Source organism: Umezawaea endophytica (assembly GCF_025061645.1).
Lineage (GTDB): Bacteria > Actinomycetota > Actinomycetes > Mycobacteriales > Pseudonocardiaceae > Umezawaea > Umezawaea endophytica.
In genome coordinates this window covers 124831-181193 of sequence record NZ_JANYMP010000009.1, presented here as the reverse complement: position 1 = coordinate 181193, position 56363 = coordinate 124831, and the positions used below count along the sequence as shown (strand labels likewise).

Annotated in this window: 54 protein-coding genes and 1 riboswitch; of the genes, 34 read left to right on the top strand and 20 right to left on the bottom strand. The window is 71.4% G+C overall.

Annotated elements, in window-relative coordinates:
• Nucleotides 1-8: 8 nt before the first annotated feature.
• From NZH93_RS20660 to NZH93_RS20645, 4 genes are all read left to right on the top strand, one after another.
• Nucleotides 9-776, top strand: coding sequence for a dioxygenase family protein (locus NZH93_RS20660; protein WP_259624784.1), 768 nt, complete (start codon nucleotides 9-11; stop codon nucleotides 774-776).
• A 40-nt stretch (nucleotides 777-816) separates the two neighbouring features.
• The gene (locus NZH93_RS20655; RefSeq protein ID WP_259624783.1) at nucleotides 817-1290 is read left to right on the top strand and encodes a MarR family winged helix-turn-helix transcriptional regulator; all 474 of its coding nucleotides are present in this window, start codon (nucleotides 817-819) and stop codon (nucleotides 1288-1290) included.
• A gap of 450 nt (nucleotides 1291-1740) precedes the next feature.
• Nucleotides 1741-3084 carry an aminotransferase class V-fold PLP-dependent enzyme gene (locus tag NZH93_RS20650; RefSeq protein WP_259624782.1) on the top strand — a complete coding sequence of 448 codons (1344 nt, stop codon included), beginning with the start codon at nucleotides 1741-1743 and terminating at the stop codon, nucleotides 3082-3084.
• 168 nt (nucleotides 3085-3252) lie between these two features.
• Nucleotides 3253-3660, top strand: coding sequence for a DUF6069 family protein (locus tag NZH93_RS20645; protein WP_259624781.1), 408 nt, complete (start codon nucleotides 3253-3255; stop codon nucleotides 3658-3660).
• A gap of 1 nt (nucleotide 3661) precedes the next feature.
• Here NZH93_RS20645 and NZH93_RS20640 read toward each other — a convergent pair whose 3' ends face one another.
• Nucleotides 3662-4312, bottom strand: a complete 651-nt coding sequence (locus tag NZH93_RS20640) for a response regulator (protein WP_259624780.1) — start codon at nucleotides 4310-4312, stop codon at nucleotides 3662-3664.
• Nucleotides 4306-5499 carry a sensor histidine kinase gene (locus NZH93_RS20635; RefSeq protein ID WP_259624779.1) on the bottom strand — a complete coding sequence of 398 codons (1194 nt, stop codon included), beginning with the start codon at nucleotides 5497-5499 and terminating at the stop codon, nucleotides 4306-4308. The genes NZH93_RS20640 and NZH93_RS20635 overlap by 7 nt, the downstream gene beginning before the upstream one ends.
• A 172-nt stretch (nucleotides 5500-5671) precedes the next feature.
• On the opposite strand from NZH93_RS20635, the gene NZH93_RS20630 reads away from it, so the two are divergent.
• From NZH93_RS20630 to NZH93_RS20600, 7 genes are all read left to right on the top strand, one after another.
• The gene (locus NZH93_RS20630) at nucleotides 5672-7021 is read left to right on the top strand and encodes a DUF8832 domain-containing protein (protein WP_259624778.1); all 1350 of its coding nucleotides are present in this window, start codon (nucleotides 5672-5674) and stop codon (nucleotides 7019-7021) included.
• On the top strand, nucleotides 7018-7428 hold the full coding sequence (locus NZH93_RS20625; RefSeq protein WP_259624777.1) for a FixH family protein: 411 nt from the start codon (nucleotides 7018-7020) through the stop codon (nucleotides 7426-7428). The genes NZH93_RS20630 and NZH93_RS20625 overlap by 4 nt, the downstream gene beginning before the upstream one ends.
• An 11-nt stretch (nucleotides 7429-7439) precedes the next feature.
• A complete protein-coding gene (locus NZH93_RS20620) occupies nucleotides 7440-8567 on the top strand; it encodes a hypothetical protein (protein ID WP_259624776.1) in 1128 nt (375 codons plus the stop codon).
• A gap of 4 nt (nucleotides 8568-8571) precedes the next feature.
• The gene (locus tag NZH93_RS20615; protein ID WP_259624775.1) at nucleotides 8572-9102 is read left to right on the top strand and encodes a hypothetical protein; all 531 of its coding nucleotides are present in this window, start codon (nucleotides 8572-8574) and stop codon (nucleotides 9100-9102) included.
• Nucleotides 9103-9224: 122 nt separating this feature from the next.
• On the top strand, nucleotides 9225-10322 hold the full coding sequence (locus tag NZH93_RS20610; RefSeq protein ID WP_276023824.1) for a glycoside hydrolase family 3 N-terminal domain-containing protein: 1098 nt from the start codon (nucleotides 9225-9227) through the stop codon (nucleotides 10320-10322).
• 19 nt (nucleotides 10323-10341) lie between these two features.
• Nucleotides 10342-11334 (top strand): BUD32 family EKC/KEOPS complex subunit, encoded by a 993-nt coding sequence (locus tag NZH93_RS20605; protein WP_259624773.1) that lies wholly within the window; start codon nucleotides 10342-10344, stop codon nucleotides 11332-11334.
• Entirely contained in the window at nucleotides 11331-12281 is a 951-nt protein-coding gene (locus tag NZH93_RS20600) for a DNA polymerase domain-containing protein (protein ID WP_259624772.1), read from the top strand. Before NZH93_RS20605 ends, NZH93_RS20600 begins: the two co-directional genes overlap by 4 nt.
• 12 nt (nucleotides 12282-12293) lie before the next feature.
• Here NZH93_RS20600 and NZH93_RS20595 read toward each other — a convergent pair whose 3' ends face one another.
• A complete protein-coding gene (locus NZH93_RS20595) occupies nucleotides 12294-12746 on the bottom strand; it encodes a carboxymuconolactone decarboxylase family protein (protein ID WP_259624771.1) in 453 nt (150 codons plus the stop codon).
• Between the two features lie 46 nt (nucleotides 12747-12792).
• Here NZH93_RS20595 and pdxR point away from each other — a divergent pair, with 46 nt between their 5' ends.
• The 3 genes from pdxR to NZH93_RS20580 all read left to right on the top strand — a co-directional run bounded on the left by pdxR (nucleotide 12793) and on the right by NZH93_RS20580 (nucleotide 16627).
• Complete coding sequence (pdxR, locus tag NZH93_RS20590) at nucleotides 12793-14157, top strand: MocR-like pyridoxine biosynthesis transcription factor PdxR (RefSeq protein ID WP_259624770.1); 1365 nt, start codon at nucleotides 12793-12795, stop codon at nucleotides 14155-14157.
• Between the two features lie 21 nt (nucleotides 14158-14178).
• Nucleotides 14179-15147 carry a non-homologous end-joining DNA ligase gene (gene ligD, locus NZH93_RS20585; RefSeq protein WP_259624769.1) on the top strand — a complete coding sequence of 323 codons (969 nt, stop codon included), beginning with the start codon at nucleotides 14179-14181 and terminating at the stop codon, nucleotides 15145-15147.
• Between the two features lie 109 nt (nucleotides 15148-15256).
• Nucleotides 15257-16627 carry an alpha/beta hydrolase family protein gene (locus tag NZH93_RS20580; RefSeq protein ID WP_259624768.1) on the top strand — a complete coding sequence of 457 codons (1371 nt, stop codon included), beginning with the start codon at nucleotides 15257-15259 and terminating at the stop codon, nucleotides 16625-16627.
• 1 nt (nucleotide 16628) lies between these two features.
• Here NZH93_RS20580 and NZH93_RS20575 read toward each other — a convergent pair whose 3' ends face one another.
• Nucleotides 16629-17189 carry an antibiotic biosynthesis monooxygenase gene (locus NZH93_RS20575; protein WP_259624767.1) on the bottom strand — a complete coding sequence of 187 codons (561 nt, stop codon included), beginning with the start codon at nucleotides 17187-17189 and terminating at the stop codon, nucleotides 16629-16631.
• A 182-nt stretch (nucleotides 17190-17371) separates the two neighbouring features.
• On the opposite strand from NZH93_RS20575, the gene NZH93_RS20570 reads away from it, so the two are divergent.
• A complete protein-coding gene (locus NZH93_RS20570) occupies nucleotides 17372-19966 on the top strand; it encodes an ATP-binding protein (protein ID WP_259624766.1) in 2595 nt (864 codons plus the stop codon).
• Nucleotides 19967-19968: 2 nt separating this feature from the next.
• Here the strand turns inward: NZH93_RS20570 and NZH93_RS20565 are convergent, their stop codons facing one another.
• Nucleotides 19969-20151: a MerR family transcriptional regulator gene (locus tag NZH93_RS20565; RefSeq protein ID WP_259624765.1), complete on the bottom strand. Its 183-nt coding sequence runs from the start codon at nucleotides 20149-20151 to the stop codon at nucleotides 19969-19971.
• A gap of 117 nt (nucleotides 20152-20268) precedes the next feature.
• On the opposite strand from NZH93_RS20565, the gene NZH93_RS20560 reads away from it, so the two are divergent.
• A complete protein-coding gene (locus tag NZH93_RS20560; RefSeq protein ID WP_259624764.1) occupies nucleotides 20269-20496 on the top strand; it encodes an HC3 family zinc finger protein in 228 nt (75 codons plus the stop codon).
• Here the strand turns inward: NZH93_RS20560 and metH are convergent.
• Complete coding sequence (gene metH / locus NZH93_RS20555; protein WP_372506728.1) at nucleotides 20481-24068, bottom strand: methionine synthase; 3588 nt, start codon at nucleotides 24066-24068, stop codon at nucleotides 20481-20483. The two genes, NZH93_RS20560 and metH, sit on opposite strands and share 16 nt — an antisense overlap.
• A gap of 25 nt (nucleotides 24069-24093) precedes the next feature.
• Nucleotides 24094-24178, bottom strand: a riboswitch (S-adenosyl-L-homocysteine riboswitch).
• A gap of 37 nt (nucleotides 24179-24215) precedes the next feature.
• Here metH and rnhA point away from each other — a divergent pair.
• Both rnhA and NZH93_RS20545 read left to right on the top strand, forming a co-directional pair.
• Nucleotides 24216-24701 carry a ribonuclease HI gene (rnhA, locus tag NZH93_RS20550; RefSeq protein WP_259624763.1) on the top strand — a complete coding sequence of 162 codons (486 nt, stop codon included), beginning with the start codon at nucleotides 24216-24218 and terminating at the stop codon, nucleotides 24699-24701.
• 42 nt (nucleotides 24702-24743) lie between these two features.
• Nucleotides 24744-25586, top strand: coding sequence for an alpha/beta fold hydrolase (locus NZH93_RS20545; RefSeq protein WP_259624762.1), 843 nt, complete (start codon nucleotides 24744-24746; stop codon nucleotides 25584-25586).
• Here the strand turns inward: NZH93_RS20545 and NZH93_RS20540 are convergent.
• Both NZH93_RS20540 and NZH93_RS20535 read right to left on the bottom strand, forming a co-directional pair.
• A complete protein-coding gene (locus NZH93_RS20540; protein WP_259624761.1) occupies nucleotides 25555-26763 on the bottom strand; it encodes an RNA polymerase sigma factor in 1209 nt (402 codons plus the stop codon). The two genes, NZH93_RS20545 and NZH93_RS20540, sit on opposite strands and share 32 nt — an antisense overlap.
• On the bottom strand, nucleotides 26760-27161 hold the full coding sequence (locus NZH93_RS20535; protein ID WP_259624760.1) for a YciI family protein: 402 nt from the start codon (nucleotides 27159-27161) through the stop codon (nucleotides 26760-26762). Before NZH93_RS20535 ends, NZH93_RS20540 begins: the two co-directional genes overlap by 4 nt.
• Before the next feature lie 268 nt (nucleotides 27162-27429).
• On the opposite strand from NZH93_RS20535, the gene NZH93_RS20530 reads away from it, so the two are divergent.
• From NZH93_RS20530 to NZH93_RS20510, 5 genes are all read left to right on the top strand, one after another.
• Nucleotides 27430-28068: a class I SAM-dependent methyltransferase gene (locus NZH93_RS20530; RefSeq protein WP_259624759.1), complete on the top strand. Its 639-nt coding sequence runs from the start codon at nucleotides 27430-27432 to the stop codon at nucleotides 28066-28068.
• 43 nt (nucleotides 28069-28111) lie between these two features.
• Nucleotides 28112-28942: a siderophore-interacting protein gene (locus NZH93_RS20525; protein ID WP_259624758.1), complete on the top strand. Its 831-nt coding sequence runs from the start codon at nucleotides 28112-28114 to the stop codon at nucleotides 28940-28942.
• Between the two features lie 224 nt (nucleotides 28943-29166).
• A complete protein-coding gene (locus tag NZH93_RS20520) occupies nucleotides 29167-31782 on the top strand; it encodes an NPCBM/NEW2 domain-containing protein (protein WP_259624757.1) in 2616 nt (871 codons plus the stop codon).
• Nucleotides 31779-33308 carry a glycoside hydrolase family 88 protein gene (locus NZH93_RS20515; RefSeq protein ID WP_259624756.1) on the top strand — a complete coding sequence of 510 codons (1530 nt, stop codon included), beginning with the start codon at nucleotides 31779-31781 and terminating at the stop codon, nucleotides 33306-33308. The genes NZH93_RS20520 and NZH93_RS20515 overlap by 4 nt, the downstream gene beginning before the upstream one ends.
• A gap of 230 nt (nucleotides 33309-33538) precedes the next feature.
• Nucleotides 33539-34039, top strand: a complete 501-nt coding sequence (locus NZH93_RS20510; RefSeq protein WP_259624755.1) for an SsgA family sporulation/cell division regulator — start codon at nucleotides 33539-33541, stop codon at nucleotides 34037-34039.
• A gap of 420 nt (nucleotides 34040-34459) precedes the next feature.
• On the opposite strand, the gene NZH93_RS20505 is transcribed toward NZH93_RS20510, so the two are convergent.
• On the bottom strand, nucleotides 34460-34828 hold the full coding sequence (locus tag NZH93_RS20505; protein WP_259624754.1) for a winged helix-turn-helix transcriptional regulator: 369 nt from the start codon (nucleotides 34826-34828) through the stop codon (nucleotides 34460-34462).
• Between the two features lie 115 nt (nucleotides 34829-34943).
• Here NZH93_RS20505 and NZH93_RS20500 point away from each other — a divergent pair, with 115 nt between their 5' ends.
• The 3 genes from NZH93_RS20500 to NZH93_RS20490 all read left to right on the top strand — a co-directional run bounded on the left by NZH93_RS20500 (nucleotide 34944) and on the right by NZH93_RS20490 (nucleotide 36041).
• Nucleotides 34944-35600, top strand: coding sequence for an FMN-dependent NADH-azoreductase (locus tag NZH93_RS20500; protein ID WP_259624753.1), 657 nt, complete (start codon nucleotides 34944-34946; stop codon nucleotides 35598-35600).
• 76 nt (nucleotides 35601-35676) lie between these two features.
• Complete coding sequence (locus NZH93_RS20495) at nucleotides 35677-35820, top strand: hypothetical protein (protein WP_259624752.1); 144 nt, start codon at nucleotides 35677-35679, stop codon at nucleotides 35818-35820.
• Nucleotides 35821-35822: 2 nt separating this feature from the next.
• Nucleotides 35823-36041: a helix-turn-helix transcriptional regulator gene (locus tag NZH93_RS20490; RefSeq protein WP_259624751.1), complete on the top strand. Its 219-nt coding sequence runs from the start codon at nucleotides 35823-35825 to the stop codon at nucleotides 36039-36041.
• Here NZH93_RS20490 and NZH93_RS20485 read toward each other — a convergent pair.
• The 8 genes from NZH93_RS20485 to NZH93_RS20450 all read right to left on the bottom strand — a co-directional run bounded on the left by NZH93_RS20485 (nucleotide 36038) and on the right by NZH93_RS20450 (nucleotide 45905).
• Nucleotides 36038-39028, bottom strand: coding sequence for a GH92 family glycosyl hydrolase (locus tag NZH93_RS20485; RefSeq protein ID WP_259624750.1), 2991 nt, complete (start codon nucleotides 39026-39028; stop codon nucleotides 36038-36040). The genes NZH93_RS20490 and NZH93_RS20485 overlap by 4 nt on opposite strands.
• Before the next feature lie 280 nt (nucleotides 39029-39308).
• Nucleotides 39309-40102 (bottom strand): IS5 family transposase gene (locus NZH93_RS20480; RefSeq protein WP_372506727.1). Its coding sequence is split into 2 segments (ribosomal slippage): nucleotides 39309-39758 and nucleotides 39761-40102, totalling 792 coding nucleotides; the frame shifts between segments, so codons are not numbered across the junction.
• A 78-nt stretch (nucleotides 40103-40180) separates the two neighbouring features.
• Nucleotides 40181-41584, bottom strand: coding sequence for a sensor histidine kinase (locus tag NZH93_RS20475; RefSeq protein ID WP_259624749.1), 1404 nt, complete (start codon nucleotides 41582-41584; stop codon nucleotides 40181-40183).
• The gene (locus NZH93_RS20470; RefSeq protein WP_259624748.1) at nucleotides 41581-42288 is read right to left on the bottom strand and encodes a response regulator transcription factor; all 708 of its coding nucleotides are present in this window, start codon (nucleotides 42286-42288) and stop codon (nucleotides 41581-41583) included. Before NZH93_RS20470 ends, NZH93_RS20475 begins: the two co-directional genes overlap by 4 nt.
• Before the next feature lie 15 nt (nucleotides 42289-42303).
• Nucleotides 42304-42831, bottom strand: coding sequence for a hypothetical protein (locus NZH93_RS20465; RefSeq protein ID WP_259624747.1), 528 nt, complete (start codon nucleotides 42829-42831; stop codon nucleotides 42304-42306).
• A gap of 13 nt (nucleotides 42832-42844) precedes the next feature.
• The gene (locus tag NZH93_RS20460; RefSeq protein WP_259624746.1) at nucleotides 42845-44059 is read right to left on the bottom strand and encodes an ABC transporter permease; all 1215 of its coding nucleotides are present in this window, start codon (nucleotides 44057-44059) and stop codon (nucleotides 42845-42847) included.
• On the bottom strand, nucleotides 44056-44739 hold the full coding sequence (locus NZH93_RS20455; protein ID WP_259624745.1) for an ABC transporter ATP-binding protein: 684 nt from the start codon (nucleotides 44737-44739) through the stop codon (nucleotides 44056-44058). Before NZH93_RS20455 ends, NZH93_RS20460 begins: the two co-directional genes overlap by 4 nt.
• Nucleotides 44736-45905: an efflux RND transporter periplasmic adaptor subunit gene (locus tag NZH93_RS20450; protein WP_259624744.1), complete on the bottom strand. Its 1170-nt coding sequence runs from the start codon at nucleotides 45903-45905 to the stop codon at nucleotides 44736-44738. Before NZH93_RS20450 ends, NZH93_RS20455 begins: the two co-directional genes overlap by 4 nt.
• 120 nt (nucleotides 45906-46025) lie before the next feature.
• Between NZH93_RS20450 and NZH93_RS20445 the strand changes: the two genes are divergently transcribed.
• The 5 genes from NZH93_RS20445 to NZH93_RS20425 all read left to right on the top strand — a co-directional run bounded on the left by NZH93_RS20445 (nucleotide 46026) and on the right by NZH93_RS20425 (nucleotide 50754).
• Nucleotides 46026-46226 carry a hypothetical protein gene (locus NZH93_RS20445; protein WP_259624743.1) on the top strand — a complete coding sequence of 67 codons (201 nt, stop codon included), beginning with the start codon at nucleotides 46026-46028 and terminating at the stop codon, nucleotides 46224-46226.
• Between the two features lie 160 nt (nucleotides 46227-46386).
• Nucleotides 46387-46986 carry a MarR family winged helix-turn-helix transcriptional regulator gene (locus NZH93_RS20440; protein WP_259624742.1) on the top strand — a complete coding sequence of 200 codons (600 nt, stop codon included), beginning with the start codon at nucleotides 46387-46389 and terminating at the stop codon, nucleotides 46984-46986.
• 81 nt (nucleotides 46987-47067) lie between these two features.
• Nucleotides 47068-47640 carry a hypothetical protein gene (locus NZH93_RS20435; protein WP_259624741.1) on the top strand — a complete coding sequence of 191 codons (573 nt, stop codon included), beginning with the start codon at nucleotides 47068-47070 and terminating at the stop codon, nucleotides 47638-47640.
• Complete coding sequence (locus NZH93_RS20430; RefSeq protein ID WP_259624740.1) at nucleotides 47637-48635, top strand: SEFIR domain-containing protein; 999 nt, start codon at nucleotides 47637-47639, stop codon at nucleotides 48633-48635. The genes NZH93_RS20435 and NZH93_RS20430 overlap by 4 nt, the downstream gene beginning before the upstream one ends.
• Before the next feature lie 34 nt (nucleotides 48636-48669).
• The gene (locus NZH93_RS20425) at nucleotides 48670-50754 is read left to right on the top strand and encodes an ATP-binding protein (protein ID WP_259624739.1); all 2085 of its coding nucleotides are present in this window, start codon (nucleotides 48670-48672) and stop codon (nucleotides 50752-50754) included.
• Between the two features lie 310 nt (nucleotides 50755-51064).
• On the opposite strand, the gene NZH93_RS20420 is transcribed toward NZH93_RS20425, so the two are convergent.
• Both NZH93_RS20420 and NZH93_RS20415 read right to left on the bottom strand, forming a co-directional pair.
• Nucleotides 51065-53302 (bottom strand): helix-turn-helix domain-containing protein, encoded by a 2238-nt coding sequence (locus NZH93_RS20420; protein WP_259624738.1) that lies wholly within the window; start codon nucleotides 53300-53302, stop codon nucleotides 51065-51067.
• A gap of 113 nt (nucleotides 53303-53415) precedes the next feature.
• On the bottom strand, nucleotides 53416-53826 hold the full coding sequence (locus NZH93_RS20415) for a VOC family protein (RefSeq protein WP_259624737.1): 411 nt from the start codon (nucleotides 53824-53826) through the stop codon (nucleotides 53416-53418).
• A 90-nt stretch (nucleotides 53827-53916) separates the two neighbouring features.
• Here NZH93_RS20415 and NZH93_RS20410 point away from each other — a divergent pair, with 90 nt between their 5' ends.
• On the top strand, nucleotides 53917-54858 hold the full coding sequence (locus NZH93_RS20410) for a helix-turn-helix transcriptional regulator (RefSeq protein WP_259624736.1): 942 nt from the start codon (nucleotides 53917-53919) through the stop codon (nucleotides 54856-54858).
• Nucleotides 54859-54897: 39 nt separating this feature from the next.
• Here the strand turns inward: NZH93_RS20410 and NZH93_RS20405 are convergent, their stop codons facing one another.
• Entirely contained in the window at nucleotides 54898-55599 is a 702-nt protein-coding gene (locus tag NZH93_RS20405) for a TetR/AcrR family transcriptional regulator (RefSeq protein WP_259624735.1), read from the bottom strand.
• A gap of 86 nt (nucleotides 55600-55685) precedes the next feature.
• Here NZH93_RS20405 and NZH93_RS20400 point away from each other — a divergent pair, with 86 nt between their 5' ends.
• Together NZH93_RS20400 and NZH93_RS20395 are read left to right on the top strand one after the other, a co-directional pair.
• Nucleotides 55686-56087, top strand: coding sequence for an SgcJ/EcaC family oxidoreductase (locus tag NZH93_RS20400; RefSeq protein ID WP_259624734.1), 402 nt, complete (start codon nucleotides 55686-55688; stop codon nucleotides 56085-56087).
• Between the two features lie 47 nt (nucleotides 56088-56134).
• Nucleotides 56135-56363 (top strand): hypothetical protein (locus tag NZH93_RS20395; RefSeq protein WP_259624733.1); only part of this gene is annotated, 229 nt, incomplete at its 3' end.

The window sequence follows — 56363 nt, the reverse complement described above, 5'->3', positions numbered from 1 at the left end:
GAGCCATCATGATCCGCATGCCGTCCCTCTACCTCTCGCACGGCGCGCCACCACTGGCGGACGACCCGGTCTGGCCCGAGCAGCTCGCCGCGTGGTCGGCGGACCTGCCAAGGCCGACGGCGATCCTGATGGTCTCCGCGCACTGGGAGGAGGCGCCGCTGACCGTGGGCGCGACGACCACCGTCCCGCTGTTCTACGACTTCTCCGGCTTCCCCGAGCACTACTACCGCGTCCGGTACGCGGCCCCCGGCGCGCCGGAACTGGCCGAGCGCGTCCGCAAGCTGCTGCGCACCCCGCAGACGCCCGTGCACCAGGACGAGACCCGCGGCCTCGACCACGGCGCGTACGTGCCGCTGGTGGAGATGTTCCCGGAGGCCGACGTGCCAGTGCTCCAGATCTCCATGCCGACCCTCGACCCGAACGAGCTGATGCTCATCGGCCGCAAGCTCGCGCCGCTGCGCGACGAGGGCGTGCTGATCGTCGGCAGCGGGTTCTTCACCCACAACCTCCGGGCGCTGAGCACGAGCGGCCGGGTCACGAGCGCGATGGCCGAGTTCGACGACTGGGGCAAGCGCGCGCTGGAGGCGCACGACCTGGACGCCCTGCTCGACTTCGAGCACAAGGCGCCCGCGGGGCGGCTGGCGCACCCGCGCACCGAGCACTTCGCGCCGCTGTTCGTGACGCTCGGCGCCGGGGCCGACGACCTGGAGTCGCAGCGGACCGTCATCGACGGCTTCTGGCTGGGCATGGCGAAGCGCTCGATCCAACTGGGCTGACGTACTGCTTCGAATTTGAACGATAAGGTAGGATCACGCCATGGCGGAAACCCCCACGACGGGACCACGGTGGCTCAACGAGGAGGAACTGGCGGCCTGGGAGGGGTACCTGGAGGTCAGCACGTTCCTCAACCGCCGCGTCGAGCAGCAGCTCAAGGACGACGCGGGCCTGTCGCACCCGCAGTACGAGGTGCTGGCCCGGCTGTCCGCCGCGCCCGGCGGTGAACTCCGGATGACCGAGCTGGCGGGCGCCGCGCTCACGTCCAAGAGCGGCCTGACCTACCAGGTGGCCCAGTTGGAGAAGACCGGCCTGGTCCGCCGCCGCTCCTGCGAGTCCGACGAGCGCGGCATCATCGCCTGCCTCACCGAGGCGGGCTGGCAGAAGCTCCGCGAGTCGGCACCCGGCCACGCCGCCCTCGTCCGCGACCTGTTCCTGGACGGCTTGACCGGCGAGCAGTTCACCGCCTTCGCCGACGCCGTCGAGGCGATCCGCCTGCGCCTGCGAGCGGAGTAGCCCGCGGCGGTCGCGGGGGGCGCCGAATTGTCCCGAGCCGCCGCCGCGGCGCCGACCGTAGTCGTCGGGCAGCCGTCCGAGAAGTCCCGCGGTGAAAGTGTGGTCGAACGGGAGACCATCGTTGTCCGAACGCGCACTCGGGCCCGGTGGAAACCACACCTCGAAGCGATCCGGCATGACTTTGTCGGCACCGGTCCAGTTCTTTAGCAAACCGAACAACAGCTCGCCCGACCCGCTGAACAGCCGTTCCACATTCTTGCGGTCATTCGTTATTCCCCGAAACGACCGACCGACAACAAGATGTGTGCCTCGTAACAACGGCCGCGTCCTCCCCGGTCCGAGCAGGTGGCCGGTGTATGTTCCGTGCACGCCGTTCCGCGTTTCTCGGAACACGTATTCCCATTCGGCGAATTGTTGCCAACCACCGTCATCTCACCGCGGGGAGCAAAGATGACCTCACGCCACACCCACCACGTGCTGACAGCGCGGAATGCCGGGGAGCCCGCCGAATTCTCGGCCAGCCACCCCGGCTACGAGCTGACCCGCGGTCTGGACCGGTTGCGCCGCACGGAGTACGCGTACCTCGACGAGCAGAACCACCTGTACCTGGACTACGCGGGCTCCGGCCTGGCGGCGACGTCGCAGCACGAGGCCCACCAGCGCCGGATGCTCGGCAGCCTGCCCGGCAGCCCGAGCACGAGCGCGCCCGCCGTCGACCGCGCCCGCCACGCCGTGCTCCGCCACCTCAACGCGTCGCCGCACGAGTACACCGTCGTGTTCACCGCGAACGCCTCCGCGGCGGCCAGGCTCGTCGGCGAGCGGTACCCGTTCGGCAGGCACGGCAGGCTCGTCCTCACCTCGGACAACCACGAGTCGGTCAGCGGTGTGCGCGAGTTCGCCGCGACCACCACGGTGATCGCGACCCAGCGCCCCGATCTGCGGATCTCCACCAGCACCGTCCTCTCCGCACTCGGCCGCAAGCGCCCGGACCGCAGGCGCGGCCTGTTCGCGTTCCCCGCGCAGAGCGGGTTCACCGGCGTGCAGCACCCGCTGGGCTGGATCGACATCGCCCGCGAACGCGGCTACGACGTGCTGCTCGACGCGGCCGCGTACCTGCCGACGAACACCCTCGACCTGAGCATGGTGCACCCGGACTTCGTCACGGTGAGCTGGTACAAGGTGTTCGGCTACCCGACCGGTGTCGGCTGCCTGGTCGTGCGCCGCGAAGCCCTGTCCCGCCTCGGTTCCGCGCTGGAGGACAGCAGCCTCAACTTCCTGTCCATCCCGGACGTGGAGGTCGGGCTGGCCCTGCTGGCCGACACCGGCGTCGAACTCATCTCCCGCCGCGTCCGCTACCTGACCGGCTGGTTCCTCGACCGCCTCACCACCCTGCGCCACGGCAACGGCCTCCCCATGGTCCGCGTCTACGGTCCGACCACGACGGTCGCCAGGGGCGGCATCGTCAGCTTCAACTTCCTCGACCCGACGGGCGCGGTGATCGACGTCCGCACCGTCGCCGAGGAGGCCGCGTCGGCGGGGATCTCCCTGCGCACCGGCGACTACGGCAACCCCGGCGCGGGCACCAACGTGGCCGAGCTGTGCCCGAGGTCGATGCGGGCGCTGCTCAAGCACGGGACGCGGCACGTCGGCGAGTCGCTCGACGTGGCCGGGCTGCCCAGCGGCGGGACCGTGCGGGTGTCGTTCGGGGCGCCGTCGGCGGTGCGGGACGTGGAGCGCTTCATCGCGTTCGCCGAGCGGCACTTCGAGGACCGGTTCGCGGGCGAGCCCGCATAGGGGCGACGCCGGTGGATCAAGGTGTCCTTGGGCGCGAGACGTGGGTCTTCACCGCCTCGGCGAAAATTCTCGAAGTTTTCCGCACGGCGATGTCGATCGGCGTCGAGCCCGTTCGACGTAGGAGCAGAAGGCCGGCAACGGACCGGCCCCACTCACCGGAGGCTCACGATGTCCAGCACCACCGCTCCCGCCACCCGCTCCTCCGCCAAGCCGCTGATCGTCGCCGGACTGGTCGCCGCGGCCGTCGCCTCGGTCGCCACCGCGGCCGTCGCCGCCGCGGGCGACCTCGCCGGGATCAGCCTGGACGTCAGCGGTGCGCCGATCCCGGTGCCGGGGTTCGCCACGCTGACGGCCGTCTTCTCGTTGCTGGGCCTCGCGCTGGCGCTGGGGTTCAAGCGCTGGACTCGTCGACCGCGGTCGGTGTTCGTCCGCACCACGGTCGCGCTCACCGCGCTGTCACTGGTGCCGGACGTGCTCGCGGACGCCGCCACGGCCACGAAGGCGCTGCTGATGGTGACGCACCTGGTCGCCGCCGCGATCGTGATCCCGGCCATCGCCCGCAGGCTCCCGGCCTGAGCTACCGCTGCACCAGTCCGTTGAGGTGCGCGTAGACGACCGCGTGGACGCGGTCGCGCAGGCCGAGCTTCGCGAGGATGCGGGAGACGTGGGTCTTCACGGTCTCGTCCCCCACGTGGAGCTCGGCCGCGATCTCCGCGTTCGTGTACGCCGCCGCGACCAGCAGCAGCACCTCGTTCTCGCGCGCGGTCAACTGGTCCAGCCCCGGCGCGGACGCGGCGGGCGCGATGCTGCGGGCGAAGCGGGCGACCAGCCGCTGCGTGACGGACGGGTCGATGAGGGCGTCACCGCGCGCGGCCACGCGGATCGCGCCGATCAGCTCCTCCGGCGGCAGGCTCTTCAGCAGGAAGCCGCTGGCGCCCGCGTTGAGGGCGCGGTACACGTACTCGTCGCTGTCGTACGTGGTGAGCACGACGACCTTCGTGCGGTTGTCCGGCGCGGCGAGGATGGCCTCGGTGGCGCTCAGGCCGTCGAGCTTGGGCATCCGGATGTCGAGCACGGCGACGTCCGGGCGGAGGCGGGCGACCTCGGCGACGGCGGCGCGGCCGTCGGCGACCTCGGCCACGCAGTCGAGGTCGGGCTGGGTGTCGAGGATGGCGCGCATGCCCGAGCGGAGCATGGCGTGGTCGTCGGCGAGCAGGACGCTCAGCATGGTGGCGAGGGCTCCAGTGGGAAGGCGACGGCGGTGCGCCACGTGCGTCCGTCGGGTTCCAGGCCGCAGGTGGTGACGCCGTCGAACAGGCGGGCGCGGTTGCGGATGCCCTCCAGGCCCCTGCGGTGGCCCTCGGCGCGGGCGCCGACGAGCGCGGGCACCCGGTTGGTGGTGCTCAGCGCGAGCGAGTCGTGCCGGAACGCCAGTTCCACGTCCACGCCCGACGGGTCGCCGTGGCGCAGCGCGTTGGTCAGCATCTCCTGCACGATCCGGTAGAGCGTGATGCCCAGCGACTCCGGCAGTTCGCGCGGCGCGCCGGACGTCGTGAGCCTGGCCGGTATCCCGGCGGAGCGCACGCCCTCGAACAGCTCGTCGAGGTTGTCCAGGCCCGGTTGCCGCGCGCTGTCGGAGTTGTCGCCGTGCAGCAGGTCGAGCAGGTGCCGCAGGTCGACCATGGCGGCGCGGCTGGCGGTCTCGACGGCGCTCAACGACGCGGCGAGCGGTGTTTTCCCCTGGTCCAGCCCCAACCGGGCCGCGCCCGCGTGCAGGTTGATGGCGCTCACGTGGTGGGCGATCACGTCGTGCAGGTCTCGGGCGATGGCGCTGCGCTCGGCCGCTATGGCCTTCGCCAGCCCTTCCTCCGCGTCGCGCCTCTCGAGTTCCGAACGCTGGTCCAGCTCGGCGATGTACGCCCGCCGCGCGGTCGTGTAGCGGCCGACCAGCCAGGGCAGGACGGCACCGCTGACCACCTCGACCGGCAGCAGCCGCAGGTCGTTCACCAGCCGCACCTCGCCCGTGCTCAGCGCGAAGTGGGCCGCCACCATCCCCGCCGACAGGGCGCCGAGCGCGGCGAACGCGGGCACGCCCACCAGCCACGCGCCGGCCCGGTAGCCCGCGATCATCATGCCCGCCTCGTTGGCGCAGAACTTCAACGGCCGGTCCAGCAGCAGCGGTATCCCGACCCGCACCAGCGCGTGCCCGACGGCCACGACGCCCGACAGCCGCGCGGGTCCCGCGAGCGCGGCGTCGACGACGACGATCGCGAGCAGCCCCAGCACGGCGGTGCCGGTCATCGGCATCGGCGCCTTGAACAAGTACACGAACACGTCGGTGAACAGGCACGCCATCGCCACGAGCAGCGACTGCCGGGTCAACGACACCCTGGGATCACCCGCGCGCTTCCACATCCCCCTCACCGCACCGATCTTCCGCTCTCGGCGGCCGTCGCGAGTCCCCCTCAAGGGGGATCCCGTGCTCCCCCCTGGGTCGGCATCCCCCTTGAGGGGGACTCGGTTTCACCCCGCACGGCGACGACTCCCCGTCTCCCGATCCCTAGGTTCGACATCGATTGGGGCGGTGATGAGAGCACTACTGGTGATCTTGTGCGTGATCGGTTTCGCCTGGGGCGGAACGATTCCCGCGGCGGCGGACGGCGCGGCGGGCGGCGGCGACATCCAGGTCGCGCAGACGTTGGGGGACCGCGAGCTGACGGTGATCATCCGGCGGATCGAGCCGGTGCCCGGTCCGGTGCACGTGGACGTGGTGACGCACGTCGGCAGCCCGGCGGGCGACCTGGGGCTGAGGCTGAACCGCGACGGCGGCACGGTGAGCGGCACGACCGTGCGGCTCACGGCGAAGCCGGGCTTCCACACCGGCACGCTGCGGGTGGACGGGCCGGGGCCGTGGGAACTCGTGGTCGACGACGGCCAACGGGTGGCCACGATCCCGTTCGTGGTGCCCGCGCGGGTGATGTCGCCGCCGCAGAACGCGGCGTACGGCGGGTTCGTCGCGGCGGGTGTGCTGATGCTGGTGACGATCGCCGTGGCGCTGCGCCGCGGCGGCGCGGCCTCGTTCGTGCCCGCGGCGGGCGTGGTCGCGGCGCTGGCCGTGGCCGTCACGGCGGCGCTGCTGTCGTCGTCCGTGCCGCCGCCGCCCGCGCCGGGCAGCGACCTCGACCCGTCGGTGGACAACGTCACCGACCCGTACGCCAACGCGCAGGCGTCCACAGTGGACTACTCGCGACCGCCGGTGAACCTGGTGGCCACGGCCGTGGACGACGACCTTCGGCTGGCGCTGACCGACGGATCGACCGGACGGCCGGTGGACGACCTCCTGGTGCACGACAGCGCGTTCGCGCACCTGGGCGTCGTGTCGCCGAGCGGGAAGCTGTGGCACCTGCACCCGGTGCGGGTCGGTCCGGGCGACTTCCGGGCGAAGCTGGTCGCGCCCGAGCCCGGCCGGTACGCGGTGGCCGCCGAGATCTCCCGACGGGGCGGCGGGCGGCAACTCCTGCGCACGACGGTCACGCTCGCGGCCGGGGGCACGGCCGCGCCCGCCACCGAGGACGTCCCGCTGGACCGGAAGATCGCCGCGGCGGGCTCGCCGAGCACGATCACCGCCCGGTTCGGCGCGCGGGACCTCCAGCCGTGGCTCGGGATGGTCGGCCACCTGATCGTGGTCGGGCCGGTCACCGGGGAGGTCGCGGACGCGCCGGTGTGGGCGCACGTGCACGCGATGACGCCGCCGACACCGGAGCTGCCGGACAAACCGGACGAGAGCGTCGCGGCGTTCGGCCCGGACGTGCCGTTCACCTACTCGTTCCCGTTGCCCGGCCGGTACCTCGTGTGGGTGCAGGCCGAGCGCGGCTACGCCGTGCGCACGACGCCCGCGGTGGTCGACGTCCCGGCGGCCGGGGGTGAGCGGCGGTGAACAGGCGCGCGATCGTCGCGGGCGCGGCGCTGGCGGTGGTGGTGGCCCTCGTGGCACTGGTGTTCCGCGGCACCGCCGACAGCGGCACCACGAGCGCGTCGGCCTCCGGCTCGCGGTACACCGTCCGGCTCTCGGTGGACGACCCGCGCACCGGGCCGAACTCGCTGGGCTTCGAGGTCACCGACAAGGCCGGGACCCCGGTCGCGCCGGACGAGGTGACCGTCGAGCCGGTGATGCCGGTGATGGGCCACGCGCTCGCCCCCGTCACCGCGAACCCCGAGGGGCAGGGCCGTTTCCGCGCCCCCACCGCGGACCTGCCGATGGCCGGTCCGTGGCAGATCACCGTCTCGCTGCGCGACGCGAGCGGTGTCGACCAAGTCGTACTTCCGTTGTTGGTGAAGGGATGAGGGGACCGAACATGGATCTCACCGCGTCGAGGGCCTCGGTGGCCGCGACGACCAGGACAGTGCCGCGAGGGGTGACCGCGGCGAGCTTCGTGCTGGGCGGCACGGTGCTGTCGTTGACCGGGCTGACCTGGGACATCCAGTGGCACAGCGACGTCGGGCCGGACACGTTCTTCACGCTGCCGCACCTGCTGCTCTACTCCGGCAGCGCGTTCTCCGGCATAGCGAGCCTCGTGGTCGTGCTGCTGACGACGGCGGCCCAGCGCGCGGGCAGGCCGGTGGACCCGACGGTCGGCGGCCGGGCGGTCGCGGTGTTCGGCCGCACGTTCGCCGCCCCCGTCGGCTACCTGATCTCCGGCATCGGCGCCGCGTCGTTCCTGATCTACGGCCTGTGGGACCAGTGGTGGCACGGGCTGTACGGGTTCGACGCGGTGATCGCGTCACCGCCGCACATCGGGCTGCTGCTGTCGATCACCATCACGATGGTCGGAGCGGTGATGGTGTTCGCCGTCGTCCGCTCGCGGACCTGGGGCGCGGCGTGGGCGCTGATCTCGCTGGCGGTGCTGCTGACGTTCAGCACGGTGACGGCGATCGGCCTGTCGCAGATCGACGTGGGCAACCTGAACACGGTGACGATCGGCCTGTCGTTCCTGTGCGTGCTGATCGTCGTCATGGGCGCCCGCCTGCTCGACCGGCCGGGCGGGGCGCTCGGCGTCGCCGTCGCGGTGGCCGTCCTGCAAGGCGTGTACTGGTGGTTCTCGCCGTGGGCGACGCGGGTCTACGCGGACTCGACCGGGCTGCCGCTGCGCGACTACGTCGTCGGCGTCCCCGGCCTGCCCGCACTGATGCCGATGTGCCTGCTGCTGGTCGCGGTCGTGATCGAGGGGCTGCTGGTGCTCGGGCGGCGCGACGGCCGGTCGCTGAAGGTGTTCGGGCTGGTCGCGGGCGCGATCGGCGGCCTGCTGGTGGCCGCGCTGGCGCCCGTGCAGAACAACCTGCTGTACGGCAACGGGTTCCCGCAGGTGTCGGGGATCGTCGGCACCGCGGTCGCGGGCCTGGTGTTCGGCGCGGCGGGCGGCCTGCTCGGCGTTCGGTTCGGCGGGATGCTGCGGCACCTCGCCCCGGTTCGGGAAGGGCGGTAGCGCCGTGGGCGTCAAGAAGACCGTTGTGGCGCTGCTCGGCGTCGTGGGGCTGCTGTTCGGCACGGCGGGCACGGCGCTCGCGTACGAGCCGGTGAACGTCGTGCACACCGAGCAGGTCCAGGCCGGGCCGTACGCGCTGACCGTCGGGTTCAGCACGTGGCCGGTGAAGGCGCTCCAGTCGCTGGACTTCACGTTCGTGCCGGACGGCGGGATCGCGGACAAGAGCGGCACGCTCTCGCTGGCCAGGCCGGGTGGGAGGAGGTCGGTCGAGCCGGACCCGCTGGTGCGGCACCCGCGCAAGCTGGACGTGTGGGGGCTCGACATCACCGCCCTCCCGGACCCCGGTGAGTGGAAGTTCACGTTCACCGTCGACGGCCCCGACGGGTCGGGGACGGGTGAACTGGTCCTGCCCGTCCAGGAGCAGCCGGGTCCCCCGATGGGGTTGAGCTGGGCGGTCAGCACGGTTCCCCTGTTCGGCCTGGTGGCGCTGATCGTGATCGCCTGGCGGAGGACTCGCGAGGACACCTCGGTTTAGTGCTGAGCGGCCTCCTGGGGAAGACTGGCGGCGTTACCCCGTCCGGATCAACACCCAGGAGGCCGTCCTCCGTGCGACGCAGGAGCATTGCGACGACGTTGGCCGCACTGGCCCTTGGCGCGATGCTCGCCGCCACCTTCCACCAGGAGGTGGTCCCGAGACTCGGCCTCCCCGACGCCGCCCCCGACGGGCGGCCGGGCGGCGGGCAACCGCAGGGAGGGGCCCCGTCCGACCCGTGCGCGCCGGTCGTCGCGGGCCTGTCGCAGCGGCAGCAGCTCGCGCAGTTGCTCCAGGTGGGCGTGAAGCCGGAGAACTCCGAGGACGCGGTGGCGATCGTGTCGGCCGAGCAGGTCGGCGGCATCTTCATCGGCGGTGACGCGACCGGTCTGCTGACCGGTGGCGCGCTGGCACTGGTCAGGGCCGTCTCGAAGCTGCCGATCACCGTGTCGGTCGACGACGAGGGCGGCCGCGTCCAGCGGATCGACGCCATGGACGGCACCCTGCCGAGCGCTCGCGCCCTGGTCGCCGCGAACTCCCCCGAGCAGGTCCGCGAGCTGGCCAAGACGCGTGGCGGGCAACTGCGGGCCAGGGGCGTGACGATGGACCTCGCGCCGGTCGTGGACACCAGCGCGCAGGCCGACGACACGGTCATCGGCGACCGGTCCTGGAGCGCGGACCCGGTCGTCGCCCGCACGTACGCCGCGGCGTTCGCCGCCGGGCTGCGCGACTCGGGCGTCCAACCCGTGCTCAAGCACTTCCCCGGCCACGGCAACGCGAGCGGCGACTCCCACCAGGGCCTGGTCAGCACGCCCCCGCTGGCCGAGCTGAAGACCAAGGACCTGCTCCCCTACCAGGACATCCAGGCCTACGGTCCGGTCGCCGTGATGGTCGGCCACCTCGACGTGCCCGGCCTGACCGACGGCACGCCCGCGACCCTGAGCCCGGCCGCGTACCAACTCCTGCGCACCGAGTACAAGTTCGACGGCGTGGCCATGACCGACGACCTCGGCGCGATGAAGGCCGTCACGAACCTCGTCGACCTGCCCGAGGCCGTGCGGCAGGCCCTCGCCGCGGGCGCGGACGTGGCGCTGTGGTCCAGCGGTGGCCGGGTCGGCGAGGTGCTGGACGGCCTGGAGCAGGCGCTCGGCAACGGCGGGCTGGCCAAGGAGCGCGTGGCCGACGCCCTGCACCGCGTGCTGAAGTCCAAGGGCGCGTGCTGACACCGACGTAGGGGGAACCATGCGGGCGACCGCCCACCGCACCGTGTCCGGGGCGCTGGACCGGCTGGACGACCGGGCGCTCGCGGCGCTGCTGGAGGGCGCGACCCCGCTGGGCGCCGGGGTCGGCGGCACGTCGGCGTCGCTGAACGTCGAGGGCGTGCGGGTGTTCGTGAAGAAGGTGCCGCTGACGGACCTGGAACTGCGGCCGGAGAACATCCGGTCCACCGCGAACCTGTTCGGGCTGCCGACGTTCTTCCAGTACGGCATCGGCTCGGCCGGGTTCGGCGCGTGGCGGGAGCTGGCCGTGCACGAGATGACCACCGGGTGGGTGCTGGGCGGCGAGCACGCCGGTTTCCCGCTGATGCACCACTGGCGGGTGCTGCCCGGTTCGTCGCCGACGCCCGAGGAGCACGGCGACCTGGAGCGGACGATCGCGTTCTGGGGCGGCTCGGAGGGCGTGCGCGCCCGGTTCGAGGCGCTGCGCCGGTCGTCCGCGCACCTGGTGCTGTTCCTGGAGTTCGTGCCCCAGACCGTGCACGACTGGCTGCTGGACCGGGTCGCCGACGGCTCGGTGGACACCGCGATCCCGCTGGTGCACCGCGGCCTCCGCGCGACCGCGGACTTCCTGCGGTCCCGCGGGGTGCTGCACTTCGACGCCCACTTCAACAACCTGCTGACCGACGGCGAACGGCTCTACTTCGCCGACTTCGGGCTGGCCATCAGCTCCGACTTCGACCTCTCCCCCGCCGAGGTGGACTTCTTCGCCGCGCACCGCGACTACGACCGCTGCTACACGGTGTCGCACCTGCTCGGCTGGTTCGACCGGAACCTCGACCCGCTGCCCGAGTCGGCCGCCGCCCTGTCCCGCCGCTACCGCGCGGTCGCGGACACGATCGGTCCGTTCTACCGGCAGTTGCAGGGCCCCGACCGCGACACCCGCTACCCCACCGCCGCGCTGGAGCGGGCGTGGGAGTTGCCGGAGGACTCCGAGCCGGGGAGGGTGTGGCGATGAGCACCTCGGAGGAACGGGACGGCGTCGCGCTGACCAACCTGGACCAGCCGCTGTTCGACGGGTCCGAGGCGACCAAGCGCGACCTGGTCGACTACCTGGACGCGGTGTCGGCCAAGATCGTCCCGGTGCTGGCCGACCGGCCGCTGTCGGTGATGCGCGTGCGGCCCGGCCAGGCGCCGTTCATGCAGAAGAACCTGCCGAAGTACACCCCGGAGTGGGTGCGCAGGCAGCCGATCTGGGCCGAGGCGTCGAAGCGGGAGATCTCCTACGGCGTGTGCGACGACCGGCGGACCCTGTTGTGGTTCGCGAACCAGCGCGCGGTCGAGTACCACCCGACGCTGTACCCGCGCGACCGGTGGAACCACCCGACGCACCTCGTGCTGGACCTCGACCCGCCCGAGGAGGACGCGTTCCACCTCGCCGTCCAGGCCGCGCACCTCGTGCGGCGCGCGCTGGCCGACTCCGGGCTGGAGGGCGCGGTGAAGACCAGCGGCGCCAAGGGCGTGCACGTGTTCGTGCCGATCGTGGACACGCCCGCGGACGACGTCGCCGCCGCGTGCCGCGCGCTCGCCGCCCGCGCCGAACGGCTGGACCCCGCCGTGGCGACGACGGCGTTCATCGTGGAGGACCGCCACGGCAAGGTGTTCCTCGACTCGACCCGCGCCGGCGGCGCCACCGTCGCCGCCGCGTACAGCCCCAGGCTGCGCCCCGGCGCCCCCGTGTCGTTCCCGGTGTCGTGGGACGACCTGGACGGCGTGGCCCCCGCCGACTTCACCCTGAAGACCGCGGCGGGCCTGCTCGGCGACCGCGACCCGTGGGCCGAGTCGATGCCAGCCCCGCAGGAGCTGGGCGCGGACCTGGTCGCCGAGGGCCACACCATCCCGGTCGCCCGCGTGCAGGCGATGCACGAGGGCAAGCGCCGCGCGAAGGCCAAGCGCGGCGAGTAGCGCCGAAACCGCTTAGGGCAGCGGCTGGTGGCTGGGCACGGCCAGCCGGTTCCACGCGTTGATCGACACGATCGCCCACACCAGCGCCTGGTACTGGGGCTCGGTGAACACCGCCGTCACTCGGTCGTACACGTCGTCCGGCACGTCCTGGGTGACCGACAGCCGGGTGATCGCCTCGGTCAGCTCGAGCGCGGCGCGCTCCTCCGCGGTGAACAGCTCGGTCTCGCGCCACGCGTCGAGCACGAAGATCCGCCGCGGCTCCTCGCCCCCCTTCACCGCGTCCCTGGTGTGCATGTCGAGGCAGAACGCGCACCCGTTGAGCTGCGACGCCCTGATCTTGACCAGTTCGAGGAGGGACTTGGCGAGACCGTGCTCGCGTGCGGCGCGGACGACCTCGCCTTCGAGCGCGATCATGGCCTTGTACGGGCCTGCCAGGCCGGGACTCATCTGGATTCGTTTGGACACGTCACCGACGGTAGTCCGAACTGGCCCACGAGTATGGTCCAGTCCCATGTCGGAACCGTGGTCCAGTTCGGTGGACGCCCACCTGAACTGGACGCCGGGCACGGGGAGCACGGGCCTGGCCGACACGATCAGGGCCGCCATCCGCGACGGCCGTTGGCTCCCCGGCGTCGTCGTCCCGTCGACCCGAGCGCTCGCGCACGACCTCGGCGTCGCGCGCGGCACCGTGACCAGGGTGTACGCCGACCTGGCCGCCGAGGGCTACCTGACCACGAGCCAGGGCGCGCCGACCCGCGTGGCGACGGCGGGCGCGGAGCCGAAGACCGGCCCGCCCGCCGCCAGGGAGGCGCGGACGCCCCGGTGGACCCTCGAACCCGGCCGCCCGGACCCGTCGAGCTTCCCCCGCGACCAGTGGCTGGCGGCGACGAAGCGGGTCGTGCAGCACACCCCCAACAGCTCGTTCGACTACGGCGGCCCCGCCGGGGCGCTGCCGCTGCGCGAAACGCTGGCGGCCTACCTCGGCCGGGCCAGGGGCGTGCGCGCCGATCCGTCACGCATCGTCGTGTGCTCCGGCTTCTCCCACGCGATCACCGTGCTGGGCCGCGCCCTGCGCGACCTCGGGCACGAGGAGATGGCGTTCGAGGACCCGTCGTTCACCCTGTTCCGCGACCTCGCCACGGCCGCGGGCCAGCGCGTGGTCGGTGTCCCGGTCGACGACGACGGCCTGCGGGTGTCCGACCTCCACAGCCCGACGGCCGTCGTCACGCCCGCCCACCAGTTCCCGCTGGGCGTCACCCTCGCGCCCGCCCGCCGCACGGCGCTGGTCCGCTCCGGCGCGGTCGTCGTCGAGGACGACTACGACGGCGAGTTCCGATTCGACCGCCAGCAGGTGGGCGCGCTCCAGGCGTTGGCGCCCGAACAGGTCGTCTACGCCGGGACCGCCAGCAAGACCCTGTCGCCGTCCCTCCGCCTGGGCTGGATGGTCCTGCCCCGCGCCCTCGTCGAACCGGTGCTGGCGGCGATCACGGCGAGCGGCGCCCAGCCGCCGACGCTGAACCAGCTCGTGCTCGCCGACCTCATCGCCTCCGGCGCCTACGACCGCCACGTCCGCCGCTGCCGCCTCGACTACCGCTCCCGCCACGACCGCCTGGTGACCGCGCTCCCGCCCCACCTGGAGGTGCGCGGCATCTCGGCGGGCCTGCACCTCGTCGTGCCGCTGCCCCCGGACGCCGAGGCCGCCCTGCCCGCCACGGCCGCCCGGCACTCGCTGGGCGTCGAACCCCTCAGCAGGCTGTGGATCGACCGGACGGCCCGGCGCGGCGGCGTCATCGTCGGCTACGGCGCGTCGTCCAAGCCCGCGTTCGGCGGCGCGCTGGCCGCGCTGCTGGCCGTTCTGCACGAGCTGACCGGCTGATTCCGGGTTAGGTTGGCCCGCATGGCTGGCAAGAGCGGGTCTCCGGCGGTGGAACTGGAAGTCGGCGACCGGACCGTGCGGATCTCCAACCCGGACCGCGTCTACTTCTCCGCGCGCGGTGAGACGAAGCTCGACCTCGCCCGGTACTACCTGTCCGTCGGCGACGGCGTCGTGCGCGCGCTGCGGGAGCGGCCGTGCATGACGCACCGGTTCCCGGACGGCGTGGACGGGGAGAAGGTGCACCAGAAGCGGTTGCCGCACGGGGCGCCGCCGTGGGTGGAGACGGTGCGGGTGAAGTTCCCGCGCTACAACCGGCACGCGGACGAGCTGTGCGTGACGCACGTGGCGGACGTGGTGTGGTCGGTGCAGATGTCGGCGGTCGAGTTCCACCCGTGGAACTCGCGGCGGGCGGACACCGAGAAGCCGGACGAGTGGCGGATCGACCTGGACCCGATGCCGGACTGCGACTTCGCGACGGTCCGGCGGGTCGCGCACGTGGCGCACGAGGTGCTGGACGAGCTGGGCGCGGTGGGCTGGCCGAAGACCTCCGGTGGCAACGGGCTGCACGTGTACGTGCGGATCCGGCCGGACTGGGGGTTCGCCGACGTGCGGCGGGCCGCGCTGGCGTTCGCGCGCGAGGTCGAACGGCGAGCGCCGGATGACGTGACGACCACGTGGTGGCGCAAGGACCGCGATCCGGCGAAGCTGTTCGTGGACTACAACCAGAACGCCCGCGACCACACGATCGCCGCCGCGTACTCGGTGCGCGGCAACCGCGAGGGCACGGTGTCCACACCGATCGCGTGGGACGAAGTGGACGGTGTGGACCCTCGGGAGTTCACCATCGCCACGGTGCCCGCCCGGTTCGCCTCGCTCGGCGACCTGCACGCGGGCATCGACGACGCCGTGTTCTCGCTCGACCCGCTGCTGGAGTGGGCCGAGCGCGACGAGCGGGAGGGCGCGGCCGATCCCGGCGGTGCCGACGACTGACGTCAGGCGAACCCCAAGTTTTGCCGCGAGCCGTGGACCTCGCCGGTCGCGGGAGTCGACCATGGCCCAGCGGCGCGACGAGGCGCCGCAGTCACGAGGAGGTCCGCTTGTGAGAGCCGTACTGGCCGGATCGCTGGGCGTAGCGCTCGCCCTGGGTCTCACCTCACCAGCCTCCGCGGCCACCGGCCCCGAGGTCACCGCGTGCCCGACGGCACTCCCCGCGGACACCACCTGCTACGGCGGCCAGGACGTCAACGGCGCTCACTACACGATCGCCATGCCCAAGGTGTGGAACGGTTCCCTGGTGGTGCACTCGCACGGCGGCCCCGACCTCGGCGCGCCGACGCCCGCCCGCACGACCGACGACCTGACCCGCTGGTCGGTCATGGTCCGCGAGGGTTACCTGTGGGCCGGGTCGTCCTACCGGCGCGGTGGCTACGGCACGCGCATGGGCGCCGCGGACACGGAGAACCTGCGCAAGATCGTCGTCGCGAAGTTCGGCGAGCCGCGCAAGACGTTCCTGCACGGCCAGTCGTGGGGCGGCGACGTGGCGGCCAAGACCGCCGAGATCTACCCGCGCTCCTACGACGCCGTGCTGCTCACCAGCGGTGTCCTCGCGGGAGGGTCGCGCGGCTACGACTACCGCGTCGACCTGCGCGTGGTCTACCAGTACTACTGCGGCAACCACCCCAGGCCGACCGAGCCGCAGTACCCGCTGTGGCAGGGCTTGCGGGCCGACTCGACGATGACCGGCACCGGCCTGCGGGCCCGGCTGGAGGAGTGCACCGGCATCACGTCGACCACGCGAACCCCGTTGCAGCAGCGGAACCTGACCGACATCCTCGCCGTCACGCGCATCACCGAGAGCGCGCTGGCGTCCCACCTGAACTTCGCCACGTTCACGTTCCGCGACATCGTCCACAACAGACTGGGCGACCGGAACCCGTTCAGCAACAAGGGTGTCCGCTACTCGGGCTCGCACGACGACGCCGCGCTCAACGCCGGTGTGGAGCGCTTCTCCGCCGATCCGCCCGCCAAGCGCGACCTGTCCTACGACAGCGACATCACCGGCACCATCGCCGTTCCCGTGCTCACCATGCACGCGATCGGCGACCCGACGGCGTTCGTGGAGCACGAGGCCGCGTTCCGCGCGTCGATGGGATGGCGGCCGAACCTGGTGCAGACGTTCACCACGGAGACCGAGCACAGCGCGTTGAGCGACTCCGAGTACGCGAGCGCGTTGAAGGCACTGGTGACGTGGGAGCGCACCGGCCGCAAGCCCACCCCGGCGTCGGTCGCCGCGTCGTGCCCGGCCAACGACGCCAAGTACGGCAAGGGCTGCTTCTTCAACCCCTCGTACACCCCCGCGTCCTACGCGTCCCGCGTGAACGCCCGTCCCGGCGGCACCCACTGGCCCGCGCTGACACCGCTCCAGTCGTTCCTGTGGGAGCGGCAGGGGGTCCGGGGCATCGCCCCGTGACTCACCCGCGCAGCCACCGCTCCAGCCTGCGCGTGACCCACGGCAGGAGGAAGTAGGTCATCACCGGCGTCAGCACCAGCGTCGTGATCATCACCCGCAGCACCACGTTCAGGTCGGCGATCACCTTCCCGAGGGTGAGGGTGGCGAGCAGGTTCAACGGGAAGAACACGATCCAGATGGTCGTGGCCTGCTTCCACCGCGGCGGGGCCTTGGCCGTGTGCTCCACCAACTCCCGCTCCACCGGCGGGTCGAACCACCCCTCGATCCCGGTCCGCCGCTCGGTCCGCGTGTGCTCCACCAGCCCCTGGGCCGTGTGCAACCACCACTTGCGCTGCGGCGAGTCCTCCCACGCCGCCAACGCCGCGGGACTCGCGAACCGGTACAACATGTGCCACTCCCCCGACCCCGGCCCCGTCCGCACCCACCCGCCACCCAGGTAACCGTCGAACGTCTGCGCCATCGAGATGCCCGCCTGCACCCAGGCGTGCATCTCGGTCTGGTGCGCGGGATCGGCCTGCCGGGTGATCGCGACCGTCACCGGGCTGCCGGGAGTACCGGTCATGCGGGTCAGCGTGCCACCGGGACGACCGATCCACCCGCTATGACGGGGCCGCCATGACCACTGTCACCCCTGGTGACCCACCCGCGGTTCCCCTCCCCCGTGACCACTCAACCGCCGCGTGACGCTCGGGGGGCCGGATCCCGGACTAACCTGGAAAAACCTGGACGACACGTGGGGGCGATGTGGGGGCGGTTCGCGGCGGGCCGGATCCCGGCTCGGTGGAGACCTCGGCCGACCTGGTCCGCGAGCTCGACCTGTTGCGCGTGCGGGCCGCCGCGGGGAGCCGCAAGGCCCGTGTGACGCTGGAGGACCTGGCCGCGCGGGTGGCGTTGCCGCGCTCGACCGTCCACGCGTACGTGTCCGGCGTGACGACCGCGCCCGCCGACGTGCTGGACCGCGTGGTGATCGCGCTGGGCGCGTCGCCCGCCGAGCAGGCGGCGTGGAGCGAGGCGTGGTTCCGGGTGGTGCGCGGGTCGCGGAAGCGCACGGCCGTACCGCGCCAACTGCCGCCGGACGTGTCGGCGTTCACCGGCCGGGCCGAGGCGCTGGCCGAGTTGGACCGGCTGCTCGGCGAGGCGGGCAGGCGGGCGGTCGTGGTCTCCGCCATCGCCGGGACGGCGGGCGTCGGCAAGACCGCGCTGGCGGTCCACTGGGCGCACCGGGTCGCCGACCGGTTCCCGGACGGCCAGCTCTACCTCGACCTGCGCGGCTACGACGCCCCGACGAGCACGGCCGACGCGCTCGCGGCGCTGCTGGGTGACCTTGGCGTGAGCGGCGCGGACCTCCCCCAGACGCTCGCCGGGCGGGTCAGCCGGTACCGGACGCTGCTGGCGGACCGGCGCGCGCTGGTCGTGCTGGACAACGCGAACAGCCCGGAGCAGGTGCGCGACCTGCTGCCCGGCAACGCCCGGTGCTTCGTCCTCATCACCAGCCGCGACGCGCTCACCGGCCTGGTCGCGCGGGACGGCGCCCGACGGGTCGACCTCGACCTGCTCACCGCGGACGAGGCGGCGGCACTGCTGCGCGGCGTGCTCGGCGACCGCGTCGACGCCGAACCGGAGGCCGTGCGGGACCTGGCGGAGCTGTGCGCCCGGCTGCCGCTGGCGTTGCGGATCGCCGCCGCTCACGTCCTGGGCGGGCGCCGAACGATCGCGGACCACGTGACGGCGCTGCGCTCGGGCGACCGGCTGACCGCGCTCGAAGTGCCCGGCGATCCGGGCACGGCCGTGCGAGCGGCGATCGACCTGTCCTACCGGGCGCTGGACCCGGCCGCGCGGCGAACGTTCCGGCTCATGGGCCTCATGCCCGGCCACGACGTGACCGCGCCCGTCGTGGCGGCCCTGACGGACACCGCCGACGTGGGCCGCACGCTGCGCGACCTCACCGCGGCCCACCTGGTCGACGAGCACGTGCCGGGCCGGTACACGTTCCACGACCTGCTCCGGCTCTACGCCGTGGAGAAGTGCGAGGACGAGGAACCGGCCAGGGCGCGCGTGCTGGAGCACTACGCGGCACGGGCGTTGGAGGCCACGCAACTGGTCTACCCGACACCCCACCGGCGGGTCCTCGGTGTTCCCGAGCCCACCTTCACCGACGCCGCCGAGGCGAACCGGTGGTTGGCCGACGAGTTCACCACGCTCGTCGCCTGCGCCCGCGTGGCCGACTCCCCCCTCACAGCCGCACGGCTGTGCACCGCGCTGTACCCGACGTTGGAGCAGCACCGGCTGATGGCCGACTGGTTCGGCACCGCACGGTCCGTGCTGGCCACGACGCGTCGCCACGACCACGCGATCGGTCAGGTGTACGCGCTCACGGCGCTGGGCAGCGCCCACTGGTGCGTGTGCGAGTACGACGACGCCCTGGTCCACCTCACCGAGGCGCGGGCCGTGGTCGACCGCGCGGGCCTGACCGACCTCCTGCCCTTCGTCCTGACCCACCTGGGCCGGGCCTACATCTCGATGGGGCGCCTGCGCGACTCCGCCACCACGTACCGGCACGTGCTGGACGCGACCCCGCCCACCGACCCCAGCACCAGCGCCCGGCTGGCCATCCTGGCCAACGTCCACTGGGAACTAGGTGACCTTCGAGTGGCCTACGACCTGCACGAACAGGCGATCCAGCACGCACAGAGCCCCTCACACGAACTGTGCGCCCGAGCCCGCGCGGGCCTGTCCGCCCAAGCGCTGGGCTTCGTCGACCAGGCCGTCGAGCACTACCTCACGGGCCTGACCCTGTGCCACGAGCTGGACGACCCGCCGGAGCGGGCGGGCATCCTCAGCAACCTGGCGGGCACCTACCGCGACCTCGGCCGTCACCAGGACGCCCTCCGCACCGCCCGCGAGTCGTTGGAGATCTCGACCAGGATCGGCATGCTCCGCACCCGCACCAGCGGCCACCACGTCCTCGGCAGCACCCACCTCCTGCTCGGCGACCACGACACCGCGCTGACCGAACTCCACACGTCGTTGGACCTGGCCACCACCGCCTCGCACCCACGGGGTCGCGGCGACGCGCTCGTGTCGTTGGCCGAACTCCACCACGCGTTGGGCGACCACGACCTGGCGCGGAAGCTGGCACGGGAGGCGCTGGACCTGAGCCGCGGCACCGGGCACAAGCTGATCGAGGGCGAGGCGCAGCGCGTGCTGGCCGAGGCCGACCACGCTTCGGGCCGCGACGGCCTCCGCTCGGCCACCGCAGCCCGCGATCTGCACCAGCGCTCCGGCTACGCCCTTGGCCTGAAGCGAGCCGAGGCGACGTTGGCGCGACTGAGGGGCTAGACCTACTCGTCGCGCTGCCGCAGCTCACGAAGCTGGTCGCGGAGGTTGTCGACATCCCATCGCATGTGTCCGCCGGGAGTCACCAGATCGGGTGAAACGACTTTGTCCTTCGCCCAGCGCTGGAGCGTGCTCGTCCCCACGCCGAGTTCTTTCGCCGCTTCGGAAGTGGTGACCAACTTGCCCATGCATGGATCTTCCACGGCGATTGAGCGCGTTACCCCGTAAGTGGGGCGTTCGAGGCGTTTGAGGCGTTTAACAGCGATCGAGGCGCTAACCTTCGCTCGATGTGAGGAGGTGCCCCCGTGCGCCCGTTCAAGTGGCTGCCCCACGACGGCAGCCGTCACGCCATCGCGGTGACCCTCTACCCCGGCGACCAAGGCCTGACCCTGTGCGGCGAGGAGTTGGACATCCCGAAAGCCCCGCCGCCGATGTGGCCGCAGGGCTGTTGGCCCGAGTGCCAGAGGTGCGATGACCTCTGGCGCAAGGCCGAGGGGATTCGCCGTCGGGCGTCAGCTCACTTGGGCTCGTAGGCCAGGTTCGGGCGGAGCCAGCGTTCGACCTCGGCCACGGGCATGCCGCGGCGTACGGCGTAGTCCTCGATCTGGTCCTTGCCCAGCCGTCCGACGGTGAAGTACCGCGACGCCTCGTGCGCGAAGATCAACCCACTCACGCTCGCCGCGGGTGTCATGGCGTAGGACGTGGTCAGGCCCATCCCGAGCGACTCGGCGTCCAGCAGCTCGAACAGCTCGACCTTCTCGCTGTGGTCCGGCGAAGCCGGGTACCCCAGCGCGGGCCGGATGCCGCGGAAGCGTTCGGCGTGCAGGTCGGCCAGGTCCGGCGTGGATCCGGGCTCGAACCAGTTCTGCCGCGCCTCCAGGTGGATGTACTCGGCGAACGCCTCGGCCAAGCGATCGGCCAGCGCCTTGACCATGATCGCCCGGTAGTCGTCCTGCTGCTCCTCGTAGTGCGCCGCAAGGGTTTCCGCGCCGTGGATGGCCACGGCGAAGCCGCCGACGTGGTCGCCTTCGGGAGCGACGTAGTCGGACAGGCAGCGGTTCGGGCGGCTCAACGGTTTCACGGTCTGCTGGCGCAGCATCGGGAAGGTGGGACCGTCCTCCAGGACGATGTCGTCACCGGACGAGTGCGCGGGCCAGTACCCGTAGGCCCCGCGGGCCTGGAAGGACTCGTCGGCGACGATCTGGTCCAGCAGCTTGTTGGCGTCGTCGAACAGCTCCCGCGCCACCGGCTGGTCCAGGATCGCCGGGTACTTGCCCTTCAGCTCCCACGCCAGGAACAGGAACTGCCAGTCGATCATCGCGCGCAACGCGGGCAGGTCCGGTTCGACCAACCGCAGACCGGTGAACGCGGGCACCGGCAGCGAGTCGAAGGAGACGACCTCGCGGTTCGCGCGGGCGTCCGAAAGCGACAGCATCGGCTGCCGCTTCTTGTTCTCGTGCTGCTCCCGCAGGGTTTCCTGGTCCGCGCGGTTGCTCACCGCGAGCGCTTCGGCGCGGTCGTGGTCCAGCAGGTCCGAGACGACGCCGACGACCCGCGACGCGTCGAGCACGTGCACGGTGGTCTGCTCGTACGCCGGGGCGATGCGGACGGCGGTGTGCTGGCGGGACGTCGTCGCGCCGCCGATGAGCAGCGGCAGCTTCAGGCCGCGGCGCTCCATCTCCTTGGCGACGGTGACCATCTCGTCCAACGACGGCGTGATCAGGCCGGAAAGCCCGACGGCGTCGGCGTTCTCGGCGACGGCGGTGTCCAGGATGACCGACGCGGGCACCATCACGCCGAGGTCGATGACCTCGTAGTTGTTGCAGCCCAGCACGACCCCGACGATGTTCTTGCCGATGTCGTGGACGTCGCCCTTCACCGTCGCGAGCACGACCTTGCCCTGGCCGCGGCTGACCTGCGCCCGGCCTTCCTGCCGGGCCAACTCCTTCTCGGCCTCCATGAACGGCTCCAGGTAGGCGACCGAGCGCTTCATCACGCGCGCGCTCTTCACCACCTGCGGCAGGAACATCTTCCCGGCGCCGAACAGGTCGCCGACGATCTTCATGCCGTCCATCAGCGGACCCTCGATCACCTGGAGCGGCCGGTCCATCTCCAGCCGGGCCTCCTCGGTGTCGGCCTCGATGAAGTCGACGATGCCGTGCACCAGCGCGTGCGCGAGCCGCTCCTTCACCGGGGCCTCGCGCCACTCCAGGTTGACGACGCGCTTGGTGCCCGATCCCTTGACGTTCTCGGCGAACGTGACCAGCCGGTCCGTCGCGTCCTCGCGGCGGTCGAACAGCACGTCCTCCACCAGTTCCAGCAGGTCCGCCGGGATGTCCTGGTAGACCGCGAGCTGGCCTGCGTTGACGATGCCCATGTCCAGGCCGACCTGCACGGCGTGGAACAGGAACGCCGAGTGCATGGCCTCGCGCACGACGTCGTTGCCGCGGAAGGAGAACGACAGGTTCGAGATGCCGCCGCTGATGTGGACGCCTGGACATCGCTCCTTGATCAGCGGCAGCGCGTCGATGAACGCCTTGGCGTAGCCGTTGTGCTCGGCGATGCCGGTCGCGACCGCGAGGACGTTCGGGTCGAACACGATGTCCTCTGGCGGGAACCCGGCCTGCTGGGTCAGCAGGTCGTAGGCACGGCCGCAGATCGCCACCTTGCGCTCGGTCGTGTCGGCCTGGCCCTGCTCGTCGAACGCCATCACCACGACGCCCGCGCCGTAGTCGCGGATGCGGCGGGCCTGCTCCAGGAAGGGCTCCTCGCCCTCCTTGAGGCTGATCGAGTTCACGACCCCCTTGCCCTGCACGCACTTCAGGCCCGCTTCGAGCACGCTCCACCGCGAACTGTCGATCATCACGGGGATGCGCGCGACCTCGGGCTCGGTCGCGATCAGGTTGAGGAACGTGGTCATCGCCTGCTCGCTGTCGAGCAGGTCGGCGTCCATGTTGACGTCCAGGAGGTTCGCGCCACCGCGCACCTGCTCCAGCGCCACGTCCACGGCCGCCTGGTGGTTGTCGCCCTCGATGAGCCGGCGGAACTTCGCCGAGCCCGTCACGTTCGTGCGCTCGCCGATCATCACGAACCCGGTGTCCTGGCCGATCGCGAACGGCTCCAGGCCGCTGAACCGGGTGCGCTCCGGCGCGCCGGGCACGACGCGCGGCGCCAGACCGGACACGGCCTGCGCGATCTTCTCGATGTGCGCGGGGGTCGTGCCGCAGCAGCCGCCCGCGATGTTGACCATGCCCTGCTCGGCGAAGTCCTTGAGCAGCGCGGACGTCTCGTCCGGCGTCTCGTCGTAGCCGCCGAAGGCGTTCGGCAGACCGGCGTTCGGGTGGCACGCCGTGTACGTGTCGGCGAACCGCGCCAGCTCGGCGACGTGCGGCCGCATCTCCTCCGCGCCCAGCGAGCAGTTCACGCCGACCACGAGCGGTTTCGCGTGCTCGACCGAACTCCAGAACGCCTCGACCGTCTGGCCGGACAGCGTGCGCCCGGAGAGGTCCACGATGGTCACCGAGATCCACAGCGGCAGGTCGGGCGCGACCTCGCGGGCCGCGGCGATGGCCGCCTTGGCGTTGAGGGTGTCGAAGATGGTCTCGACCAGCAGCAGGTCGACGCCGCCTTCGACGAGCGCGGAGATCTGCTCCGCGTAGGTGTCGCGCACCTGGTCGAACGACACGGCGCGGTACGCCGGGTCCTCCACTCGGGGCGACAGCGACAACGTCACGTTCAGCGGGCCGATCGAGCCCGCGACGAACCGGCCGCCGAACTCGTCCGCTGCCTGGCGGGCGAGCTGCGCGCCCTGCACGTTCATGTCCCGCACCAGGCCCTGGAGGCCGTAGTCGGCCTGGCCGATGCTGGTGGCGGTGAACGTGTTCGTCGTCGTGATGTCCGCGCCCGCGGCGAGGTACTGCCGGTGCACGTCGAGGATGACGTCCGGCCGGGTCAGGTTCAGCAGGTCCGGGTCGCCGGTGACGTCGTGCGTGTGGTTCTGGAACCGATCCGCCTTGTAATCGGCCTCGGTGAGGCCCGCTCCTTGCAGCATGGTTCCCCACGCGCCGTCGAGCACCGCGATTCGCTGGTCCAGCAGGTCACGCAGGTCGCTCACGGGCAGCCTCCACGGTGGTGTGGAGGCGCCCTTGCTGACCGGAGGACGGGTCGAGCGTGGCGGACCGGGGTCCGTGGTCCGTTGCAGCGCCTCTCGACCCTTGCCCGAGATTACCGGAACCGGCGGTAGATTGCGGCCGTGGACCAGATCGTGGACATCTACACCGACGGCGCCTGCTGGACCAACCCCGGACCCGGTGGTTGGGGCGCTGTGCTCCGGTACGGCGAGCACGAGAAGGAACTGTGCGGCGGCGAGGCCGAGGAGACCACGAACAACCGGATGGAGCTGACCGCGCCCATCCGCGCGTTGGACCACCTCAAGCGCCCGGTGACCGTCCGGTTGTTCACCGACAGCACATACGTCCGCAACGGGATCACCGCGTGGATCCCCAAGTGGAAGGCCAACGGCTGGCTCACCGCGGCCAAGCAGCCGGTGAAGAACGCCGACCTGTGGGTGCTGCTGGAAAAAGCCGTGGAACGCCACACGGTCGAGTGGCGCTGGGTCAAGGGCCACGCCGGGGATCCGGGCAACGAGCACGCCGACCGGCTGGCGTTGCGCGGTTTGGAGGAAGCGCTCCGCGAAGCGGGCCACGACCCGGCGACGTACCGGTCGACGGCCAGGTAAAACCCGTTGGTCCGGACAGGACGCCGCTGCGATGATCCGCCCGTGGCCGTCCTCTCCGCACCCGATGGAACGTCCCTCGTCTACACCGAGATCGGCGAGGGCCCGCCGCTGGTGTGCCTGCCGGGCGGTCCGATGCAGGACGCGGCGTACCTCGGTGACCTGGGTGGACCATTCGGCCGCCGGTTGGTCCTGCTGGACCCGCGCGGCACCGGCCGGTCGGGAACGCCCGCCGACCTCACGTCCTGCCGCTGCGACCGCTTGGTCGCCGACGTCGACGCGCTGCGCGTCCACCTCGGCCTGGACCGCGTCGACCTGCTCGGCCACTCCGCGGGCGCCAACCTCGCCGTCACGTACGCCGCGACCCACCCCGACCGCGTGAGCGGGCTCGTCCTGGTCACGCCGAGCACTTTCGCCGTCGGCCTCACCACCACCGCCGACCACCGGCGCGACGTGCTGCGCCGACGTGCGGACGAGCCGTGGCACGACGGCGTGTCAACGGCCTTCGAGCAGATCGTCGCCGGTCAGGGCTCCGACTGGGACGCGCTCGTGCCCTTCACCTACGGCCGCTGGGATGACGCCGCCCGAGCCCACCACGCCGCCCAGGAGGGCCGCCGGAACGACGAGGCCGCCGCGGCGTTCCGCGCGGAGGGCGCCTTCTCCCCGGAGAAGACCCGAGCGGCACTGGCGACGTTCCCCGCACCGGTCCTGCTCATCGCGGGCGACCTCGACATGTCCGTCCCCCCACCCGTCGTGGCCGCGTTCGCGGACCTGTTCCCGAACGCGCGCCTCCACGTCCAGTCCGGCGCAGGCCACTTCCCGTGGCTGGACGACCCGGTCCGGTTCGCCGCGACCATCAGGGAGTTCCCAGCCGAGCGGCCCGCGTGATCAGGTAGTTCCGCTCCGGCGTGCTCGCCGTCCTGGCCGCCGCCGACCGGTAGTGCTCCACCGCCGCATCGACGTCGCCCGCCATCTCGCACAGGTGCGCGCGCACCGCCGCCAGTCGGTAGTGCCCGTCCAGCCGTTCGGCCACCGCGTCCAGCAGCGCCAGGCCCGCGGGCGGACCGTGCACCATCGCCACGGCGACGGCGCGGTTCAGGGCGACGACCGGGTTGCCGGTCATGCGTTCCAGCAGCCCGTAGAGGCCGAGGATCTCCGGCCAGTCGGTGTCCTCCGGGCGGGCCGCGTCGTCGTGGACGGCGGCGATGGCGGCTTGGAGCTGGTACTCCCCCACCATCCCCCTGGACACCGCGCCGGTCACCAGCGCGACGCCCTCGACGATGAGCCCGTGGTCCCAGAGGGTCCTGTCCTGCTCGGCCAGCGGGATCAGGGAGCCGTCGGCGGCGGTGCGGGCCGGGCGGCGGGCGTCGGTCAGCAGCATGAGCGCGAGGAGGCCCGCGACCTCGCCGTCGTCCGGCAGGACGGCGTGGACGGCGCGGGCCAGGCGGATCGCTTCGCCGGACAGTTCGCCGCGGTGCAGCTCGTGGCCCGCGCTGCTGGTGTAGCCCTCGTTGAACAGCAGGTAGAGGACCCGCAGCACCGAGCGCAGCCGGGGCGCGCGGTCGTCGCCGACGGGCATCGCGAACGGCACCCCGGACGTCTTCACGCGCTGCTTGGCGCGGCTGATGCGCTGCGCCATGGTCGTCTCGGGCACCAGGAACGCGGTGGCGATCTCGGCCGTGGTCAGACCGGCCACCGCGCGCAGCGTCAACGCGATGGCCGACGCGGGCGTCAGCGCCGGGTGGCAGCACAGGAACAGCAGGACGAGCGTGTCGTCGCGGTCGGCCACGTCGACGGGCGGCGGTTCCAGTGCTACGGCGGTGTCCTCGCGCCTGCGGCGGGCCCGTTCGCTGCGGAACTGGTCGGTCATCCGCCGCGCCGCGGCCTGGACCAGCCACCCGCGCGGGTTGTCCGGGACGCCTTCGGCGGGCCAGTGCAGCGCGGCGGCCAGCAGCGCCTCCTGCACGGCGTCCTCGGCGGCCGCGAAGTCGCCGAACCGGCGGACGAGCACGCCGAGGACCTGCGGCGCGTGCTCCCGCAGCAGGTCCTCGACGCCGGTCGTCACTGCTCGACGCTCGGCGCGCTCATCACTTCCCGCACCTCGATCGGCTGGCCGATCGGCCTGCCGCCGGGGCCGGGGGCCGCGGACGCCTGCGCGGCGATCTCCAGCGCCCGCTCCTCGGTCTCCACGTCGACCGTCCAGTAGCCCGCGAGGAACTCCTTCGTCTCCGGGAACGGCCCGTCGGTCACGACCGGCGCGCCCTCGCCCTTGAAGACGACGACCTTCGCCACCTCGGGCCCGGCGAGGCCCTGGCCGTCGACCAGCTCACCCTTGTCGCTCAACTCCTGGCCCAGCGCCTGCTGGAAGTCGATGTGCGCCTTGATGTCGCCGGGGGCCCAGGTGGTGATCGGCTCCACGCCCTCGATCTTCTGGTAGCTCATCAGCAGCATGAACTTCGGCATCGTCGTCTCCTCGTGTCCGCCGCACCGGTTCTCCGGGGCCGTCATGGGTAGGACGGAGCACGTGGCGAGTTCTCGACATCCCGCTTGGAATGGCGTCGAGGTCCACGCGCCGGAGCGCCAATCCTGGCACCTGACGAGCCTTCCAGCAGCGGAAACCGCTCAGTGGACGATCTCGGCCGGTTCGTCGCGACGGCGACGCCCGCGGCCACCACGCCGGGCCGGGCCACGCGGCCGAGCGTGGAGGACCCGGCCACTACCCTGCTCCGCCATGACCACCGAGACCTGGCTGTCCGACACCCGCACGTCCTACGACACGGTCGCGGCCGACTACGCCGACCTGCTCCGTGGTGCCATGGAGGACGAACCGCACCTGCGCGCGGCGCTGGCCGTGTTCGCCGAGCTCGTGCGGACCGCGGGCGGCGGTCCGGTGGGCGACATCGGCTGCGGACCGGGCAGGCTCACCGCGGACCTCCGTGACCTGGGCCTGGACGCCTTCGGCGTCGACCTCTCGCCCGCGATGATCGACGTCGCCCGCCGCGACCACCCCGACCTGCGGTTCGAGGTCGGTTCGATGACGGACCTCGACCTGGCGGACGCGTCGGCGGGCGGCCTGTTCGCCTGGTTCTCCCTGATCCACGTCCCGGACCACGAGGTCCCCGGCGTGCTCGCCCACTTCCACCGCGCTCTGCGCCCCGGCTGCCCGCTGCTGGTCGCGTTCCACGTGGGCGACGAGACGGTGCTGAAGACCACGGGTTACGGCGGCCACCCGATGAACGTGCGCATCCACCGACGCCTGCCCGCCACGGTGTCGACGTGGCTGCGCGACGCGGGCTTCACCGTCGACGCCGAGACGGTCCTGCACAAGGATGGTCGCCAGGGGGCGATCATCTACTCCCACCGCTCATGATTAGGCTAGCCTAACCTCATCGACAGAGGGAGGGTGGCGGATCTTGGGCACCTACTCGGCACTGGGCCAGCTCCAGCAGAAGGTCATCGGCAAGGTGACGTCGCTGGTCATGGCGACGGCCAACCAGCGCGACGACTACGAGCAGTTCCCCATGACGGTCGCGCGGACGACGGCGCTGAACGACCACCTGCGGCGGATCACGTTCCGGGCGCCCGAGTTCGGCACGTGGCGGACCAGCGGCGCCGACGAGTACTTCGGCCTGCTCATCCCGCGCGGCGACGACCTGGCCTTCCCGTCCGAGGGCGGCGTCAACGTCCGCGCGGCCATCGCGAAGATGCCCGACGCGACCCGCCCGGACCTGCGCTGGTACACCGTCCGGGCGCTGCGCGGTGACGAGTGCGAGATCGACGTGGACTTCGTGCTGCACGAGGACGCGCACGGACCGGGCTCGACGTGGGCGTCGGCGGCACGGGAGGGCTCGGTGGCGGGCTTCCGCGCCTGCGGCTCGACCTACCAGCGGCAACCCGACACCAACGCGCGCCTGCTCGTGGCCGACGAGACGGCACTGCCCGCACTGTCCGCGATCCTGGAGGCCCACCCCGGCGCACGGGCACTGGTCGAGGTCCCGGACGAGTCCTACCTGACCCCCGTGCCCGACGGCGTGGAGTTCGTTTACCGCGCCGACGCCGAACCCGGCAGCCGCGCCCTGGAAGCCGTGAGAGCACTCCCCGACGAGACCCTCGACTACGCCTGGGCCTGCGGCGAGTCGAACCTCGCGACCTCCATCCGGAGGTACCTGGTCAAGGACCGCGGCCTGGACCGCCGCAAGATCATGTTCTCCGGCTACTGGAAACGCGGCCAGGCCCGAACCTGAGCTGCGGAACACCCTCCACAGTGGACTAAGCCCTGGCGCGGGACCTGACCCCGTGGCCAAATACCGCCACCCCAACCCACCGTCAACCCCACCGCGCGAATCCGACCGGACAAATCCTGTCCTGCAAATAACCATCGACACCTTGACCGCCCTCCGGCACCGCCGACACGATCGAGGGAGCGCTCTCACCTCCCCTGCAACGAGACGCGTCCGGAGGTCCGACAATGACGTCGCCCAGGTCCTGGTCACTGATCGCCCTGCTGGCACTGCTACCCGCACTGACACCGGTTGCGGCACAGGCACAACCCGCCAACCGGTGGATCGTGTCGTCGTCCCAGCTCTCGGCCACCGTCGCGCTGGACGCGGCCGGGAGCCTGACCGTGGCGGCGAGCCGGTCCGGTCGGGCCGTCCTGTCGCCGGCGCCCGCGGGCTTGCGGACCACGACGGCGGACCTGACCACCGGGCTGCGGTTCGTCAGCCGGGTGGACCGGGTGGTGTCCGAGCAGTACTCGATGACCACCGGCAAGCGGCGGAACCGGACCGTGAGCGCGAACGAGTCGCGGTTGGCGTTCGCGACGGCGGGCGGGGCGCGGATCGACCTGGTGGTGCGGGCCTCGGCGGACGGGGTGGCGTACCGGTACGTGGTGCCCGGACCGGTGACGGTGACCGGCGAGGCGTCGGCGTTCGGCGTGCCCGCGACAGCTCAGGCGTGGCTGTTGCCCTACAACGCCTGGTACGAAGCCGACCGGATCCGCACCACGGCTGGCAACGCGGCGGCCGGGGACTACGGGAACCCGTCGCTGTTCCAGGTGGGACAGGACTACGCGCTGCTCACCGAGTCCGATGTGGACGGACGATACCCCGGATCGAAGCTGCGGCACGCCGCCGGTTCCGGGACCTACCAGGTGGTGCTCGCGGACGAGCAGCTGACGTCGGCCGGTGAGCTGCGGACGCCGTGGCGGACGGCCATCATCGGCGACCTCGCGACCGTGTCTGGGTCCACCATGGTGGACGACCTCGCGCCCCCGTCGAAGATCGCGGACACGACGTGGGTCAAGCCGGGCAAGGTCGCCTGGTCCTGGCTGAGCGAGAACTCCAGCCCCTCCGACTTCGAGCGGCAGAAGGCGTACGTGGACTTCGCCGCCCGCAACGGCTGGCCGTACGTCCTGGTGGACGAGGGCTGGAGCGCGGCCTGGGCGCCGGAGCTGACCCGGTACGCTCGCGCCAAGGGCGTCGACATCCTGCTCTGGCTGCACTGGACCACCCTCGACACCCAGGCCGAACGCGACACCCTGCTCCCGAGGATCCAGGGTTGGGGCGTCAAGGGCGTGAAGCTCGACTTCATGGAGTCCGACTCGCGCGAGCGCTACCAGTGGTACGACGCGGTGCTGGCGAAGACGGCCGAACTCCACCTCATGGTGAACTTCCACGGCTCCACGATCCCCCACGGCCTGGCCCGCACGTGGCCGCACGTCATGACGATGGAGGCCGTCCGGGGCGCGGAGAACCGGCCCGCGGCGGCCAACAACCCGGTGCAGGCGTTCACCCGCAACGTGGTCGGCTCGATGGACTACACGCCCGTGTCGCTCGACGTCGGCACGAAGGAGGCCACCGTCGCGCACGAGGTGGCGCTCCCCGTCGTCTACGAGTCCGGCTGGACCCACTTCGCCGACAAGCCCGAGGCCTACCAGGCACGACCGCAGGCGCTGCGCTTCCTCGACCAGGTGCCGACGGTCTGGGACGACAGCCGCCTGGTCGGCGGCACCCCCGACACCGGCACGGTGATGGCCCGGCGCGACGGCGACCGCTGGTTCCTCGGCGCGATCTCCACCGGTGACGCCCGCACGGTGACGGCACCGCTGTCGTTCCTGGGCTCGGGTGACTGGCTCGTGGAGACCGTCCGCGACAACACCGCGTCCACCCGCGGGGACGTGCTCCGGTCCAGCCAGGTCCTCCGCTCCACCTCGACGCTCTCGGTCGCCGTGCCGCGCAACGGCGGCTTCGCCGCGGTGGCCTGCCCCGCCCAATCCGGCCGCACCACCTGCGACCGGCCAATCAAGCAGGTCCCGACGACGACCCTGACCGTCACCCCGGCGCAGGAGTTCGACGCCGCCAGGGGCACGTCGTTCGACATCACGGCCTCGTTCACCAACACCAGTTCCAGCGCACTGACCGATCCCGCCCTCACCGTCGCCGCTCCGGCGGGCTGGACCTCGACCGGGCTGTCCGTTCGACGCGGGATGCTGGCACCGGGCGAGACCATGACCGGCCGGTGGACCCTGCGGGTGGGCGACCAGAGCCCGCACGGCTTCGTGGACGTGCCGGTGTTCGCCGAGTTCAACGCCGAGCGGACGCACGTGGAGAAGGCCGTGCGGGTGTTCGTCCCGCCCGCCGTCCCCAGCGGGACGTCGTTCGCGAGCGACCTCCCGTTCATGACCGAGGACAACGGCTGGGGCCCCGCCGAGCGCGACCGCTCCAACGGCGAGAACTCCGGCGGTGACGGCGCGCCCCTGCGCGTCGGCGGCGTGGTCTACGCCAAGGGCATCGGCGTGCACGCCGCGTCGGACATCTCCGTCTACACCGGCCGCCGCTGCTCCGCGTTCACCGCCGCGATCGGCCTGGACGACGAGACGACCGAGACCGGATCCGTGGTCTTCCAGGTGTACGGCGACGGCAGGCTGCTCCACGACAGCGGCGTCATCCGGGAGAAGGGCGCGGCGCGGGCCGTGTCGGTCGACGTCAGCGGCGTGCGGATGCTCAGCCTGCGCGTCACCGACGGCGGCGACGGCAAGAACTTCGACCACGCGGACTGGGCGGAGGCGAGGATCGCGTGCGCGTGACGGCGGTTCTGGTGGCGGCGTTGACGTTCTCGCTGGTGGCCGTTCCGGCTGCCGCGGCGACCACCACCTACGAGGCGGAACGGGCGACCCGGACCCTGGGTGTCGTCGAGTCGAACCACGTCGGGTTCACCGGCTCCGGGTTCGTGAACTTCGACAACGTGGAGGGCAGCGCGGTCGAGTTCGCCGTGACCGCGGCCGTGGCGGGCGACCACGACCTGGTGTTCCGCTACGCCAACGGAACCGCGGTGGACCGCCCGCTGCGCGTCGAGGTCAACGGGGCCGTGGTCGCCTCGGCGTCGTTCCCCGGCACCGGGGCGTGGACGTCGTGGACGACCCGCGTCGTCGGCGCCCGGCTGGTGGCGGGGCAGAACGCGGTCCGCGCCACCGCCACGACCGCCAACGGCGGGCCGAACCTGGACTCGCTGGTGGTGGACAACGGGATCACCGCTCCCGCGCCCGCCGACTGGTCCACCGCGATCGTCGACTCGACGATCGCCCAGCGGCCCGCGACGTCGCTCGGGCTGGGTTACACGGACGCCCTGTTCCTGCACGGCGTGCACCTGGTGCACGAGCGGACCGGCGACCCGCGGTACCTGGAGTACCTGAAGGCGTGGGGCAACGCGAAGGTGCGGGCGGACGGCACCACCGGCAACCCGTACAACGACCTGGACGCCATGCTGGCCGGGAACGTGTTCCTGGAACTCGCCCGCGCGACCGGCGAGGCCCGGTACACGCTGGCCGCCACCCGCATCCGGCAGCGGATGACCACCTACCCGCGCACGTCGGACGGCGCGCTGATCCACAACACCTCGTTCACCGGGCAGTTGTGGGCCGACGGGGTGTTCATGGCCCAGCCGTTCCTCGCCCGCTACGGGGCGCAGGTCGGCGACGGACCGGCCGCGTTCGACGAGGCCTCCCGGCAGTTGGTCACGTACTTCGGGCACCTCCGGTCACCGGACGGGATGCTGTTCCACGCCTACGACGAGACGCGGGCGAAGAGCTGGGCCGACCCCGTCACCGGGGTGTCGCCGGAGGTGTGGTGCCGGGCCGTCGGCTGGTTCGGCATGGCGACCGTGGACGTGCTCGAGGTGCTGCCCCAGACGCACCCGAACCGCGCGGCGCTGGTGGGGATCGTGCGGCACCTGGCGGACGGGTACCAGCGGTGGCAGGACCCGGCCAGCGGCCGGTGGTTCCAGTTGCCGACGAAGCCCTCGCTGGCGGGCAACTGGACCGAGACGTCGTGTTCGAGCATGTACGCGTACACGATCTCGCGGGCCGTCCAGCGCGGTTACCTGAACCGGAGCTACCTGCCCGTGGCGGCGAAGGGGTTCCAGGGGGTGCTCGACCGGACGTCCATCGGGTCCGACGGGCGGACCCAGGTCGACGGGATCGTGGTCGGGACCGGTGTCGGGACCGAGCGCTACTACCTGGACCGGCCGCGCGCGGTGAACGACTTCCACGGGCTGGGGGCGTTCCTCATCATGAACGAACAACTCGCGCACGCAGACCGATCGGTTGGTTCGTGAGAATAACGTGAATGCGTTTTCGCGGTGCTCGCACCAAGTCGTTACTCATTGACCCTCTGTGACATAACCGCAGGTGAGAGGCGGTTCTTGACCGTTTAGGCACCCCAGTTCGACCCCTAATCCGGCTAAAGTTGTGTCGCGTTTAGATCACGGGAGCCACCATGGGGGAACCACGCACGTCTTGTGGGTAGAGAACAGCTCGCTGCTCCTCGCTCGGAAGGACGGATCCCATGATCGACGACCCTCACGCGTACCAGCACCGTGAAGGCGACGCTCACCAGTGGCTGTGCCGCTTCGGCATCGACGACCGCCACTGCGTCACCGGGACCACGACCAAAACGGCCATCACCGAGCGCGGTGGGGAGGGCCGGTCCAGCTCCGGGTCGCTCGCCTCGCTGAGCTGGAACACGACCGACCCGTACGCGATCACGCTGCTCGTGCACGACGACGAGACCGGCGAGGCAGCCGAGTGGGTCTTCGCCCGCGAGCTGCTGGTCGACGGCGGCGGCATCGGCGACGTCCGGGTCCGGCACGGGCTGGTGACGTCACTGGAACTCGACTCCCCCGCCGCCGACCTGACGCTGCGGCTGTCCGTGACGTGGGTGGAGCAGTTCCTGCGCTACACCCAGGAGGTCATGCCGCTGGGCCAGGAACCGAGCCTGGTGGACGTCGGCGAACTGGAGTGGACCACGGAACTGGAATGGCTCGTGGACGGCCGCGCCGACATCTAGACCCCGTCCAGTCGAAGCACGGACACGCCCTCGACGAGCTTCCCCTGACGCCGCCACGCCTTTGTCCGGGCCGATCGGCTCAGCTAAGCAGGCAGCGCCTTGCTCACCGACGCGCCAGCCCCGACAGTCCCCGCACAACCCGCCAGGCCGACGCTTCCCGCGCGACCTACCAGCGCGGTACTGCCCGCCTGACCCGCAAGCGCGGCACGACCCGCGCGACCAATCGGCACTTCCCACGGTCCACCGGCGCGACGCCCCCAGCCGGATCTGCCCGGCCCACCGCGCCGAAGCACGATCACCTCTTCGTGTGATCCGCGAGCCCTCTCAAGCGCCGAAAACTGTCAGACCCCTCCCCTAGCGTGTGCGTCGGGGGGCCTCCACGCCGGGGGACACCTGGTCCACGCCGTCCGGCCACCAGCCTTACGCCCCCGACGGGCACTCCCTCAGGTTGTCGTGCGCCCACCGGGCGAGTTGGTCGAACACCGGGAGCAGGCGCTTGCCCTCCTCGGTGAGCGCGTACGTCACCGCGGGCGGCTTGGCCGTGGTCACCGAGCGCACCACCAGGTTGATCGACGCCAGTTCGGTGAGCCGGTCGGACAGCATCGAGTCGGTGATGCCCGTGACGCCGCGCTTCAGGTCGGCGAAACCGACGGGGCCCCTCGCGCCGATCGTCGCGAGGATCACGCCGTTCCACCGCTTGCCGAGGAACCCGAAGGCGCGCCGCAGCGAAACGTCGCAGATGTGCACGTCAGGAGTCTGTTCGACGGTGCTCGCCTCCGGTGGTGTCACGTAGGCCATAGTACCCCGCCACTTGCATCCACCTTGGTACTCGTATATTCATAGTGACTAGTGAAGCACTAGCAACTAGCGCGTCACTACCCATCGGGAATCACTAGGAGTCACCATGTCGCTCTTCCGCCTGGACGCGAGCATCCGCGTCGACGGCTCGCACAGCCGCGAGATCGCCGACATCGTCGAGCAGGAGTGGAGGTCGGCCCACCCCAACGCCGCGGTGACCACCCGGCACATCGGCGTCGAGCCGATCCCCGCGACGGCGTGGGCCACGGCCGTGACCGCGCCGTACACGCCCGCGGAGGACCAGACCCCCGAGCAGCGGCAGGCCGTCGCGCTGGCGTCCGAGGCCGTCGACCAGTTGGTCGACGCGGACGCGCTGCTCTTCGCGGTGCCGCTGTACAACTTCGGCGTCTCGCAGCACTTCAAGACGTGGGCCGACCTGGTCATCACCGACCCGCGGATGGCTCCGGGGAGCGCGCCCGCGACCAAGGGCAAGCCCGCCGTGCTCGTGACGGTGCGCGGCGGCGGGTACGGACCGGGCACGCCGCGCGAGGGCTGGGACCACGCCACCGCGTGGATGCGGCGCATCCTCGCCGAGGTGTGGGAGATGGACCTGAAGGTGGTCGAGTCGGAGCTGACGCTCGCCGAGGTGTCGCCGCAGATGGAGTCGCTGCGGGGGCTGGCGGCGGAGGTCCGGGTCGCGGCCGAGCGGAGCGCGCGTGAGCACGGGCGCGACCTCGCGGACGCATCACTCGACCGGGCGTAAGGCTTCATTGACACCTCGACGAGCGCGATCTACGGTCGGACCTGTCAAAGATTTTGGACAGACAGGGGGGGCGACCGTGCCGATCGGAACCACGAGCACCCTGACCGCCGTCGGCAGGCACGCGGGGGTGTTCGCGGGCAGCGCGCCGGTCGTGGCAGAGTCCTCCCCGGTCCTCACCGACCGGACGAGGAAGATCGTGCTCTACCGGCGGGGAGCCTGACTGTGCCGAAACCGACCCTGGTCACCAACCGGATCAGGGCTCTGCGCTTCGACGCGGACGAGATGAGCCAGGGTGCGCTCGCCGAGCGCGTCGGCGTCACCCGGCAGACCGTGAACGCGATCGAGCAGGGCAAGTACTCGCCGTCGCTCGAAGTCGCGTTCAAGATCGCCAGGGTGTTCGGGGTGACGCTCGACGAGGTGTTCCAGTACCCGCCGGACTAGGTCGTGCTCACGGCCAGGACCTTGAGGTTCTGGTTGGGGGTGGTGGTGAAGGACGCGGCTTCGCGGGTGGGGTCCAGCGGGACCGCGACGTGCCAGATCCGGACGGTGCGGCCGTCGGCGGTGCCGTTGACGTTGTAGCGGGTGGTGGCGGTGATCGCGGTGTCCTCGCCGAACTTCGGGCCCGCCGCCGACGCCCAGTCGGTGACGGCCAGCCTCGCGGTGGACGTGGAGCCGTCGGTGTAGGTGACCGTGACGTCCACCTGCTGGTCGCCGTTGACCGCCGTGGTGAGCAGGTCGAGGCTCGTGCGGCTGCTCGGGGTCAGGTAGGTGCGCTGACCCCTCAGCGTGAGGAAGTTGCGGGTGGTGCCAGTGGTGGTGGGGATCAGGTAGTCGACGCCCGCCACGGTGTTCCGCCCCGCCAGGGGGAGCTGTTCGGCGGGGAAGCTCCAGCCCTTGCCGTCGAGGTTGCCCTGCTGCTTGGCGTCCGCCGTGGCCGCGCCGTCCACATCGGACTGGACGCGGAGGTCGTGGGCGCACTGGGGACCGGACGGGGCGCAGGCCGCCGGGAGGTTCGGGACGGGGGTCGGGGCCGTGGGGACGTGGTCGACGGGGAGGTCGGCCACGCCCCACGCGGTGTTCGGGGTCGGGCCGACGTCGACGGTCAGGTCGCCGCCCCGGTCGACGATCGACTCCGGGAGCCAGGACCTGGTGTGGGACTTGCCGTTGAGCTTGGCGGCCTGGACGTAGACGTTGTCCGGCGAGGCGTTCGGGGTGGTGATCCTGATGGTCTTGCCGCCGCGGTTGATCCACGTCTTGGGGAAGACCGGGCTGGACAGCAGGAGTTCGGCGCGGCTGGGGGTCTGGGGGTAGACGCCGAGCGCGGCGAAGACGTACCAGGCGGACATGGTGCCGAGGTCGTCGTTGCCGGGGAGTCCGGCCGGGCCGGTCTTGTAGACGAGGCCCGCCATGGCGCGGACGGTCTCCTGGGTCTTCCACGGTTGGCCCAGTGCGTTGTAGAGCCACGGGGCGTGGATGCCCGGCTCGTTCGTCGGGTCGTAGCGGAGGCCGTCACCGCCGGTGGCCCAGGACCCGTCCGGCCGGTGGAAGAAGTCGTCGAGGCGTTGTGCCGCCTGGGTTTTGCCGCCCATGGCGTTCGCGAGACCGGAGACGTCGTGCTGGACCATCCAGGTGTAGGTGGCGCTGCTGCCCTGGGCGAAGCCGGTATCCGAGGACGGGGTGAACGGCCAGACCCAGGTGCCGTCGGCGTTCTTCGCCTGCTGGTAGCCGGAACCGGCCGCGGACGGGTTGAACGTGTTGCGCCACCAGCTCGCGCGCGGGAGGAGTTCGGCGCGGATGCCGTCCTCGCCGAGGCGTGCCGCCCAGTCGGCGAGGGCGAAGTCGGCGGTGGAGTCCTCGAGGGTTTCCGCGGCGCCTCCCCAGCAGTGGCAGGTGTCCTGGGGCGCGTAGCCCAGGCGCTGGTACTCGGCGAGGTTGGGGCGTTGACCTTCGCACTGTCCGGGGCAGCCCTTGTCGGAGAGGCCGTCCGGGTGCGGGGTGGTGGCTTGCCGCGCCAGGGAGGTGAGGGCTTCTCTGGCGTTGAAGTCCTTGGCGCCCATGGCATACATGCCCGCCAGTGCGGGGGCCGACGGGTCGCCGGTCATGACGTGGGTGGGGCCGTTGACGTGGATCCAGCGATCCCAGACGCCGTCGTGCTGGTTGGCCAGGTTGAGGAGGGATTGGGCGTAGTCGCTCGCGACCTCGGGTTCCAGGAGGGCCAGTAGTTGGGTGTGGGCCCGGTACTGGTCCCAGCCGGAGAAGTTGCCGTACTGGTTGCGCTGGTTCTTCTGGAGTTGGTGGACCTGCTGGTCGCTGCCCAGGTAGGTGCCGTCCACGTCGCTGGAGACGTTGGGCTGGAGGAAGGCGTGGTAGAGGGCGGTGTAGAAGGTCTTGAGCTGGTCGTCCGTTCCGCCTGCTACTTCCACGTCCTTGAGGACCTCGTCCCAGGCCTTGGTGGAGTCCTGGGCGATGGTGGCCGTGGTGTCCTTGGGTTTGACCTCCTTGGTGAGGTTGCGCTTCGCGGCCGCTTGGCTGGTGTAGGAGATGCCCACCCTGAGTTGGACGTCGTTGTCGGTGGTGGGGTCGAAGGTCACGTAGCCGCCTGAGCCCTTGCCCGCTCTGGCGGCGCCTGTTTCGTAGCCCTCGCCGCCGTGGGTGGTGGTGGAGCCTGGGGTGAGGGTGTCGTTGAGCCAGGTGCCGGTGGTGGCGAAGGGGCGGTCGAACTGGGCGGTGAAGTAGAGGCGGTAGTAGGTCTTCTTGTTGTTGCTGCCGCCGTTGGCCCGCCTGCCGCAGAACGCGCCGGTGAGTACTGAGCCTTCCACGGTGTTGGTTTGCGGGTTTATGGTGATTTCGGCGTCTTCGCTGCCGTTGAGGGAGTTGGAGACCCGGAAGAGGAGGGCGGCCTTTTTGTCCTTCGGGAAGGTGAAGGTGCCGATGCCCGCTCTGGTCGTGGTGGAGAGGTCTGCTGTGGTGCCGGATTGGAGGGTTACCCGGTAGCGGCCTGCTGTGGCTTGTTCGTTCTCGTGGGTGAAGTTGTCGGCGTAGATCTCGTCCCTGGTGTCGGCTGTGGGGGAGGTGGTGAGGTCGCTGGTGAAGGGCATGATGGGGATGTCACCGGCCGCGCCCGGGTGGCAGCCCGCGCCGTTGACGTGGGTGAGGCTGAAGCCCCTGAGCCTGGTGGCGTCGTAGGCGTAGCCGTTGGCCGCGCCGGTGTTGGTTTGGTCGCCCCTGGTGCTGGTGGGGCTCCAGGAGATCATGCCGAAGGGACGGACCGCGCCGGGGTAGGTGTTGCCGCCGTTGGCGCTGCCGATCAAGGGGTCCACGTAGTGGGAGAGGTCCTTGGCGGGTTTGAGGTCCTTGGTGGCTTGGGCCGGTGGGAGTGGCGTGCTCAGGGCCAGGACGGCGATTAGACCTAGGGTGAGAACGCGCATCGGGGTCCCTTCGTGCCGGGCGGTGGCCGGGGACGACAGTAGGGTGTGGGTGATGCGCGGGATAGGGAAGTTGTGGTGAATTTCGGGATCTGTCCGGTGGACATGGTCCGGGTTGGGAGTGGTCACGTGGGGGTGGCTGGGGGTTCCGTCGTGGTCGGCGGGTGGGTCGCGTTCCAGCGTGGTGTGGCCGATTTGACTTGGGGCCCCTAGATTCGACCCTCCGCCGGGCACTAAGGGCAGAAGGTGAAGCTGCCGCCCGGCGCAAGTTTAAGAGGCTGTCTCACGTGGGGAGTTTCTTGTAGCAGGTCAACGCTGCGGCCAGGGTGAGAAACGCGCAGAAGTTGGCGCCATGCCGTTCGTATCGCATGGCCAATCGGCGGTAGTTGAACGTCCAGGCGATCGTGCGTTCGACCACCCACCGGTGTCGGCCCAGCCTCTCGCTGGACTCGATGCCCTTGCGGGCGATGCGGACACCGATGCCGCGGTCACGCACCCACTCGCGCAGCTTGCGGCTCTCGTAGGCCTTGTCCCCGTGCAACTTGTCGGGCTTGCGGCGGCGGCCACGCCGGGACCGGATCGCGGGGATCGCCATCACCAACGGCTTGAGTGCCTGGGAATCGTGGGTGTTGGCGCCGGACACCGCGACCGACAGCGGGATGCCGTGCCGGTCGGTCAGGACGTGGATCTTCGAACCCGGCTTGCCGCGGTCGACGGGGTTGCGGCCGGTCATTGTTCCCCTTTTTTCGCCCGGACGGACGCTCCGTCCAGGACCGCGCGGGACCAGTCGATCAACCCTTGGGTACCGAGTTCGTCCAGTACCGCCCGGTGCATCCGTCGCCACAATCCGGCCTTGGTCCAGTCGGTGAAGCGGCGGTGCGCGGTCGGCACCGTGACCCCGAACGAAGGCGGCAACAACCGCCACTGACAACCGCTGGTCAGCACGAACACGATCGCGGTGAACACCGCCCGATCATCGACCGGTGTGGTGCCACCACCCTGAGGACGGGCGGTGAACCCAGGAATCAACGGCTCGACCAAGGCCCACAACTCGTCGGGCACCAAGCGCTGCGACAGGTCATCCACGACCAACGATCATGCCAAACGGCCTCGATCGACCCACGTGAGACAGCCTCTAAGTGCGACGAACTCGGTTCAGCGCGATTCGACGACCACCGGGAACAGCACGCGGAACACCGCGCCCCGGCCCGGTTCGGTGTCGAGCTCCACCCTTCCGCCGTGCGCGGCCACGAGCGCGGAGACGATCGCGAGGCCGAGGCCCGCACCGCCGTTCTCCCGGCTGCGGGCCGCGTCGGCGCGGTAGAAGCGCTCGAAGATCCGCTCCTTCTGCTCGGCCGTGAGCCCCGGACCGCTGTCGGCCACCTCGAGCCGGGCCGCCGGAACGCCCTCCACGAGCGTGGTGCCCAACCGCACCTCCACCGGCGCGGTGTCCGGTGTGTGGGTGAGCGCGTTGCCGATCAGGTTCGCGATCACCTGGCGCAGCCGGGTTTCATCGCCGAGCACGGACGCCCCGCCGGGCGGCAGGTCGAGGCGCAGCGCGATGGTCCGCTCCGGGGCGATCACCTTGGCGTCGTGCACCGCGTCGACCGCGAGCACGGCCAGGTCGACGGGGACGCGCTCCAGCGGCCGCTGCTGGTCCAGCCTCGCCAGCAGCAGGAGGTCCTCGACCAGCAGGCCCATCCGCGCGGCCTGGTCCTCGATGCGGCGCAGCACGGCCGCCACGTCCTCCGGCGCCGTCACCGCGCCCTGCCGGTACAGCTCGGCGTAGCCGCGGATCGAGGTCAGCGGGGTGCGCAGCTCGTGGCTGGCGTCGGCGACGAACTGGCGCATCCGCTGCTCCGAGTTCCGCGCCGCCTCCTCGGACCGCGTGCGGGCGTGGAAGGCCTGCTCGATCTGGCCGAGCATGGCGTTGAGGGCCGTGGCGAGCCTGCCGACCTCGCTGCCCGGCCTGCGCACCGGCACGCGCAGGGACAGCTCCCCGGTCGCGATCACCTCGGCCGTCGCCTCGACCTCCTCCAACGGCCTCATGCTGCTGCGCACCAGCCAGTACCCCGCGCCCGCCATCAGGACCAGCGCGCCGATGCTGATCAGCAGGAACGTCCGGCGCAGGTCGTCGACGGCGTTGTCCACGTCGACCTGGCTGGTGGCGACGACCAGCTCGGCGCCGTCGACCTGCCGGACCACCACCCGCCACCGGGTGCCGGAGTCGCCGACCGACCCGACGGTGACGTGCTCGCCCGCGGCGACCGACCCGAACGGCGGCAGGTCGGGGCGCTTGCCCGTGACCGGCGCGAGGTCCGCGGACGAGCCGTCGGCCTGCCGCAGCACCCCCACCTCCTGGCCGAATCCGCGACCGACGCCGCGTTCGGCCAGCGCGCTCATCCGGGTCAGCCGGGCGTCGACCTGGCCGAGCAGGTAGCTCTCCATGACCTTCGAGCCGATGAACCACGTGCCCAGCAGGCCGACGGCGGCGAGCAGGACCAGGACGAGCACGAGGTGCACGCGCAGCGGCAGGCGCCCGAAGGCCGAGCGGATCACGCCGACGGGCGGCGCAGCACGTAGCCGAACCCCCGGACCGTGTGGATGAGCCGGGGCTCCGCGTCGTCGACCTTGCGGCGGAGGTAGGAGATGTACGACTCGACCACGTTCGCCTCCCCGTTGAAGTCGTAGTGCCACACCTGGTCCAGGATCTGCGCCTTGGACAGCACCCGGCCCGCGTTGCGCAGCAGGAAGTGCAGCAGCTTGAACTCCGTCGGCGACAGCTCGACCGGTCTGCCCGCCTTGCGCACCTGGTGGCCGTCCACGTCGAGTTCGAGGTCGGCGCACGACAGCCACCCGCCCTGCCGCTCCTCCCGGTCCGGCCGGGTGCGCCGCAGCACGGCGTGCACCCTGGCGATGACCTCCTCCAGGCTGAACGGCTTGGTCACGTAGTCGTCGCCGCCGATGGTCAGCCCGGTGACCTTGTCGTCGGCGGCGTCGCGGGCGGTCAGGAAGAGCACGGGCACGGCCTGCCCGGCCGCCCGCAACCACCGCACGACCTCGAAACCGTCGCGGTCGGGCAGCATCACGTCCAGCAGCACCAGGTCCGGGCGCTCGCGCTCCACCTGCCGCAGCGCCTCGGCCCCCGTCGCCGCCGTGTCCACGTGGAACCCGGCGAACCGCAGGCTGGCGGCCAGCAGCTCGCGGATGCTCGACTCGTCCTCGACGACGAGCAGCCTGCCGCTACCGGTGCGTTCCGCCATCCCGCGATCCTCCCATCACCCAGTGGTCTGCCGCTGGGTCACCGTCTGCGCGGCGACCGTCCCGTCGTCGCCCGCCGTGCCCTGCACGACGACCTGGCTGCCCGCCACGAGATCCGCCAGGGCGCCCTTCTTGGTCACGTCGACCTCCGTGGTGTCCGATGTGGACACCTTGACGACCGTGCCGTCCTGGGTCTTGACGTAGATCGTCGTGCCGTCCACGTGGTCGACGGTGCCGACCGTGCCGCGGCCGAAGCCGCCCGCCCGGTTGCCGGGGACACCGCTGGGCGGGGTCTGGCCGTTTGCCCCGCCCCGGAACCCACCGCCCGCGCCGTTGCGGCCCGCGGCGGGCGCGGAAGCGGACGTCGTGGTGGACCCGAACGCCGAGTGCGTCCACACGCCGCCGCCGAACGCGGCGAGCACGAGCACCCCGACGCCGAGACCCAGCGTCACCTTGCTGACGCCCGTCTTGGGCCGGTCAAGGCCGAGGTCCTGGTCCGGCAGCGGTTCCGCGAGCACGTGCTCCGGGTCGTTCGGTCGTGACACGTCTACTCCCTCGTCATTCATGGCGCAGCGCCTCGATCGGGCGCAGCGAGGCGGCCCTGCCCGCCGGGTAGCTGCCGAAGAACAGGCCGATGAGCGCGGACACCGCGAAGGCGAGCAGCACCGACGACGGCACGATCACCGGTTTGATGCCCGCGATGGTGAACTGGCTGCCGATCACCCCGACGGCGACGCCCAGCGCGCCGCCGAAGAGGCTCAACATGGTGGCCTCGACCAGGAACTGGCCCAGGATGGTGGACTTCGGGGCGCCGACGGCCTTGCGGATGCCGATCTCCCTGATCCGCTCGGTGACGGTCACCAGCATGATGTTGGTGATGCCGATGCCGCCGACGAGCAGCGAGATCGCCGCGACGGACGCGAGCAGCACGGTGAACGTGTCGGTGGTCGCGGTCCGCGTGGTGAGCAACTGCTCCTGGCTCAGCATCCGGTAGTCCGCGGTCTGGCCGATGCCGATCCGGTGGCGGCCATTGAGGATCGTGGTCGCCTGCGCCTGCGCGGCGGGCAGCGCGTCCGCGGACGTCGCCTGCACGACGATCTGCGACAGGCCGCCGTACCCGGTGAGCGAGTTCTGCACGGTCGTCAGCGGCGCCACCGCGAGGTCGTCGCCGTCCTGCGACCCGCTGGAGCCCTTGGTCGCCAGCACCCCGATGACGGTGAACGGGATGTTGTTGACCAGCACCGCGTTGCCGACCGGGTCGGCCGCCGGGAACAACTGGGTCGCCACGGTCGCGCCGAGCACCACGACCTTGCGGCCCTGGGCGACGTCGTCGTCGGTGAACAGGTTCCCGGTCGCCACGGCGGAGTTCGTGGTCTCGAAGTACGCCGGGTCGGTCCCGACGAACTGCGGCACGCTGTAGCTGATCCCCCCGATGCTCGCGGTGGCCGACGTCGAACTGACCGGCGACGCGGACTTCACGTCCGGCGCCTCGGTCCGGTCCGCCAGCGCGGTCGCGTCGGCGACCGTGAGCGGCTTCGACGAACTGGCCGCCGACGGGTTGCCGCCCCCGCCGCGCTGCGGCGAGATCGTCAGGATGTTGGTGCCCAGCCCCGCGATGCTCTGCTGCACCGCCGTGGACGCGCCGTTGCCGACCGCGAGCAGCAGGATCACCGACGCGACGCCGATGAGAATGCCGAGCGTGGTCAGCGTGGACCGCAGCTTGTTGGCCGTGACGCCGCGGACCGCGAACAGGCCGATCTCCAGGAGCCTCACACCAGCACCCCCGCGACCTGTCCGTCGACGACCCGGATCGTGCGCGACGCGTGCGCCGCGACCTCGTCCTCGTGGGTGATCAGCACGACCGTGCGGCCGATCGCGTTGAGCCGGTCCAGGATGCCGAGCACCTCGCGGCTGCTCCCGGTGTCCAGGTTGCCGGTCGGCTCGTCGGCCAGCACCATCGCCGGGCTGGTGACGAGCGCGCGGGCGATGGCCACGCGCTGCTGCTGGCCGCCGGACAGCTCGTTCGGCGCGTGGTGCGCCCGGTCGAGCAGTCCCACCAGTTCCAGCGCCGCGTTGGCGCGCCTGCGCCGCTCGGCCCGCCGGACGCCCGCGTAGACCAGCGGCAGTTCGACGTTCGCCAGCGCCGTGGTGCGCGGGATGAGGTTGAACGACTGGAACACGAACCCGATCTTCCGGTTGCGCAGCAACGAGAGCCGCGACTCGTCGAACTCGGCGGTGTCGATGCCGTCGAGCAGGTAGGAGCCCGAGGTCGGCACGTCCAGGCACCCGAGGATGTTGAGCAGCGTCGACTTGCCGGAGCCGGACGCGCCCATGATCGCCAGGTACTCGCCGCGCTCGACGGTGAGGTTCAGCCCGCGCAGCGCGTGCACGGCGGTGTCGCCCGAGCCGTAGGTCTTGCGCAGCTCGCGGACCTCGATGACCGGGTCGCTCATCGGCCGGGCCCGGTGCCCGTGCCGGTCCCGCCACCGACCCGGCCGCCGCCGACGCCGGTCCCCGTGCCGGGGAACCCGGTGCCGGTGCCCACGCGGTTGCCGCCCTGCTGCTGGGTGCCCGTGGCGACCTGCGGCAGCACGACCTGCTCGTTCGCGGTCAGCCCGGAGGTGATCTGCACGTACTGGTCGCCGCGCACGCCGACCTCGACGGACTTCCGGGACTCCGCGCCGTTCTCCAGGACCGTCACGGTGTTCGCCGCGCCGATCGTGGACAGCGCGGCCGACGGCACGGCGAGCACGCCGGTCGCCGACGCGACGGTGATCTCCACGCTGGCCGACTGGCCGGGCTTCAGGGTGGCGGGCGGGTCGGTCAGCGCGAGCGTGACGCCGTACTGCACCACGTTGTTCGACGTCGTGGGCAGCAGGTCGACACCGGTCACCTTGGCCTGCACGGGTTGACTCGGCAGCGCGTTGACCGTGACGGTGGCGGCCTGGTCGACCTTCAGCTTGCTGACGTCGCTCTCGGCCACGTTGGCGTGCAGCACGAAGTTCTTCAGGTCGGTGACGACGACGAACCCGGTGGGCGCGGTCGTGGTGGTGGCCGCCGCTCCCGAACTCCCGCCGCTCACCTTGTCGCCGACCTTGCCGGACACCGACGTCACCGTGCCGTCGCCGGGCGCGGTCAACGTGGTCGCGGCCAGCGCCTCGTTCGCCTGGTCCCGCGCGAGCACCGCCGAGTCGAGCGCGGTCTGCTGCTGCGGGGTGCTCGTCCCCTTCGCCTGCGCGTCCACCAGGGTCTGGTAGGCCTGGTTGACGTTGTTCTGGGCGATGGTGACCTGCAAGGACGCCTGCGCCGTGTCGACCGACGCCAGCTTCTGCCCCTTGGTCACGACGTCGCCGACCTTCACGTCGACCGACGCGACCGTGCCGGTGCCGGAGAACGACGCCGCGGCCGAGTACCCGCTCTGCACCGCCCCGGCCGCGGTGACGACCTCCGAGACGTCCCGGCTCGACACCGCCGCCGTCCGCACCGCCGTGGTGGACGAGGCCCCGCTGTCGGAGGCGAAGAACACGAGGTACCCGGCGACACCGCCACCGACCAGCACCACCACCAGCAACCCGTTGATGACCCAAACCCGGCTCAGGCGCCGACGACCGCTTCTCATGGGGACGCATCGTCACGGACCACGCTGTGACGAGTCTGCGAAGCAGCCGGCAGTTTCCTGTGGGTCACGTTCGGGGCGGCGCGGACGATCATCCGTGCGTGACGTCCAACGAGGTGAGACGTGGAGACCATGGCGACCCGGCACGACCTCGCGTGCTCACCGTGGCGGAAGAGGGAGCTCCGGGACGACGAGAGCGCTTTCCAGGAGCTGCTGGCGGACGAGGAGCGCGTGCTGGGAGCGGACCACGGGCTGACCAGGGGCACGCGGCACAACCTGCGCCGGGTGCGCGACGACATGGACTACACCGGCGGAGGGCGCTGACCCCGACGGGGAACGCGCGTGGGACGGCGGCGGCGTCCGGTCCCGACCACCGTCCGCCAGGACCGGACGGTCGTGACCTAACCTGGGCCCGCAACGTTCAGCACTGCCATTGGGGGATGGTCTCGTGAACGAAAGCCTTTGCAGGACATGCCGAATCCCGTTGCCGACCACTTCGGGCAGGCCGTCGCGGTACTGCTCCGCCGCCTGCCGCCAGCGCGCCTACCGCGCGCGGACCAAGTCCACACCGAAACCCCTGCCGCCGCTCGACCCCTGCCCGGGACAGGAGGTCCCGCACCTCACCGCGCAGGAACTGCTGGCGTGGCGCGGGATGCTGGAGGTGCAGACCCGCCTCGTCCGCCTGCTCGACGCGGACCTCCAGCGGCAGGCCGAACTGACCACCACCGAGTTCGACGTCCTTTACCAGCTCTGGACCGCGCCGGACCACCGGCTGCGGATGAACCAGCTCTCCGGCGTCGTGACACCCAGCGCCGTCACCAGGATCGTCACCCGCCTGGCCGACCGCGGCCTGGTCGCGCGCTCCACCGTGCCGGGCCGCCAGGCCGTGGACGCCCGGCTGACACCGGAGGGCGAGCGGCAGGTGGAGCAGGCCATGGACATCCTGTTCCGCGACGTCCGGCGCGAGTTCATCGACCGCATCCCGGCCCCGGACATCACCCGCCTCGCCGCGCTGTGGACCAGGCTCAGCCCGTTGGCGGCCGGAACAACGACAGAACAAGGACAGAAGCCGGACATGCTGTGACCACGGGGTTTTCCCGGCTCGGATCGGCCGTGGGCGCGAGGTACCTTGTTCGCGTCAGCACCCGGCACCGAGGAGCCGCGGATGGTTTCAGCCGACGGGACACCGGAGGTGTCCACGCCCCGCGCGCCGGACCAGGAGGCCGTGCGGGCGTTGGAGGTGCGCCTGGTCCCGGTCGGCGTCCACGGCAGGGTGCCCGCCCGGCGGCTCGAACCGCTCTCGACCGAACTCGCGTCGCACGGCCGGAACCACGGCCTGTTCGCCGAGGAGGAACCACTGGCGCTCGACTTCACCGACGAGAGCGCGTCCGCCTTCTCCTCGAGGTCCGGCATCGCCCTGCGGCGCAACGGACTGCGGTCGGCGTGGGCGGCGCTCCCGCGCGGCGCCGCGCCGGTCGAGGACGACGTGGTGGACCGGCTGGAGGACCTGATGACCGCGCTGCTCGCGCTGGACCTGCCCGTGCCGGACCGGGTGGCCCCGGTGGTCGCGATCGAACCGCTCGACCTCGTGCGCGCCGGAACCGGGCAGGAGCAGGGGTGGACGACCGCGACCGCCGAGGAGGACTTCGCCGTCGAAAGGCTCCGCGCCACCGTCCACGACGTGGCAGAGGACCTCGCCGCCCGACTGCTCGCCGCGGTCCGCCGAGAAGTCCCATGAGCGACCGGGAAGCTCCGCGCGTCTTCATCACCTACTCCCACGACACCCTGGCGCACAAGGAGCAGGTGCGGGCGTTCGCGACGTTCCTCCGGGTCGAGGTGGGCTTGGACGTGCACCTGGACCAGTGGTACGACAGCCGTCGGCTGGACTGGTCGGCGTGGGCGATCGACCACCTGACCAACGCGGACTTCATCCTGGTGATCGCGTCGCCCGAGTACAAGCGCCGGGCCGACGGCGCCGCGCCGCCGGACGAGGGGCGGGGCGCGCAGTTCGAGTCGGCGATCATCAGGGACAACCTGACCAAGAACCTCCGCGGCGAGACGGCGCGGGTGCTGCCCGTGGTGCTGCCGGGGCGTTCGGTCGACGAGATCCCGGTGTTCCTCCACGCCCACTCCACCACGCGGTACGAGATCGAGGAGTTCACCGTCGCGGGCGTCACCCCGCTGCTCGCCGCGATCACGGGTCACGGGCAGTACCCGCTCCCGGAACGCGGCGAGTTCATCGGGTCCCCGCACCACGCGGTGGGTCCGCAGCGCCGCGCGGTGCTGCTCGCCTCCCTGCCGTGGCTGGGCAGGAGCGCGGACCTGCGGCACGGCAGCGCGAAGATCGACGACCGGCACTACGGCGACAGCGTCGTGCTGCGGCCGTCGTTGTTCGCCTCCGACGCCAAGGGGTTCGTGGAGTTCGACCTCGGCAGGCGGTACCGGAGGCTGTCGTCGGTGGTCGGGGTGCTGGACGACGCCACAGAGGCGAAGCAGGTCGGCTACTTCCGGGTGTTCGTCGACGGGTCGCCGGAACCGGAGGTGGGCGCCGCGCTCGGCAGGCCCGGCCTGGTGGACGTCGACGTGACGGGGGTCCTGCGGGTGCGGCTGGAGATGTACCGGGCGGACGTGGTGCGCTCGTCGCTGATGGCCGGTGTGCTCGCCGCGGGCGGGCGGTCCGCGAACCTGCCCGAACTCGCGTGGGGCAACCCGACGCTCACCCCGGTGTCGTGACCGTGTTCCCTTGACCCGGAGGAGAGGGGGACGGATGTCCAGCAACGCCATGTCGGACGTGTCGGGGAACGTGGTGCAGGCGGGCGCCATCGAGGGCGGGGTGCACTTCCACGCGCCGACGGAGGTACGGAGAACTCCCCGGCAGCTACCCGCCACGCCCCGTGCGTTCGGCGGGCGCGGCGACCTGCTGGACGCCGTGGACCGGGCGGTGCTGGAGGCGCAGGCGGGCACGGTCCCGGTGGTGGTGCTGACCGGCATGGGCGGCGTCGGGAAGACCGCGCTGGCCGTCGCCTGGGCGCACCGGGCCGCCGACCGGTTCCCCGACGGGCAGCTCTACGTCGACCTGCACGGCTTCGGCGCGGAACAGCCCTCGGAGCCGGGCGAGGTGCTCGGCTCGTTCCTGCGGGCGCTGGGCGTGGACCCTAAGCACCTGCCCGTCGACGCGGAGGAGCGGGCGGCGCTGTTCCGCTCGCGGTTGAGCGACCGGCGGGTGGTGGTCCTGCTGGACAACGCGCGGAACGAGGAGCAGGTCCGACCGCTGGTGCCGGGACCGGGCTCGTGCGTCCTGGTCACCAGCCGGGCCGCCCTCACCGGGCTGGCCGTCGACCTGGGGGCCGTGCCGCTGTCGGTGGACGTGCTGCCCGAGGCCGAGGCGCTGGACCTGGTGCGAACGCTGATCGGCGACCGGGTGCGCGACGAGCCGGAGGCCGCGGCGGCGCTCGTCCGGCACTGCGCGGGCCTGCCGCTCGCGCTGCGCGTGGTCGCGGGTCTGGCGAGCTACCAGCCGGGAGTGCCGCTGGCCGACTTGGTCGACGCGCTGGCCGACGAGCGGGGCAGGCTGGACGCGCTGGACAGCGGCGACCCCAGGACCGCTGTCAGGACGGTGTTCTCCTGGTCCTACCGCCGCCTTCCAGCGGACGCGGCGCACCTGTTCCGCCTGCTGGGCCTCGTTCCCGGCACCGACATCGGCAAGACCGCCGTGGCCGCGCTGGCAGCCCTCCCCGGCCCCACGACGAACCGCCTGCTGAACGTCCTGTTCCAAGCCCAGGTAGCCGTCGACACCGGCCACGGCCGAGTCGGCATGCACGACCTCCTGCGGGTCTACGCCGCCGAACTGGCCGGGGACACCGATCCCGAAGAACGGCGCACGGCGGTCGTAAGACTGTTCGACCACTACCTCCACGGCGCGGCACAGGCAGACCTCCACCTGTCACCCCGGCGGTTCCGCGTCCCCCTCGAAGGCGAGGCACCCCCGATCACCGGCTTGGACAGCCGCGAGTCGGCCTTGGAGTGGATGACGACCGAACACGAGGCCATGGCCGCCCTGTTCCAGTTGGACGACCCGACCCTGGACCCCCGCAAGTGGCAACTGGCGTACACCATGCGCGGCTACTTCTTCCTCACGAAGAACTGGGACACCTGGGTCAAGACCCACCAGGTGGCCCTGGCCGCGACCCAACGCCTTGGCGACCTCGCCGCGGAAGCGTCCACCCGCAACAACCTGGGCCTGGCCCTGCTGGAACGCGGCGACCCCGAGTCGGCCGGACCGCACTACCTGCGGGCGCAGGAGATCTTCGAACAGGTGGGCGACCTCCGCGGCGCGGGCAACGCGATGGGCAACTACGCGTGGATCCTGCACGGCCGCAAGGACTACGAGGGCGCACTGGAGTGGGCCACCAGGGCACTGGCCAACTACGAACGCTGCCAGGCCAGGACCAACGCCGGGATCACCCTGCGCGGCATGGCCATCTTCGAGGCCGCGCTGGGCAGGCTGGACGACGCCATCACCCACCTCAACGAGGCGATGGCCGTGTTCGTCGACCGCAATTCACTGCTGGACCAGGTAATGGCCCACAACAGCCTGGGCGAAGTCCACTGCCAAGCAGGCAACGCGACAGCAGCGGAAGCCGCCCACCACACCGCCCTGGCACTAGCGCTGGACCAAGGCAGCCTCTTCGAACAGGCCAGAGCCCACCGAGGCCTGGGCCAAGCAGCCCGACTGGCAAACGACAGCCTCAGAGCCACCACAGAAATCCAAGCAGCTCTGGCCCTCTTCACCGCCCTATCAGCCACAGCGGAAGCAGAAGAAGCCACCACCGCCCTAACCACCTTGACCTGAACACGACCAGCACCCAACCCGCGCCAACACGGCCGGCACCCAACCCGCACCGCTACGCCCCCGCCACGGCCGCACCCACCCAACCCCGTCACAGACCGCCCCCGCCACCCCGATCCGAAGCGCCCTCGTGCCTTTCCCGCTTTGTCAAGGCATCTTTCCCGCCTTGACAAAGCGGGAAAGGCATCGAGACAATCACGCGAGCGGGGTGACGGGGACCCACCAGCCCTTCACCCACAGCCATCCCAACCCGACCAACACGCCCTAGAACCCAGCCACCCACTCCCCACCACCTCCCCCTACCCCCTCACCCTCACACAAACCCCGACAACCCAAACCGAACCCGCGCCTCACCAATCATCACCGGGTTCAACCCACCATGAACCCCATCAGCCTTCGCCCACAACTCCACAGCCTCCCCATGCCGCCCAGCCGCCTCCCGAACGTTCCCCAGCCCCGTCAACGCCCGAGCCACCTCATACCGACTACCGCACCTCTCCCCCAACTCCACCGCTTCCCCGTAACACCCCACCGCAGCCCCATGATCCCCAGCCTGGAAATGCGCCCAACCGGCACAGTTGACCGACATCACCACATCCAGGTGCAAAGCCAACCCCTCGAACTCCCCCCGAGCCTGCTCAGCATGCGCGACAGCCTCCGAATACCGCCCCAGTTCCGTCTCCACCAACGCCACCCCCCTCAACGCGATGGCAGCACTACGGGTCCGCCCCCGCCCCCGATACGACTCCATCACCTCCCGAAGCCCCCGCAAAGCGGTCTGGTGATCATCCAGGTACAACGCCGCCCAAGCCAGATTCGACAAGGCGTCAGTAATCCCGTGCTCATCCTCCAATTCACGGAAAAGCTCCAACGCCTCCTCGAAATACCCGACCGCCACCTCCAAATCCCCCCGGTCGACGTGAGCCATCCCCAAATTGTCGAGCGTCATCGCCAGCGCCTTCGAATCACCAACCGCCCGCGCCGACGACGCCGCCACCAGGTGGGTGTCGATCCACGGATCCCAGAGCTTCGCCAGGAAGAAGAAGTCCCGCAGGATGTAGGCGAGCTGCCAGCACAGCCGGTGCAGGCCGCGGGCGGCGGCCAGGTGGCACAGGCCGACCAGGTTCGGCCACTCCACGTCGATCCAGGTCAGCGCCGACTCGCGGTCGGTGAACTTCTCCGACACCTCCGGCAGGTCGTTCGGCGTGAACGGCGGCCGGAAGCGGTGCGGGGCCAGGAACTCGTCGCTCGACTCGGCCAGCAGCAGGTTGTGGTCGAGCATCCGGAGCACGGCGGCGGCCTGCTCGTCGGCGGTGATGCCGGGGAGGACCCGGTCGCGGGCGAACTCCCGCACGAGGTCGTGCACCGCCAGGTGGTCGGGGGTGTCGTGCGCGACCAGGTGCGCGTCACCCAGGTGGTCCACCAGGTTCCGGGTGTGCGCCAGGCCCGCGTCGGCGAGCGCGGCGGTCGTGCGGATCTCCACGTCCCGGCCGGGGTGCAGCGCGAGCAGGCCGAACAGCCGGAGCTGCTCGTCGGTCAACGCCTGGCAGGACAGGCTGAACGCCGCCGCGACGCTGCGTTCGCCATCGTCGAGCACGTCGAGCCTCGACGTCTCGTCGGCGAGCCGCTGCTCGAAGTCCTCCACCGTCCACAGCGGACTGCCGCGGAACCTGGCCGCCGCGATGCGGATCGCGAGGGGCAGCCTCCCGCAGCGCTCGACGACCCGGCCCACCACGTCGTCCGCGGCCGCCCGCGCGCGGTCACCGCCGACCGCGCGGAACAGGACGACAGCTTCCCGCTCCGGCAGCACGTCCACGGGCAGGTGCACGGCGTCGTCCAGCGCGTTCAGCCGGTTCCGGCTGGTGATGATCACTCTGCACCTCGGTTCGGCGGGGAGCAGCGGGGCGACCTGCGCCGCGCTGCGGACGTTGTCGAAGAACAGCAGGACGCGCTTGCCGCGCAGCCTGCTGCGGTACAGGTTGGCGCGGGCGTCGACGTGCGGCGGGATCTGCTCGCCGGGGACGCCGAGCAGCCTGAGCAGTGGGTCGAGGGCGTCGTGCGCGGTGGCCATCGCCGTGCCCAGCGCGTGGCCGCGCAGGTCGAGGAAGAGGCAACCGTCCGGAAAGGACTCACGCGCGTCCCACGACGCCCGCAGGCCGAGCGCGGTCTTGCCCGCGCCCGCCATCCCGCTGAGCACGCACGCGGTCTCGCCCACCTCGGACGCGACGAACGCGGCGATGCGCGCCAACTCCGCCGACCGCCCGGTGAAGTGCGGTGTGGTCGGCGGCAGACCCGTGATCGCGGTGACGACGTCACCGGTCTCCTGCCGCTCCGCCCGCTCCCGCACCAGCGCGGCCAGCACACCACCCGCGGTCAACGCGTCGTCGCACGCCTTCGCGAACTCCCGGTTGCCGGTCGCCTTCCCCGTCTCGACCTTGCTGAGGTACCCCTTGCTGTAGTGGATGCGCGCCGAGAGCGCCGACTGCGAGAGCCCCGACTCCTCGCGCAGCCGCCGCAGCGCGCCCCCGAACTCCACCGGTCGTTCTTCCATGGCCGCATCGTGCCTTCCCGTCGCCCCGATGCCCACAGCGTCACCCGCGACCGGCGTCGGGGAGAAGCGGTTTCCTGTTTCCAACTCGCCCGGAAACGTCCCGGACGCGAGGGTCAGGCCTTCGTTTCGACGACGTCCAGGTAGTGCCTGTTGAACATCAGGCCGAGCACGTTGCCGAACGGGTCGACGACCGAGGCCGTCACGTAGCCGGGGCCGCGTTCGGTGGGCTTGTCGTGGAGCGTGGCGCCCAGCGAGATCAGTCGCTCGACGCCGTCCTCCAACTCGTCGACGTGCCAGTACACGACCGCGCCCGCCGCCTGCTCGGTCCGCGCGTGCGGGGCGAACCTGGCGTCCAGGATGCCCAGTTCGTGCTGGTAGTCGCCGACGCGGAACTCCACGTAGGCCGGTGTCCCCTGCTCCGGCCGGGCGAAGTACGGCTCGATGCCGAGCACCTCGGTGTACCAGGCGACCGCCGCCGGGACGTCCTCGGCGAAGAAGGTGACGGTGGTGAGTCCTCGCAACATGGGGGTGTTCCTTCCTTCAGCGGATGACAACCACCATGTTCCGGGCTTAAGTGCTCACCAACTGAGCACTTTGTCGGACAGACTGGTGGCATGCGCGCAGATCGCCTCGTGGCCACCCTCCTGCTGATGCAGTCCCGCGGGCGGGTGACGGCCGCCGAGGTCGCCGCCGAACTGGAGGTCTCCGTGGCGACCGCCCGCCGCGACCTCGAAGCCCTGTCCGCGGCGGGCATCCCCGTCTACCCGCAGCAGGGGCGTGGCGGGGGCTGGACGCTCGTCGGCGGCGCCCGCACCGACCTCAGCGGCCTGTCCGCGCCGGAGGCGCAGGCGCTGTTCCTGCTCGTCGGCCCGGCCGCCGCCGTCTCGGGTGAGGCGAAGGCCGCGCTGCGCAAGCTCGTCCGGGCGCTCCCCCAGCGCTTCCGCGCCGACGCCGAGGCAGCGGCGAGCGCGACCATGATCGACCCGGCCCGGTGGGGTGACCAGGACCGCGAGAAGCCCGCGGTGGTCGACGTGCTCCAGGCCGCCGTCGTCCGGCGGCACAGGGTCCGCCTCACCTACGCGAAGCACGCCCGAGACCGCTCCGAACGCCTTGTCGACCCGTGGGGCCTGGTCGACAAGGACGACGTCTGGTACCTCGTCGCGGGCACCGACAAGGGGCGGCGGACCTTCCGCGTCGACCGGATCGTGGAGGTCGAGCCGACCGACGAGCCCGCCGAGCGCCCGGACGACTTCGTGCTCGCCGCGGCGTGGGAGGAGGTCGTCGGCGAGGTCGAGCGCAAGCGGTCGCGCACGACCGCCGTCGTGCTGGCCCCGACCCGCCACCTCTCCGTCCTGCGCACCCACTTCGGCAGGCACTGCCACGTCGAGGAGGAGCTGGCCGACGGCCGCTCGCGCGTCCGCGTCGCCGCGCCCACCCCGCTGGACATCGCCCGCCACCTCGCGGGCTGGGGCGCCCAGGTCGAGGTGCTGGAACCGGCGTCCGTCCGGGCGGAGCTGAAGCGGATCGGCGCCGAACTGACGAACGCCGCCCGCTGACCCGACGTCCCGGACCGGCCGCCGCCGGGTGGAGCGGCCCTACCGATCCGCGCCCATCATGGCCGCGAGCCCGCCCAGCAGCATGTCCAGCCCGAACTCGAACCGCTCCCCCGCCGTCCCGGCGTTGAAGAACTCGCCCGTGCGGGTCATGTTCGCGAACGCCCCGGCGGGCAGCGAATCCATGTACTCGGTCATCTGCCGCCCCCGCTTCGCGACGTCCTCCGGGTCCACCTCGCCGGTCGACCACATGCTGCCCTCGTAGGCGAAGGCCTTGGTGTACAACGAGAGCGCGTCACCCGCGTACGCCGCCTGCTTCAGCGTGAACCCGCCCGCGCGGAGCAGGCTGAGGACGGCTTCGCCGTGGCGCAGGGCGTTCGGGCCGACGGGCACCATGACCTGCCACGCGACCCGCGCGATCCCCGGATGGGCGTGCATGGCGCCCAGTTGGGCGCGGAACAGCTCCTTGACCTGGTCGCGCCAGCGCTCCGGGTCGGGCGCGGGCAGCGGGACGTCCTCCAGGACGCGGTCCAGCATCAGCTCGACCAGCTCGTCCTTCGTCGCCACGTGGGCGTAGAGCGAGGCCGGTCCGGTCTCCAGCGCCTGCGCCACCCGCCGCATGCTCACGGCGTCGAGCCCTTCGGCCAGCAGCACGTCCAGCCCTGTCCGCACGATCAACTCCTGCGACAGCCGGGGTTTCGCCGCGCGCCGGACGGGGGGTGTGCGCCAGGCCGGGTCGCTCATGCGAACACCGTACTTGACACGAACACCGTTCGAGGACGATCCTCGTTCGTGTTACGAACACTGTTCGTCCACTGAGGGGATCTCCCATGACCGAACACCGAGCGGTGGAGGCCGTCCTGCGCGACCTCACCGAGGCCTGGAACGCGGGTGACGCCACCGCGTTCGCCGACCTGTTCACCGAGGACGCCGACTACGTCACGTTCTTCGGCGTCAACACCCCCGGCCGCGCGGCCATCGAGGCGGGCCACCGAGCCCTCTTCGCGGGCCCGCTCAAGGGGTCGAAGCTGACCGGCACCGGCGAGCCGCCGAAGATCCGCTTCCCCCACCCCGACGTGGCCATCGCGCTGGTGGGCGGCAACTCCACGGTCGCGGACACCGCCCCCGACCCCGCTCGCGACTCCACCATCACCTACGTCCTGGTGCGCGACAAGGCCACCTGGCGCATCACCTCATTCCAGAACACGCGCCGCACGGGCGTACCGTCCTAGCCCGTCGACTCCTTGCCCGGCGCCGATTCCCGGCTTAAGTTCACTGCATGAACGAATCACCGGATCCGGCGTGGCTGCCCCCGTTCGCCCTGCGCGCGCTGGGTTCTCGGCGCGTCCGCGTCACCGGGGACGGGCCGGTCGTCGCCACCGTGCGCGCCGAGGTGCTGGCGGCGTCCGCCGAACTGGTCGAGGACGCGGGCCCGGTCGACCTGGACCTGGTGTGCGAACCGGACCCGGACGGTGATCCGGAGGCGTGGGGGGGGGGGGGGGGCCCCC

What these genes read in the sequence shown, in the direction of transcription:
- NZH93_RS20660 (WP_259624784.1), top strand. Translation starts at nt 9, where the DNA reads ATGATCCGCATGCCGTCCCTCTACCTCTCGCACGGCGCGCCACCACTG.
- NZH93_RS20655 (WP_259624783.1), top strand. Translation starts at nt 817, where the DNA reads ATGGCGGAAACCCCCACGACGGGACCACGGTGGCTCAACGAGGAGGAA.
- NZH93_RS20650 (WP_259624782.1), top strand. Translation starts at nt 1,741, where the DNA reads ATGACCTCACGCCACACCCACCACGTGCTGACAGCGCGGAATGCCGGG.
- NZH93_RS20645 (WP_259624781.1), top strand. Translation starts at nt 3,253, where the DNA reads ATGTCCAGCACCACCGCTCCCGCCACCCGCTCCTCCGCCAAGCCGCTG.
- NZH93_RS20640 (WP_259624780.1), bottom strand. Translation starts at nt 4,312, where the DNA reads ATGCTGAGCGTCCTGCTCGCCGACGACCACGCCATGCTCCGCTCGGGC.
- NZH93_RS20635 (WP_259624779.1), bottom strand. Translation starts at nt 5,499, where the DNA reads ATGTGGAAGCGCGCGGGTGATCCCAGGGTGTCGTTGACCCGGCAGTCG.
- NZH93_RS20630 (WP_259624778.1), top strand. Translation starts at nt 5,672, where the DNA reads ATGAGAGCACTACTGGTGATCTTGTGCGTGATCGGTTTCGCCTGGGGC.
- NZH93_RS20620 (WP_259624776.1), top strand. Translation starts at nt 7,440, where the DNA reads ATGGATCTCACCGCGTCGAGGGCCTCGGTGGCCGCGACGACCAGGACA.
- NZH93_RS20610 (WP_276023824.1), top strand. Translation starts at nt 9,225, where the DNA reads ATGCTCGCCGCCACCTTCCACCAGGAGGTGGTCCCGAGACTCGGCCTC.
- NZH93_RS20605 (WP_259624773.1), top strand. Translation starts at nt 10,342, where the DNA reads ATGCGGGCGACCGCCCACCGCACCGTGTCCGGGGCGCTGGACCGGCTG.
- NZH93_RS20600 (WP_259624772.1), top strand. Translation starts at nt 11,331, where the DNA reads ATGAGCACCTCGGAGGAACGGGACGGCGTCGCGCTGACCAACCTGGAC.
- pdxR (WP_259624770.1), top strand. Translation starts at nt 12,793, where the DNA reads ATGTCGGAACCGTGGTCCAGTTCGGTGGACGCCCACCTGAACTGGACG.
- ligD (WP_259624769.1), top strand. Translation starts at nt 14,179, where the DNA reads ATGGCTGGCAAGAGCGGGTCTCCGGCGGTGGAACTGGAAGTCGGCGAC.
- NZH93_RS20575 (WP_259624767.1), bottom strand. Translation starts at nt 17,189, where the DNA reads ATGACCGGTACTCCCGGCAGCCCGGTGACGGTCGCGATCACCCGGCAG.
- NZH93_RS20565 (WP_259624765.1), bottom strand. Translation starts at nt 20,151, where the DNA reads ATGGGCAAGTTGGTCACCACTTCCGAAGCGGCGAAAGAACTCGGCGTG.
- NZH93_RS20535 (WP_259624760.1), bottom strand. Translation starts at nt 27,161, where the DNA reads ATGCCGAAGTTCATGCTGCTGATGAGCTACCAGAAGATCGAGGGCGTG.
- NZH93_RS20530 (WP_259624759.1), top strand. Translation starts at nt 27,430, where the DNA reads ATGACCACCGAGACCTGGCTGTCCGACACCCGCACGTCCTACGACACG.
- NZH93_RS20520 (WP_259624757.1), top strand. Translation starts at nt 29,167, where the DNA reads ATGACGTCGCCCAGGTCCTGGTCACTGATCGCCCTGCTGGCACTGCTA.
- NZH93_RS20510 (WP_259624755.1), top strand. Translation starts at nt 33,539, where the DNA reads ATGATCGACGACCCTCACGCGTACCAGCACCGTGAAGGCGACGCTCAC.
- NZH93_RS20500 (WP_259624753.1), top strand. Translation starts at nt 34,944, where the DNA reads ATGTCGCTCTTCCGCCTGGACGCGAGCATCCGCGTCGACGGCTCGCAC.
- NZH93_RS20485 (WP_259624750.1), bottom strand. Translation starts at nt 39,028, where the DNA reads ATGCGCGTTCTCACCCTAGGTCTAATCGCCGTCCTGGCCCTGAGCACG.
- NZH93_RS20470 (WP_259624748.1), bottom strand. Translation starts at nt 42,288, where the DNA reads ATGGCGGAACGCACCGGTAGCGGCAGGCTGCTCGTCGTCGAGGACGAG.
- NZH93_RS20455 (WP_259624745.1), bottom strand. Translation starts at nt 44,739, where the DNA reads ATGAGCGACCCGGTCATCGAGGTCCGCGAGCTGCGCAAGACCTACGGC.
- NZH93_RS20450 (WP_259624744.1), bottom strand. Translation starts at nt 45,905, where the DNA reads ATGAGAAGCGGTCGTCGGCGCCTGAGCCGGGTTTGGGTCATCAACGGG.
- NZH93_RS20435 (WP_259624741.1), top strand. Translation starts at nt 47,068, where the DNA reads ATGGTTTCAGCCGACGGGACACCGGAGGTGTCCACGCCCCGCGCGCCG.
- NZH93_RS20430 (WP_259624740.1), top strand. Translation starts at nt 47,637, where the DNA reads ATGAGCGACCGGGAAGCTCCGCGCGTCTTCATCACCTACTCCCACGAC.
- NZH93_RS20425 (WP_259624739.1), top strand. Translation starts at nt 48,670, where the DNA reads ATGTCCAGCAACGCCATGTCGGACGTGTCGGGGAACGTGGTGCAGGCG.
- NZH93_RS20420 (WP_259624738.1), bottom strand. Translation starts at nt 53,302, where the DNA reads ATGGAAGAACGACCGGTGGAGTTCGGGGGCGCGCTGCGGCGGCTGCGC.
- NZH93_RS20415 (WP_259624737.1), bottom strand. Translation starts at nt 53,826, where the DNA reads ATGTTGCGAGGACTCACCACCGTCACCTTCTTCGCCGAGGACGTCCCG.
- NZH93_RS20410 (WP_259624736.1), top strand. Translation starts at nt 53,917, where the DNA reads ATGCGCGCAGATCGCCTCGTGGCCACCCTCCTGCTGATGCAGTCCCGC.
- NZH93_RS20405 (WP_259624735.1), bottom strand. Translation starts at nt 55,599, where the DNA reads ATGAGCGACCCGGCCTGGCGCACACCCCCCGTCCGGCGCGCGGCGAAA.
- NZH93_RS20400 (WP_259624734.1), top strand. Translation starts at nt 55,686, where the DNA reads ATGACCGAACACCGAGCGGTGGAGGCCGTCCTGCGCGACCTCACCGAG.